The 56,381-nt window shown below is 60.1% G+C and carries 55 protein-coding genes and 4 pseudogenes (2 of these 59 cut by a window edge); 26 read left to right on the forward strand and 33 right to left on the reverse strand.

The annotated features are described in order from the left end of the window. Together IE038_RS02940 and IE038_RS02945 are read right to left on the reverse strand one after the other, a co-directional pair. A protein-coding gene (locus IE038_RS02940; protein WP_163934709.1) for a metallophosphoesterase crosses the window boundary here: on the reverse strand, positions 1-281 show its 5' end (the start). 415 nt of this gene lie to the left of the window's left edge; only the first 281 of its 696 coding nucleotides appear in the window; the start codon lies at positions 279-281; the stop codon falls past the left edge of the window. A gap of 399 nt (positions 282-680) precedes the next feature. Next, positions 681-1,013 carry a hypothetical protein gene (locus IE038_RS02945; RefSeq protein WP_163934712.1) on the reverse strand — a complete coding sequence of 111 codons (333 nt, stop codon included), beginning with the start codon at positions 1,011-1,013 and terminating at the stop codon, positions 681-683. A gap of 180 nt (positions 1,014-1,193) precedes the next feature. On the opposite strand from IE038_RS02945, the gene osmE reads away from it, so the two are divergent. After that, complete coding sequence (gene osmE, locus IE038_RS02950; RefSeq protein WP_163934715.1) at positions 1,194-1,583, forward strand: osmotically-inducible lipoprotein OsmE; 390 nt, start codon at positions 1,194-1,196, stop codon at positions 1,581-1,583. 227 nt (positions 1,584-1,810) lie between these two features. Here the strand turns inward: osmE and IE038_RS02955 are convergent, their stop codons facing one another. Beyond that, the gene (locus IE038_RS02955; protein ID WP_163934718.1) at positions 1,811-2,251 is read right to left on the reverse strand and encodes a hypothetical protein; all 441 of its coding nucleotides are present in this window, start codon (positions 2,249-2,251) and stop codon (positions 1,811-1,813) included. A 171-nt stretch (positions 2,252-2,422) separates the two neighbouring features. After that, positions 2,423-2,653, reverse strand: a complete 231-nt coding sequence (locus tag IE038_RS02960) for a hypothetical protein (RefSeq protein ID WP_229775593.1) — start codon at positions 2,651-2,653, stop codon at positions 2,423-2,425. Positions 2,654-2,837: 184 nt separating this feature from the next. Here IE038_RS02960 and IE038_RS25475 point away from each other — a divergent pair. The 3 genes and pseudogenes from IE038_RS25475 to IE038_RS24380 all read left to right on the forward strand — a co-directional run. Continuing rightward, positions 2,838-3,038 (forward strand): annotated as a pseudogene (locus IE038_RS25475) (YMGG-like glycine zipper-containing protein); the annotation flags it as partial. Between the two features lie 9 nt (positions 3,039-3,047). Further along, complete coding sequence (locus IE038_RS24375) at positions 3,048-3,197, forward strand: hypothetical protein (protein WP_229775594.1); 150 nt, start codon at positions 3,048-3,050, stop codon at positions 3,195-3,197. A 518-nt stretch (positions 3,198-3,715) separates the two neighbouring features. After that, positions 3,716-3,868: pseudogene (locus IE038_RS24380) on the forward strand (site-specific integrase); the annotation flags it as partial. Between the two features lie 196 nt (positions 3,869-4,064). Here the strand turns inward: IE038_RS24380 and IE038_RS02970 are convergent. Together IE038_RS02970 and IE038_RS24385 are read right to left on the reverse strand one after the other, a co-directional pair. Beyond that, positions 4,065-4,643: a hypothetical protein gene (locus tag IE038_RS02970; RefSeq protein ID WP_189395097.1), complete on the reverse strand. Its 579-nt coding sequence runs from the start codon at positions 4,641-4,643 to the stop codon at positions 4,065-4,067. Positions 4,644-4,944: 301 nt separating this feature from the next. Then, positions 4,945-5,178 (reverse strand): annotated as a pseudogene (locus IE038_RS24385) (lysis system spanin subunit); the annotation flags it as partial. Between the two features lie 192 nt (positions 5,179-5,370). On the opposite strand from IE038_RS24385, the gene IE038_RS24750 reads away from it, so the two are divergent. From IE038_RS24750 to IE038_RS02985, 3 genes are all read left to right on the forward strand, one after another. After that, entirely contained in the window at positions 5,371-5,622 is a 252-nt protein-coding gene (locus tag IE038_RS24750) for a site-specific integrase (RefSeq protein WP_308425245.1), read from the forward strand. Between the two features lie 71 nt (positions 5,623-5,693). Beyond that, complete coding sequence (locus IE038_RS02980; protein ID WP_065758321.1) at positions 5,694-7,283, forward strand: ABC-F family ATPase; 1,590 nt, start codon at positions 5,694-5,696, stop codon at positions 7,281-7,283. A gap of 166 nt (positions 7,284-7,449) precedes the next feature. Continuing rightward, positions 7,450-8,643: an MFS transporter gene (locus IE038_RS02985; protein ID WP_163938768.1), complete on the forward strand. Its 1,194-nt coding sequence runs from the start codon at positions 7,450-7,452 to the stop codon at positions 8,641-8,643. On the opposite strand, the gene IE038_RS02990 is transcribed toward IE038_RS02985, so the two are convergent. Both IE038_RS02990 and IE038_RS02995 read right to left on the reverse strand, forming a co-directional pair. Further along, complete coding sequence (locus IE038_RS02990; protein ID WP_163938771.1) at positions 8,637-9,668, reverse strand: alpha/beta hydrolase family protein; 1,032 nt, start codon at positions 9,666-9,668, stop codon at positions 8,637-8,639. The two genes, IE038_RS02985 and IE038_RS02990, sit on opposite strands and share 7 nt — an antisense overlap. A gap of 129 nt (positions 9,669-9,797) precedes the next feature. Continuing rightward, positions 9,798-10,409, reverse strand: coding sequence for an FMN-dependent NADH-azoreductase (locus IE038_RS02995; protein WP_163938774.1), 612 nt, complete (start codon positions 10,407-10,409; stop codon positions 9,798-9,800). Between the two features lie 137 nt (positions 10,410-10,546). Here IE038_RS02995 and IE038_RS03000 point away from each other — a divergent pair, with 137 nt between their 5' ends. Further along, a complete protein-coding gene (locus tag IE038_RS03000; RefSeq protein ID WP_163938777.1) occupies positions 10,547-11,455 on the forward strand; it encodes a LysR substrate-binding domain-containing protein in 909 nt (302 codons plus the stop codon). Next, positions 11,448-11,792, forward strand: coding sequence for an MmcQ/YjbR family DNA-binding protein (locus tag IE038_RS03005; RefSeq protein WP_189395099.1), 345 nt, complete (start codon positions 11,448-11,450; stop codon positions 11,790-11,792). Before IE038_RS03000 ends, IE038_RS03005 begins: the two co-directional genes overlap by 8 nt. A 22-nt stretch (positions 11,793-11,814) precedes the next feature. Here the strand turns inward: IE038_RS03005 and IE038_RS03010 are convergent, their stop codons facing one another. Beyond that, positions 11,815-12,246 carry a DUF1294 domain-containing protein gene (locus tag IE038_RS03010; protein WP_229775595.1) on the reverse strand — a complete coding sequence of 144 codons (432 nt, stop codon included), beginning with the start codon at positions 12,244-12,246 and terminating at the stop codon, positions 11,815-11,817. 4 nt (positions 12,247-12,250) lie between these two features. Next, on the reverse strand, positions 12,251-13,081 hold the full coding sequence (locus IE038_RS03015) for an undecaprenyl-diphosphate phosphatase (protein WP_163936129.1): 831 nt from the start codon (positions 13,079-13,081) through the stop codon (positions 12,251-12,253). A gap of 375 nt (positions 13,082-13,456) precedes the next feature. Between IE038_RS03015 and IE038_RS25165 the strand changes: the two are divergent. The 10 genes and pseudogenes from IE038_RS25165 to fapF all read left to right on the forward strand — a co-directional run. Further along, positions 13,457-14,146: pseudogene (locus tag IE038_RS25165) on the forward strand (cache domain-containing protein); the annotation flags it as partial. A gap of 120 nt (positions 14,147-14,266) precedes the next feature. Next, complete coding sequence (locus IE038_RS25170) at positions 14,267-15,001, forward strand: methyl-accepting chemotaxis protein (protein ID WP_438810744.1); 735 nt, start codon at positions 14,267-14,269, stop codon at positions 14,999-15,001. Positions 15,002-15,079: 78 nt separating this feature from the next. Then, positions 15,080-15,646, forward strand: a complete 567-nt coding sequence (gene pnuC / locus IE038_RS03025) for a nicotinamide riboside transporter PnuC (protein ID WP_163936135.1) — start codon at positions 15,080-15,082, stop codon at positions 15,644-15,646. Further along, positions 15,643-16,167: an AAA family ATPase gene (locus IE038_RS03030; RefSeq protein ID WP_163936138.1), complete on the forward strand. Its 525-nt coding sequence runs from the start codon at positions 15,643-15,645 to the stop codon at positions 16,165-16,167. The genes pnuC and IE038_RS03030 overlap by 4 nt, the downstream gene beginning before the upstream one ends. Positions 16,168-16,447: 280 nt before the next feature. Continuing rightward, entirely contained in the window at positions 16,448-16,906 is a 459-nt protein-coding gene (gene fapA / locus IE038_RS03035; protein WP_229775596.1) for a functional amyloid chaperone FapA, read from the forward strand. A gap of 1 nt (position 16,907) precedes the next feature. After that, entirely contained in the window at positions 16,908-17,480 is a 573-nt protein-coding gene (gene fapB, locus IE038_RS03040; protein ID WP_163936141.1) for a fibril amyloid subunit FapB, read from the forward strand. Positions 17,481-17,538: 58 nt separating this feature from the next. After that, positions 17,539-18,537, forward strand: coding sequence for an amyloid-like fimbrin subunit FapC (fapC, locus tag IE038_RS03045; RefSeq protein WP_163936144.1), 999 nt, complete (start codon positions 17,539-17,541; stop codon positions 18,535-18,537). Between the two features lie 61 nt (positions 18,538-18,598). After that, positions 18,599-19,279 carry a fibril amyloid maturation endopeptidase FapD gene (gene fapD / locus IE038_RS03050; RefSeq protein ID WP_189395100.1) on the forward strand — a complete coding sequence of 227 codons (681 nt, stop codon included), beginning with the start codon at positions 18,599-18,601 and terminating at the stop codon, positions 19,277-19,279. A 34-nt stretch (positions 19,280-19,313) separates the two neighbouring features. After that, complete coding sequence (fapE, locus tag IE038_RS03055) at positions 19,314-20,057, forward strand: fibril amyloid subunit FapE (RefSeq protein WP_163936147.1); 744 nt, start codon at positions 19,314-19,316, stop codon at positions 20,055-20,057. A gap of 46 nt (positions 20,058-20,103) precedes the next feature. Continuing rightward, complete coding sequence (fapF, locus tag IE038_RS03060; protein WP_189395101.1) at positions 20,104-21,381, forward strand: fibril amyloid transporter FapF; 1,278 nt, start codon at positions 20,104-20,106, stop codon at positions 21,379-21,381. Between the two features lie 66 nt (positions 21,382-21,447). On the opposite strand, the gene IE038_RS03065 is transcribed toward fapF, so the two are convergent. Continuing rightward, positions 21,448-23,631, reverse strand: coding sequence for a putative bifunctional diguanylate cyclase/phosphodiesterase (locus tag IE038_RS03065; RefSeq protein WP_229775597.1), 2,184 nt, complete (start codon positions 23,629-23,631; stop codon positions 21,448-21,450). A gap of 194 nt (positions 23,632-23,825) precedes the next feature. On the opposite strand from IE038_RS03065, the gene IE038_RS03070 reads away from it, so the two are divergent. Further along, complete coding sequence (locus IE038_RS03070) at positions 23,826-25,445, forward strand: NADP-dependent glyceraldehyde-3-phosphate dehydrogenase (protein ID WP_189395103.1); 1,620 nt, start codon at positions 23,826-23,828, stop codon at positions 25,443-25,445. A gap of 95 nt (positions 25,446-25,540) precedes the next feature. Next, complete coding sequence (locus tag IE038_RS03075) at positions 25,541-26,731, forward strand: DUF8534 domain-containing protein (protein WP_189395104.1); 1,191 nt, start codon at positions 25,541-25,543, stop codon at positions 26,729-26,731. An 8-nt stretch (positions 26,732-26,739) separates the two neighbouring features. Here IE038_RS03075 and IE038_RS03080 read toward each other — a convergent pair whose 3' ends face one another. From IE038_RS03080 to IE038_RS03090, 3 genes are read right to left on the reverse strand one after another with little or no spacing between them, the layout of a single operon-like run. Next, positions 26,740-28,176, reverse strand: a complete 1,437-nt coding sequence (locus IE038_RS03080; RefSeq protein WP_189395105.1) for a sigma-54-dependent transcriptional regulator — start codon at positions 28,174-28,176, stop codon at positions 26,740-26,742. Beyond that, a complete protein-coding gene (locus IE038_RS03085) occupies positions 28,145-29,623 on the reverse strand; it encodes a sensor histidine kinase (RefSeq protein WP_163936156.1) in 1,479 nt (492 codons plus the stop codon). The genes IE038_RS03080 and IE038_RS03085 overlap by 32 nt, the downstream gene beginning before the upstream one ends. A 36-nt stretch (positions 29,624-29,659) precedes the next feature. After that, positions 29,660-31,111: an ATP-binding protein gene (locus IE038_RS03090; RefSeq protein ID WP_163936159.1), complete on the reverse strand. Its 1,452-nt coding sequence runs from the start codon at positions 31,109-31,111 to the stop codon at positions 29,660-29,662. Positions 31,112-31,366: 255 nt separating this feature from the next. On the opposite strand from IE038_RS03090, the gene IE038_RS03095 reads away from it, so the two are divergent. The 5 genes from IE038_RS03095 (at position 31,367) to IE038_RS03115 (ending at position 37,595) form a co-directional block, all read left to right on the forward strand. Beyond that, a complete protein-coding gene (locus IE038_RS03095; RefSeq protein ID WP_189395106.1) occupies positions 31,367-32,713 on the forward strand; it encodes a hypothetical protein in 1,347 nt (448 codons plus the stop codon). A 35-nt stretch (positions 32,714-32,748) separates the two neighbouring features. Continuing rightward, entirely contained in the window at positions 32,749-34,980 is a 2,232-nt protein-coding gene (locus IE038_RS03100) for an Ig-like domain-containing protein (RefSeq protein ID WP_189395107.1), read from the forward strand. An 18-nt stretch (positions 34,981-34,998) separates the two neighbouring features. Then, positions 34,999-35,472 (forward strand): curlin, encoded by a 474-nt coding sequence (locus tag IE038_RS03105; RefSeq protein ID WP_163939795.1) that lies wholly within the window; start codon positions 34,999-35,001, stop codon positions 35,470-35,472. Between the two features lie 17 nt (positions 35,473-35,489). After that, positions 35,490-36,869, forward strand: coding sequence for a curlin (locus tag IE038_RS03110; protein WP_189395108.1), 1,380 nt, complete (start codon positions 35,490-35,492; stop codon positions 36,867-36,869). A 258-nt stretch (positions 36,870-37,127) separates the two neighbouring features. Beyond that, on the forward strand, positions 37,128-37,595 hold the full coding sequence (locus IE038_RS03115) for a hypothetical protein (RefSeq protein WP_163938394.1): 468 nt from the start codon (positions 37,128-37,130) through the stop codon (positions 37,593-37,595). Positions 37,596-37,632: 37 nt separating this feature from the next. On the opposite strand, the gene IE038_RS03120 is transcribed toward IE038_RS03115, so the two are convergent. The 19 genes from IE038_RS03120 to mnxG all read right to left on the reverse strand — a co-directional run. Beyond that, positions 37,633-38,475 carry a CsgG/HfaB family protein gene (locus tag IE038_RS03120; protein WP_163938391.1) on the reverse strand — a complete coding sequence of 281 codons (843 nt, stop codon included), beginning with the start codon at positions 38,473-38,475 and terminating at the stop codon, positions 37,633-37,635. Between the two features lie 29 nt (positions 38,476-38,504). Then, complete coding sequence (locus tag IE038_RS03125; protein WP_163938388.1) at positions 38,505-38,915, reverse strand: curli assembly protein CsgF; 411 nt, start codon at positions 38,913-38,915, stop codon at positions 38,505-38,507. Then, entirely contained in the window at positions 38,912-39,301 is a 390-nt protein-coding gene (csgE, locus tag IE038_RS03130) for a curli production assembly/transport protein CsgE (RefSeq protein WP_163938385.1), read from the reverse strand. The genes IE038_RS03125 and csgE overlap by 4 nt, the downstream gene beginning before the upstream one ends. After that, positions 39,298-39,813 carry a type II secretion system protein gene (locus tag IE038_RS03135; protein WP_163938369.1) on the reverse strand — a complete coding sequence of 172 codons (516 nt, stop codon included), beginning with the start codon at positions 39,811-39,813 and terminating at the stop codon, positions 39,298-39,300. Before IE038_RS03135 ends, csgE begins: the two co-directional genes overlap by 4 nt. Next, positions 39,788-40,162 carry a type II secretion system protein gene (locus IE038_RS03140; protein ID WP_163938366.1) on the reverse strand — a complete coding sequence of 125 codons (375 nt, stop codon included), beginning with the start codon at positions 40,160-40,162 and terminating at the stop codon, positions 39,788-39,790. Before IE038_RS03140 ends, IE038_RS03135 begins: the two co-directional genes overlap by 26 nt. Before the next feature lie 5 nt (positions 40,163-40,167). Next, complete coding sequence (locus IE038_RS03145) at positions 40,168-40,641, reverse strand: type II secretion system protein (RefSeq protein ID WP_163938363.1); 474 nt, start codon at positions 40,639-40,641, stop codon at positions 40,168-40,170. Positions 40,642-40,644: 3 nt separating this feature from the next. Next, positions 40,645-42,456 carry a secretin GspD/PilQ domain-containing protein gene (locus IE038_RS03150; protein WP_163938360.1) on the reverse strand — a complete coding sequence of 604 codons (1,812 nt, stop codon included), beginning with the start codon at positions 42,454-42,456 and terminating at the stop codon, positions 40,645-40,647. Beyond that, positions 42,453-42,953 carry a hypothetical protein gene (locus tag IE038_RS03155; RefSeq protein ID WP_163938357.1) on the reverse strand — a complete coding sequence of 167 codons (501 nt, stop codon included), beginning with the start codon at positions 42,951-42,953 and terminating at the stop codon, positions 42,453-42,455. Before IE038_RS03155 ends, IE038_RS03150 begins: the two co-directional genes overlap by 4 nt. Then, on the reverse strand, positions 42,953-43,501 hold the full coding sequence (locus tag IE038_RS03160) for a GspMb/PilO family protein (RefSeq protein ID WP_189395109.1): 549 nt from the start codon (positions 43,499-43,501) through the stop codon (positions 42,953-42,955). The genes IE038_RS03155 and IE038_RS03160 overlap by 1 nt, the downstream gene beginning before the upstream one ends. Further along, a complete protein-coding gene (locus tag IE038_RS03165; RefSeq protein WP_163938354.1) occupies positions 43,488-44,030 on the reverse strand; it encodes a pilus assembly protein in 543 nt (180 codons plus the stop codon). Before IE038_RS03165 ends, IE038_RS03160 begins: the two co-directional genes overlap by 14 nt. A 1-nt stretch (position 44,031) precedes the next feature. Then, entirely contained in the window at positions 44,032-44,811 is a 780-nt protein-coding gene (locus tag IE038_RS03170; protein WP_163938351.1) for a hypothetical protein, read from the reverse strand. Beyond that, a complete protein-coding gene (locus IE038_RS03175) occupies positions 44,792-46,423 on the reverse strand; it encodes a GspE/PulE family protein (protein ID WP_229775613.1) in 1,632 nt (543 codons plus the stop codon). Before IE038_RS03175 ends, IE038_RS03170 begins: the two co-directional genes overlap by 20 nt. 155 nt (positions 46,424-46,578) lie before the next feature. Further along, positions 46,579-47,115, reverse strand: coding sequence for a response regulator transcription factor (locus IE038_RS03180; RefSeq protein ID WP_163939701.1), 537 nt, complete (start codon positions 47,113-47,115; stop codon positions 46,579-46,581). Positions 47,116-47,337: 222 nt separating this feature from the next. Next, positions 47,338-47,979, reverse strand: coding sequence for a SurA N-terminal domain-containing protein (locus IE038_RS03185; RefSeq protein ID WP_163939703.1), 642 nt, complete (start codon positions 47,977-47,979; stop codon positions 47,338-47,340). A 99-nt stretch (positions 47,980-48,078) separates the two neighbouring features. After that, on the reverse strand, positions 48,079-49,593 hold the full coding sequence (locus IE038_RS03190) for a cytochrome c/ABC transporter substrate-binding protein (RefSeq protein WP_189395111.1): 1,515 nt from the start codon (positions 49,591-49,593) through the stop codon (positions 48,079-48,081). A 3-nt stretch (positions 49,594-49,596) separates the two neighbouring features. Then, complete coding sequence (locus tag IE038_RS03195; protein WP_163939707.1) at positions 49,597-50,214, reverse strand: SCO family protein; 618 nt, start codon at positions 50,212-50,214, stop codon at positions 49,597-49,599. Between the two features lie 26 nt (positions 50,215-50,240). Beyond that, positions 50,241-50,882, reverse strand: coding sequence for an SCO family protein (locus IE038_RS03200; protein ID WP_163939705.1), 642 nt, complete (start codon positions 50,880-50,882; stop codon positions 50,241-50,243). Positions 50,883-50,905: 23 nt separating this feature from the next. Beyond that, positions 50,906-52,864 carry a cytochrome D1 domain-containing protein gene (locus tag IE038_RS03205; protein ID WP_189395112.1) on the reverse strand — a complete coding sequence of 653 codons (1,959 nt, stop codon included), beginning with the start codon at positions 52,862-52,864 and terminating at the stop codon, positions 50,906-50,908. A gap of 30 nt (positions 52,865-52,894) precedes the next feature. Beyond that, a protein-coding gene (gene mnxG / locus IE038_RS03210; RefSeq protein WP_189395113.1) for a manganese-oxidizing multicopper oxidase MnxG crosses the window boundary here: on the reverse strand, positions 52,895-56,381 show its 3' portion. The gene runs 2,312 nt beyond the window's last position; only the last 3,487 of its 5,799 coding nucleotides appear in the window; the start codon falls outside the window, past its right edge — the gene reads right to left on this strand; it ends in the stop codon at positions 52,895-52,897.

A 56,381-nucleotide genomic window follows, 5' to 3' on the forward strand; every position in this document is an offset into this window, starting at 1 on the left:
TACAAGTCGACATCAAGCCACTGTCCTTGAACAAGTGCCACGGCAAGCGCCTCGTGATTGCCCTGCACCGCGTAGAACCAAGGCCGCTGCAACCAGACCAGAGCCTCTTCACTTTCTGGCCCGCGATCAACCAGATCACCTACGCTGAACAAGCGGTCCTGACGGACGTCAAAACCAATAGCGATCAACGCTTGCTCCAATCGTCGAAAATGGCCATGGATATCACCTACCGCGAAATCCCGGCCACGTTCATTACGCGCTACGCGCTGCAAGCGTCCCACCACACACCTCCTGCTGATACGTCGCCGCACTACAGACGTACAATCAGACCTGTGCGACCACTTCTTGCATGGCTTCACCAAAAGGGCAGCCATGCTGTCCCGCACCGTCCTGGCGCCGGAAACCAACGTGACACCACCTGCTTCACGTTTTCACAAAGACAATCCAGGACAGCGCTACATCAATGATCTGCTCCTCGAACTCAGGTTGGACCTGAACAGGACCGTTGGTGGTTAGTTCCTTCAAGCATAGCCTGCCCTGAACACCTACCTGCGTATCCCGCGAAAACTGCAATCTTGATGCGTGCAAAGCGTGGGATGCCTCATGCAAGCCAAGCCGTGAGCGGATGCCTGCAAACGGGGAACAACAAGAGAACATCGCCGGTACCGCGCTCGAATGAACTACAAGCACTCATACACTGCACGTTTAGCTGCCCTGTGCCAGGGTGCACCTTCGTAGAATGAAATCAGGCTACCCTCGCCTTGCCGATGGACTTCAAGGTAGTCGCTGGCGGTCATGCTGCCGGACACGCGGACTTCGTACCCTCTGGAAATCACCTTGCGATCCACCTGAGCATGCTGCTTTTGCCAGTGCGACATGACGCAGTCGGAGTAGTCGTCCGGCGACTTCGCCGAGCGCTCCGAGATCGTTGGGGAATTGGGAGTGAGGGCTACTGGCAGTGAGCATCCCGCCAGGAGCACGCTGATCATCGCGGCGAGTACTGTCTTGTGCATAGTGCACCTTGAGCAAAAGCCGGCACTTTAAATCAAAGCGGCGGGGTTGTGACCTCCCCAAAGGTCTAGCACGGGCAGATCAGCGGCTCGCCGATCCTGTGGTGCAAGCAACGGAACTCGACTTTACTCTAAAGGCTACACCAGGCGCCTCTTCCGACCCCTACTGTCAGGAGCCCTGTCATGAATACGTCCCTGCTTCCCCTGACCACCCTGCTCGCCGCGCTGATGGCATTGAGCAGTTGTACCAGCAATTCCCGCATTTATCGCGATCAACCGTTGGTGGCACGCGTCGAGACCGGCATGAGCAAAGACCAAGTCGAGCGTATCGGCGGCAAGCCTCTGTCCGTGAGCGAGCGCACGGTAGTACCTGGCACCTGCTACGACTACATGTTCACAAACACTGGCCACAAGCAGCCGTTCAATGTCAGTTTTGACAGCTCAGGCAACGTCGATCATACAAGCTTCATTACCTGTGCCGAGTGGAGTCGGGCGCAACAAAAATCCAGAGAGCCGTCGAGCAAAGGAAGTGGCGTCGGAGGTATGGGCGGTATGGGTGGCAGTGGCTATTAACGCATTTTGTAGCACTCACCTTTCCGTTACATCACTTTCACGCCCTCTTCACAGCCCGACACCTAAGGTCGTCACTGCTCCCTTTGGAAACTCCACATCTGCCCGCCCCCCCTGGCGGGCTTTTTTTTACTCGCCAGGGTTGAAAGGGTATGGAAACGGGCAGTCAGCATTGGACCTGCGCAGCCTTGCCGAACAGCATCCGCTTGAGGTGGCTGCTGGTTCAGGCCTTATGTGATGTTGCCACAGAAGAGGTTTACACTACCGTCCATCGGCCCCGCTCTCAAGACCAGGACGTAGCCACCAGAGCGAAGTTCACTCAGTGTGGCAGGTGCTACCGTGGACAGCCGTAATGGCGACGACACAGACCTCGCAGTGACCGATTGCTTCATCTCATAAACGGGTTTCGACCCCGGATTTTCACAAGTACCCGAATAGATGTAGGTATCGATGTGCGCAGGCAGAGCGGTACTGCTTGGCACCCCGCCAACGACAATCGTAAGCCCTGTCCTGTTGCCCGTCGTTGACGCCAGCAGCGCCGAGGCAATATGCCCCGTGTTGTACTGAGTAGCGTTCAGGGGAACGTTAACGACCTGATGATCACCCGTTGTTGCACAGCCTGAAATCACGCTGGTCATTACCAGCAACGCCAGTGAGGGTATTCTGTTCATCGTAAGCCTCCTGATTGTTCAGGTTACGTTGAAGTTATCCCCCCACTAGATTTTAGTCAGCCAGCGTCGGTGCGATATTCTTTCGACGACCGGTGCCAGGCCAAAAACCCAAAGCCTGACGTGTGCCGACACGCCCTTGGAATGCTTGCGCTCTGGTCATTGAATGTCCAGCTACGCCCAAATGACGCTCTCGCTGTTAATGACCGGAACACGGTCCGGGTTGATTTCTCGCTCGCGGTGAAGAAACACCTGGGTTTTTTCCACATCAAACGCTCGCCTGGCCCGTTGTTTCATGATCAGCGATGAAACCCCGAAGTGCCCGCACTCCGGGCAGACCAGTTCAATGCCATCCATCTCAGAGTCCACTTCCCGCGCGTCTACCGAACAATTCAAACACTTCATGGTTACCCCCTTGATCAGTTCCAAACTATAGCTCGCGCTCAGGGCGCTGGGCGAGCCGGTACCGTATAGGCTCTTATTGCCCCCTGCTACGCTTAGCCTTGTGCTAGGCGAGCGGCCTAATGCAGATGCAGGCCGTCGCCATGGCCGTCATGGCAGGCACCGTTGCCTGCCGTTGGGAGGCAACATGAAACGGTTACATGTTGTTGTCTTGAGCGCTAGCCTGTATCTCTCTGGCGTAAGCGCTACGATCGCTGATGAAGTGATTTCCCAGGAAGGTGATACAACGGTTGGATCTGGATTTGGTGCGGGCACTGGGGTGATAGTCGGTGGCGCATTAGGTGGCCCAGCTGGGGCATTGTTAGGGGCTGGTGTAGGGCTGCTTATCGGAAGCGGTGTGCAGTCTGCAACCGGGCTGGAGGGACGAGCGTACAAGGTACGCAGCAGCGCTGGCGAGGAACGGGTTGTTCGTTCCCCAAGCGAGGAGTTCGCTATCGGCCAGCAGGTCGAAGTCAGCGGAAGGCGACCCTATGCCATTACGCCGTAGGTGGATCGTCGTAGTGTGGAGGCTTTGTTTGTAGTGCGCGAAGTATCAGATGGGCCATGGATGGCCCGTCGGCGCGTCCACACGGGAGCGATGGCGTCAGGAAAGCACCCGAAGCGCAGCGGAGGGCCGGATGTCGGGACAGGGCGTTTTGCCCACTTTTGCGCCCTTTCAAAAGTGGGTCGCCGTAAAAGGCGAAACCAGCCGGTGGTGCCGCTGCAGGGAATGGATATGTTCACGAGGTGAGTGCCAGTAGCCACACACATGCGTCGCCTCTGATGGAGGCAGGCATATCCGTTTGCGATGTCATTTGGCGGTGCCGGCAGGTTCAGCGTAAGGAAAAACAACGCCGGCAAGACCGGCTCAAACCATGTCGCGCTCTTAAATGAACAGCATTACGGCTAAATGCCGGGCTTTTTGCTGCCTGGGTGATGGCGCATGACCTAGATAGCAAAAGGATCACGGACAACCCAAGAGTACATTTGTACTCCGTCCGGGAATCCCCCTCTATTGAACCGCCACCCAGTCAGAATTCACTGGGGATTCGTTATCGGCCACCGTACAACTGCCGCCATACCTATGCGCGTTGGATTAACTCAAGCTCCGACTGGAGCGAGCTGGAAAAGCTGCAAATTGGTATCAAATCGGTACCAGCCGCATTGCCAGCGACATAAGCTATTGATAGGTAAGCCCTTTGATCTCCACCGCTAACATCACCATGCGATGATTTTTGCGGTTTTAGGCGATCTACAGTGCAGCATTTCCGGGGGTTTCAGCCTCTCAAGTACGCACTGAAACGCATACATTGGCCCAAGAATTGGCCCAAGCCACGCCCCTCTTCCGGCGTCCTGCCTAACGAACACTACGCTGCTAGCGCGAGGTTTTAACCTTCAGTACTTCGGTGTAAATGACGTTGACCGTCTGCCCGACCTTAAGGTTCTTCATTCGAGCTTGGAGCTGGGGATCCTCGACCTTGAGGACTGTCACTTTTCCTTCTGGAGGAAGCAAGGTCACTTCATGTTTTTTCAAGTCAATGTGCGTGATCTTTGAAGTAACCTTGACCCGGCGAAGCGCCTCGCCACCCGGATTAGGATTATCCTTGGCGGCGCGGGTAGTTATTGATTCATTACTGACACCCGGCGCGCCATCGATAGTGGTGTCGAGCACATAGGCGATTGAACGAACAACATGTATGTCAACGTTGTCGCCGACCTTCAAGTTGTGCAGAGCCTTAGCTTTGTCCGTCAACTGGATAACCAACGGGTTTTTGTCAGGGCCTTCAATGGTGACCTGATAATTCGCCGGATCTACGGCCAGCACCCGCGTAATGAGGCGGCCTTCCATAGCATGACCTCCCAAGGGCATATCGGCTGCAAGGGCCGTAAAGCCAGTAGTGGCCATGATTGAGGCGAGAACTACAGTGCAGGCAAGGGCGCGGATCGGTTTCATAGGCTTACTCTTCCATGCGATGGCTAAACAGAACAACACGAGGGGTATCAAATCAAACCGTTTTGCAGATACGCCAAAGCATAGTCATTGATTTCTAATGCGCCCAATCACAGTCTCGATTGACCTCAAGGGGTGATTAAGGGGTCATGGATCACAAGCCATTACTGTATGAATAAACAGACTTTAGGCTCGCCGCGCTTTGTGCACGGAGCAGGAGCCTAGGCTGGACTTGCAGGAAGGGTCTGCGGGTTTGGTGGGCCGAGTGGATGTTGATGCATCCATTCGGCCCGCTCCTTTGATTTCAATGCGCTATCTCGCGCACGTAGGGCTGGCACGCTCGCAGGGCGATCAATCCTTGGTCGCCGCCACTGGTGATGCCGACAATTCGTTGAGCATGCGCTGGGTCAAGTTCGACTCGCGTGCCTCCATGAACCATGCTGCTGGAGCCGGAGGCTTCTCGCCCCCCACTGCTACCACTCGGGGCGGTGGCGGGGCCGGCGAGTAAGACTGACAGCCGCAAGTCAGCAGTAGCAAGGCCAGCTTGTCTTGGCTGACGGGCCCGAAGTCCGGCAGCTCCAGCAAATCACGGTAGTGCGGACAGTAGCGCTGGAGCTGCTGGTCCGGCCAGCCGCGGTCGACTTCAGCCCTTTCGTGTTCACGGTCACCAGAACGCCAGACGTCCGCTACGCCATCCAGCCCCTTTGTATTCCAACCAGGAAAAGGCGGGATGTGGATCAGGGAGCCAAGTGTTACAATCGAGCACTTCAAGCTCGCGCTCGCTGCACTGAGCATCCGTGAACGTCGGCAGTACGACACGCGCCATACCTACGCAACTATGTGCCTAATGGCTGGGATGAACCCTGCGTTCATCGCGAACCAACTCGGCCACAGCGTCGAGATGCTGCTCTCTACCTACGCAAAATGGATCAGCTCCTCCTCGGATTGGAGGGAGCTGGAGAAGCTGCCGACTAGAGTCTGATTGGCCCAAAATTGGCCCAAAACAGACGACGGCACCTAAACACACCTCTGGAACCCCCGCAGGATAAGCACTTGATTTCTACCGCTAATATCACCATGCAGTTCGGCGCCAAGCCGCTGTTCGAGAACGTCTCGGTCAAATTCGGCAACGGCAACCGTTACGGCCTGATCGGCGCCAACGGTTGTGGCAAGTCGACCTTCATGAAAATCCTCGGCAGCGACCTGGAACCCTCCGCAGGTCAGGTGATGCTGGAGCCGAACGTCCGCCTGGGCAAGCTGCGCCAAGACCAGTTCGCCTATGAAGAATTCACCGTGATCGACACCGTGATCATGGGCCACGAAGAGCTCTGGCGGGTCAAGGCCGAGCGCGACCGTATCTATTCGCTGCCGGAAATGACCGAAGAAGACGGCATGGCCGTCGCTGAGCTGGAAACCGAGTTCGCCGAGATGGACGGCTACACCGCCGAATCCCGCGCCGGTGAGCTGCTGCTGGGCCTGGGTATCCCGCTCGAACAGCATTTCGGCCCGATGAGTGAAGTTGCCCCAGGCTGGAAACTGCGCGTGTTGCTGGCCCAGGCGCTGTTCTCGGACCCGGAAGTGCTGCTGCTCGACGAACCGACCAACCACCTGGACATCAACACCATCCGCTGGCTGGAAAACATCCTCACGGCGCGTAACAGCACCATGATCATCATTTCCCACGACCGTCACTTCCTGAACAGCGTCTGCACCCATATGGCCGACCTGGACTACGGTGAGTTGCGCCTGTTCCCGGGCAACTACGACGAGTACATGATCGCCGCAACCCAATCGCGCGAACAGTTGCTGTCGGACAACGCCAAGAAGAAAGCCCAGATCGCCGAGCTGCAGACCTTCGTCAGCCGGTTCTCGGCCAACGCCTCGAAAGCCAAGCAGGCCACCTCGCGCGCCAAGCAGATCGACAAGATCCAGTTGGCCGAAGTCAAGCCGTCGAGCCGCGTCAGCCCGTTCATCCGTTTCGAACAGACGAAGAAGCTGCACCGTCAGGCGGTTACCGTCGAGAACGTCTCCAAGGGCTTCGATGGCAATACCCTGTTCAAGAACTTCAGCTTCCAGGTCGAAGCCGGTGAGCGCGTGGCGATCATTGGTCCGAACGGTATCGGCAAGACCACCCTGCTGCGTACGCTGGTAGGCGAACTGCCGGTAGACAGCGGTGAAGTGAAGTGGACCGAAAGTGCCGAGATCGGCTACTACGCCCAAGACCACGCGTCGGACTTTGAAGACGATGTCAGCCTGTTCGACTGGATGGGTCAGTGGACCCAGGGCGGCGAGCAACTGGTTCGCGGCACGCTCGGTCGGATGCTGTTCTCCAACGATGAGATTCTCAAGTCGGTGAAGGTGATTTCCGGTGGTGAGCAAGGCCGTATGCTGTTCGGCAAGCTGATCCTGCAAAAGCCCAACGTACTGCTGATGGACGAACCGACCAACCACCTGGACATGGAATCGATCGAAGCCCTCAACATGGCGCTGGAGAACTACCCGGGTACACTGGTGTTCGTCAGCCACGACCGTGAGTTCGTGTCCTCGCTGGCCACCCGTATCATCGAGTTGAGCGCCAACGGTGTCGTCGACTTCAGCGGCACCTACGATGACTACCTGCGCAGCCAAGGCGTCATCGTCTGACACCCGGAACGCCCGCATAAAGGCGACGGCGTGCTACCCGGCACCGTCGCCGCATGCGAGACACCTATAGAAGCAGGCTAACGGACCGCCAAGGTTCGTTAGCCTGCTTTCTTTTTCCCTCGCGTACCGCCATCATGGCGTCTCTCGACGCCCACCACGAATGGCCATGTCTGCGCTAGAACCCGTCGCACTTCAGTCAACGACGATTAATCGGCAGATCGTTTCGATCGTCTTTTATACCTTCATCGCCTTCCTCTGTATCGGGCTGCCAATCGCCGTGCTGCCTGGCTATGTACACGAGCAATTGGGCTTCAGTGCGATTGTCGCCGGGGTGACCATTGGCTTGCAGTACTTCGCCACGCTGGTTAGCCGGCCAATGGCCGGTCGCGTCGCCGACAGCCTGGGCAGCAAGCGTGCAATCATTTACGGCCTGTTCGCCATTGCCGCGAGCGGCCTGGTGACGGCGGCCTCGACACTGTTGGTCAGCATGCCCTTGATCAGCTTGTCAGTCTTGCTGACAGGCCGGGTGCTGCTGGGCCTCGCCCAAGGTTTGATTGGTGTCGCCACCTTAAGCTGGGGCATCAGCCAAGCCGGGGTCGCACATACCGCCCGGGTGATTTCCTGGAATGGCATCGCCTCTTACGGCGCCATCGCCATAGGGGCTCCGCTTGGGGTAAAACTCAACCAGTTGCTTGACTTCGCAAGCCTCGGCCTGGTCCTGGTTGCCTTGGCGCTATTGGCCCTGCTGGTGATCCGCAACAAGCCCTCCGTCCCAGTTGTTACAGGTGAACGCCTGCGGTTCTGGGCAGCCTTCGGCCGGGTCGCGCCCTGTGGTGTGGGCCTGACGCTGGCATCCATAGGCTATGGCACGCTGACCACCTTCGTGACCCTTTTCTACAGTGAGCGGGGCTGGGTTGGCGCAGCCTGGTGCCTGAGCGCGTTCGGGGTGTGCTTCATTCTGACCCGCTTGCTGTTCGTCAACGCGGTAAATCGCTGGGGTGGTTACCGGGTTGCAGGCGCCTGCATGGCCGCCGAAGCAACGGGCCTGACATTGCTCTGGCTGGCGCCCTCCCCCCTACTGGCATTGCTCGGCGCCGGCCTTACCGGTGCGGGGCTGTCGCTGGTTTACCCCGCACTGGGTGTTGAGGCCATCAAGCAAGTGCCGAGCAGCAGCCGTGGTGCAGGCCTGGGTGCTTATGCCGTGTTCTTCGATCTGGCCCTGGCGATTGCCGGGCCGCTGATGGGCGCGGTGGCCGCACAGCAAGGCTATGCAGCGATCTTTTGCATCGCGGCGTTACTGTCGCTATCCGGCGTCGGGCTGGTATTGCTGCTGTCGTGGCGCAACGCAAAGGCTCAATGATCAGCCGTACGCCACCCCGTACGATCAGCTCGGCCAAGCGTTTGACTGAAAAACAGCACGGCCTCCGACTGCAGCGAGCGATGGATGCTGGCGCGGTCTACACCTTCGGCATCGGTGCACAACACAGTCATATGCAGCCGTTGGGCTTCATCGCAAGGCGCCATGAAAATGAAATGCCCCGCGCCGGCCAGCAATCGATAGTCCGGGCTGCGAGGCAGTTTACGCGCCAGTGCGGCGGCGTTCTTGTCGATTGCCAGCAACTGATCGCGATCACCGCTGTAGATAAGTGCCGGCACCTTCACGCCGGCCAGCGCGTGACGCCCGAACATCAAGCTCAAGGGCGCCATCAGCAGCAGCGCCTTGATCCTTGAATCGGCGGCAGGCAGCAGGTCGTCACGGTCGGCAATCAGTTGCCCGCGCATCTTGCAGGCATCAGCATCCAGAGGGCGCTCCTCACAGTAGCGGCGCAGGCGACTCAGTTCCGGCCGTGCGCCTGAAAGAATCAACGCAGTTTCACCCCCAGCCGAATAGCCAATTACCCCCACCTGCTCGGCGTTGACGTAAGGCGCCAGAAGTCGATCATTCAAGGTTGCACTGATGGCGGCGCTGATCTGCAACGGACGCCCATACAGGTTGCTCAGGGTGCCCAATCGGCTGTGATCCTGGGCATTGTCCCCGGGGTGCACCACTGCCACGACCACAAAGCCCTTGCGTGCCAGGGCCGTTGCCAGGTCATGCAGCGCCAGTGGCGTACCGGTGTTGCCATGAGAAAGCATCAGCAATGGGAATCGCCCCATTGCAATGGGTGCTTCAAAGCCGGCCTCGACCCGATAGCCTTCGACCCGGCTCCAATGTGCTCGGCCAGTGGCCGGATAAAAAGCCAAGGCCTGCATCGGCTGCTGGTCCAGAGGGTCGGCAAGGGTCATCCGGTGCAAACCGACGTGCCAGCGCTCGCCCGCCTCGCTCGGCAGCGACAACACCATCCCGATCACCGCGAGGATGAACAAACCAGACAGACGCTGCATGGCCGACACCTTGTCCAACGATTGCCAGCGATCAGCATAGGCTGGCGCACAACGCGCCAGATGAAAACTAAATGAAAAAACCGACTGCCGGTCACCCCGGCAGTCGGTTGATGTAGAACCCAGGTGGAATCAGGCAGCAGCGAACAGCTCTTTTTCGATCTGCGCTCGCGCCGCACTCATGGCGTTGCTGCGATGTTCGTCGCCATACGCCAGGCCATGGGCACGGACGAACTCGATATCGGTGATGCCGATGAAACCGAGGAACACACTGAGGAAGTCTTCATGACCGACGCCTGTAGGCTGGCCAACATGCAAACCACCCGAGGTGGATACGACGATAACTTTTTTGCCGCCACACAGACCTTCAGGACCAGCCTCGGTGTAGCGGAAGGTTTTACCGGCAACCGCGATACGGTCAATCCAGGCTTTCAGTTGGCTGGGGACACTGAAGTTGTACATCGGCGCGGCAATCACCACGGCATCAGCGTCCAGGAACTCCTGCAGTGTTTCGCTGCTCAGTTGCGCCTCATGCTGCTGGACCGCGTCACGCAATTCTGCTGGCGTGCCTGCACTCACCAGGGTAGCTGCAGAGAAGTGGCTGATGGCGTCACTGGCCAGGTCGCGGTAGGTCACTTCAACACGGGGATCCGCCGCCTGCCAGGCCTGCACGACTTCACGGCTCAACTGACGGGAAGCCGAGTTGTCGCCGAGGATGCTGGAATCGATGTGCAACAGTTTCATGGGTGTTCTCCTGGATGTTTGAAGACCGCAAGGCGGCGATCACGATGGAGAGAATCCTACCCAAACAACAAATAAAGGATTAGTCGGCAAAAATGCGTTAGTTTGTCCTGCATGTAGAACAGTCAAGGTTCCATGCCATGCAAGACCTCAATGATCTCTATTACTTTGCCCGAGTGGTTGAGGCCGGAGGTTTCTCCGCCGCCGGGCGCCTGCTCGGCATACCCAAGTCACGGTTGTCCCGGCGTATCGCCGAACTTGAAGAACGCCTGGGAACGCGCTTGCTGCAGCGCACCACCCGACAACTGAAGCTGACCGGGGTCGGTGAGCGCTATTTGCGTCACTGCCAAGCCATGCTGCTGGAGGCAGAAATGGCTGACGAAGCCGTTGCGAGCATGGTCAGCGAACCACGCGGGCGCTTGCGCGTGTCCTCACCGGTTGCGTTGGCCCATGCGTTCTTGCCAGAGGTGATCAGCAGCTTCCTGGCACGCTACCCGCAAGTACAACTGGACATGGTCTTGCTCAATCGCCGGGTCGATCTGATCACCGAAGGCATCGACGTAGCGTTGAGGGTACGCGACCAGGGAGACGAAGACCCGACGCTGGTTACACGGCGTTTGCGCCAGTCACAAATGTTGTTGGTCGCCTCTCCGGGTTTCGTCGCCGAGCATGTCATCAAGCAACCACAGGACTTGATCGACGCCCCTGTGCTTGGCGCATTGGAGGCTGATCGCCTGGTCCACTTGCGCCTGCTGGATGCCAAGGGTAATCACCAGGATCTGGCGCTTGAGGCAAGGCTCGGTATCGATGATTTTGTCGTACGAAAATCCGCCGTCCTCGCCGGCCTGGGCTTTACTGCCCTGCCGATCATGCATTGCGAAGAGGAACTGGCGCGCGGCGAGCTGATCCGTCTACTGCCCGACTGGTCACTCCCCAGTGGCTACCTGCAGGCGGTGTATCCGCACCGTCGGGGTGTACTGCCTGCGGTTCGCGCCTGGATCGACCACCTGGTCATCTCGTTTGAAGCCTGTGGAGAGCGTTATGTCTGAAGACGATGTGGTGCAGTTCTGCCTGAGCCTGCCGGGTGTGCAGGAAGATTACAAATGGGGCGGCGTAAGGGTGTTCTCCGTAGCCGGCAACAAAATGTTCGCGCTGATCAACCTGAGCCGCGCCGACCTGGCGTTCAAGGTCGATCACGACCTGTTCCTTGGCTATGTCGACAGGCCTGGCATTCGCCCCGCGCCCTATTTGGCACGCGCCCACTGGGTAAGCATGGAACTGCCCTACCCAATGGGCCGTGAAGAACTGTGCGATCTGTTGCAACGGTCGCACCAACTGGTGGTAAGACGCCTGCCCAAGCGCTTGCAAGTGGGACTGCTACTTTGAGCCACGCGAGCAGGCTGGGTACTTACTGAAACAACCTGCCCAGCCCGCGCCCCGCCAGCACCAGATAATCGAGCCAAAACACCTGATGTACGGCGACGATCGCCCAGAAGATCGCCTGGTAGGACAGTTTGCGGGTCTTGTGCCGGAAGGCCTGCTGAGCCACCAAAGCCCCTGGCCAACCGCCGCACAACTCGACGGCATGCAGCCATTTTTCCGGGGTCCGCCAGGCATTGCTACGCGCCTTGCGTTTGTCGTTCCAATAAAGGAAGACACTCAACAGGCTGGCCGTCGGGTAGACCACTGCCGGCAGCCAGGAATGCCCGCTCAGCAGCATCTGCAGCGCCCCCCAGGACGGTAGCAGGCACACACCGGCGAACAGCCACAACTTAAGCTTGAGGTATTGAACCGCGCCACGGTCTTGGACCGGACGCGGTTTGACAGCGGCCTGACGCACCCTGTCAGCTCTGCGCCGTAGCCCAGTCGACCAGCCCGAATTGCCAGGTCGCCAGAATGATCAGGCCGAAGGCAATCCGGTACCAGGCGAACACGGCATAGCTGTGACTGGCAATGAACCGGAGCAGCGCACGCACCGAGATCATGGCAAAAATGAACGAGACCACAAAGCCAAGCGCGAACACCGGGAAGTCTCCTGCCTGGAACAGCCCGCGGTATTTGTAGCCCGAGTACACCGCTGCGCCCACCATGGTCGGCATGGCCAGGAAGAACGAGAACTCGGTCGCAGCCTTGCGCGACAGCCCGAACAGCAAACCACCGATAATGGTGGAGCCCGAACGCGACGTACCTGGAATCATCGCCAGGCATTGGGCAACACCAATCTTCAAGGCATCGCTCCAGTGCATGTCGTCTACATGCTCGACAGACACCACATGCTCTCGACGCTCGGCCCACAGCATGATCACACCGCCCACCACCAATGCCGTAGCAACGGTAATCGGGTTGAACAGGTAACGGTGAATCAGGTCGGCAAACAGCACCCCAAGGACCACCGCCGGCATGAATGCGATCAGCAGGTTGGCGGTGAAGCGTTGCGCTTGACGCTGGCGTGGCAAGCCCACGACCACGTCGAAGATCTTGCGCCGAAACTCCCAGACCACCGCCAGGATCGCCCCCAACTGGATGATGATGTTGAAGGCCATGGCCCGTTCACCGCCGAAGTTGATCAGATCGGCAACAACGATCTGGTGGCCGGTACTGGAGATGGGCAGAAATTCCGTCAAGCCCTCGACAATCCCTAGTATTACAGCCTGCGTGGCGGTCCAAAAATCCATCATTCCCCCGTGAAGCGCTGCTCAAGGCAGGCCCCTTCATGTTTTCTAGAGTGGTGTTATGCCCGGTAAATCGCAGCGACAGTGGATCGTGAAACCGCGGAAAAGGTTCACGCCCCTCAAGGTTTATCGCTTTGGCGCAGAAATGCTAGCAGACCTGCTGGATAAACGCTGCTGATCTGCGCAACAGATGCCTCTGGATCAGGCACTTAGCCCTTGGTCGACTAGGTAACGGCAGTAAAAACGTGCTTGGATGCACGGGACAATAAAAATACCTGAGTGACCTACATGAAGACTCTACGGAATATGTCTATCAGCCGCAGGCTCTGGCTCATCCTGGTGGTGGCGGTGCTGATGTTGTTTGCACTGGGCCTGCTGATGTTGCGCCAGATTCACGGCGACTTGTACCAGGCCAAGGCCGAAAAAACCCGCCATGTAGTCGAAACGGCTGCAGGCATCCTGACCTACTATCAAGGGCTTGAAGCCAGCGGCAGCCTGAGCCGCGACGCGGCCCAGCAACAGGCGTTGAACGCGGTGCGCGGCTTGCGTTACAACCAGAACGAGTATTTCTGGATCAACGACCTCGAGCCGAAGATGATCATGCACCCGACCAATCCCAAACTCGACGGGCAGGTACTCTCGGGCATCAAGGACCCGGATGGTTTCGCCTTGTTCAATGCCATGGTTGCCCTGGCCAAGGATAAAGGTGCTGGCAGCATCGATTACCGCTGGCCTAAACCCGGTGCCAGCGACCCGGTACAGAAAACCTCCTATATCCAACTGTTCAAGCCGTGGGGCTGGATCATTGGCTCAGGCATCTACATCGATGACATGAAGGCCGAGTTCAATCGACAACTGCGAGACGCCTCGCTGCTGGGGTTGGCTATTGCGCTGGTCATGGGGCTGCTGGTCATACTGATCGCACGTAGTATCTCCCGCCCCCTGCAGGAGGCGGTCGATGCCATGGCCACTATCGCCAGCGGCGAAAGTGATCTGACTCGTCGCCTGGACACCCATGGACACGACGAGGTGACACAGCTGGGCATGCACTTCAACAGTTTCACGGCTCAACTGCAGCAGGTAGTCGGCCAATTGCACGACGCGGCGCGGGCGCTGGGCCACTCGGCGGTCGAGATGGGCGACAATGCCAACCAGGCCGAATTGCGTAGCGAGCAACAGTCGCAACAGATGGAACTGGTCGCCACCGCCATCAACGAGGTGACCTACGCGGTACAGGATGTGGCGAAGAACGCCGAGCAGGCCTCCACTGAGATGCAAGACGCCCAGCACCGTGCCGAACAGGGGCAGCACAGCATCCAGGGCAGCCTGCAACGTATCGGTGAACTCTCCGGCACCATTGATGAAGCGGTTGAAGTCATTCAGGCCTTGGCCAACCAGAGCACAAAGATTGGCAGCGTCCTGGAAGTGATCCGGGCCATTGCCGAGCAGACCAACCTGTTGGCGCTCAATGCGGCCATCGAGGCGGCCCGTGCAGGCGAGCAGGGCCGCGGATTTGCAGTGGTTGCCGACGAGGTACGCCTGCTGGCGCAACGCACTCAGCAGTCCACCGCCGAAATCCAGACCATGATCGAACACCTGCAGGGTCAGTCCGAAGCGGCAGTCAAGGCCATCGGTGCCAGCAGCACCGCTTCGCGCCAAACGGTCGAGCAAGCCAGTGAAGCCGGTGCCAGCCTCGATGCAATCAGCCAGGTGCTGCTCAACCTCAATGCCCTGAACGCCTCGATTGCCAGCGCCACCTTGCAACAATCCCATGTGGTCGAAGAGATCAATCGCAACGTGACAGAAACTGCCGACCTGTCTCGGCAAACCGCCAGTGCAGCACAACAGTCCAGCAGTGCCGGCTTGGCATTGCGCCAGCTCAGCGAACGCCTTGAGCAATTGTTGCGCCAGTTCCACGTCTAAAACCCCGCACACCTGTGGCGTGTTCTGCGCCACAGGTTACAATCCCCGCCTCTCCCGAACCTGCCCCAAGGAATGCCGATGTCCGGCCTCGAACTGTTCGCCGCCGTGCTCGGCGTCATTGCCGTTTGGCTCACAGTCAAGCAAAACCCCTGGTGCTGGCCGATTGGCCTGCTGATGGTACTGCTGTACAGCGTGGTTTTTTACGAGGTCAAACTGTACTCCGACATGCTGTTGCAACTGGTGTATGCGCTGCTGCAAATCTACGGCTGGTGGCAATGGACTCGCCCCGGCAGCCTCACCGAGGCACGCCGGGTCAGCAGCCTGCCACCCGCCCAACTGCTGTTCAGCCTTGGCCTCGGCGCCTTGGCAAGCCTGGGGCTGGGTGCGGCCATGGCCACCTGGACAGATGCCGCACAGCCCTGGCTGGATGCCACCCTGACGGCCTTCAGCCTGGTGGCGCAGTTATGGATGGCACAGAAGCGACTGCAGTGCTGGGTGCTATGGATTGTCCTGGACGTCATCTTCGTTGGCCTGTTCCTGTACAAGGCGCTTTATCTCACGGCAGCCCTCTACGCCCTGTTCACCCTGATCGCGGTCCAGGGTTGGCGGACGTGGCAACGCGACCCTGCACGGGTGCGAGCATGAAAGTCCTGGTACTGGCCGGCCCCGAGTCCAGTGGCAAGAGCTGGCTGGGCAGTGAGATACAGACGCATTTTGGCGGTGAACTGGTTGGCGAGTACGTGCGCCACTTCATTGACCGAGAACAACGTGACACCTGCTACGCCGATATTCCGACAATCGCCCAAGGCCAACTGAGCTGGGAGGATGCAGCGCGCAGCAGAGCGCCCGAACTGTTGATCCTCGACACCCACCTGCTGAGCAACCTGCTCTGGAGTCGTACCTTGTTCGGCGACTGCCCGCACTGGATCGAGTCGGCACTGCTAGAGCGTCGCTACGACTTGCACCTGTTGCTCAGCCCGTTGTCGATCGAATGGGTGAATGACGGACAGCGCTGCCAACCCGAACTGGAACAGCGCATGGCGTTTTTTGAGGAAAGTCGCGCCTGGCTGGCGCGGCATCGACAGCCGCTCGTCGCCATCGAAGGTGATTGGAAACAACGAAAAGAAGCGGTTTTCGACGCCGTCGCAGGTTTACTGGCCCGCTAACGCGTCCATTTGTTTCACCAACGATACAGTTCCGTGAGCGCTAAGCCCCGATCTTGAAGGGTTTACTCTTGCATGACTTCTCAGTGTAAACCTGGCGATACAGGATAAAAGAGGTCAAGAAGGGCAAGACCTGTCTCTTCAGCGTTACACGTTCCTACAATCCTCTTATCTTCTGCTCACAACTCTTTGTTTTCCCTCGGTAAACCAAAACCGGCACGCCTCCTGCTCTCCTTCTCGCAACGCTGATAGGGCCAGCGCACTTGAAGAAGGAACCGCCGCCGTGGGGAATCATCACAACCTGCTTCGTCTTCTGCTGATGGGCTGCGCATTGAGCACCGCCGTCTGCCTGCCCGTTCAGGCTGCCGGGAGCGGGGTCATCGTAATACAACGCGATGTACAACCGCGCCCCGCTGTACGCCCCACCGGTACGCCAGATCCGCACCCAATGACCGTCAACGCGAATGAGTCCAAGCGCGTAGTCGGCCAGACCAATAACAATGAGCTCAGTGACGGCGATTTCGCCCGTGTTGCCAGTGGGTCCTCATTGGTGACCCGCCTACTTGCTCCAGACAACTCTGGCACTGTTCGCGGTATCGGCGCTGCACAGCAGGTCCGCTTGCCGGGCATGGGTGGCGGTTCCGGGGCGGGCAGCGGCGGTGGCAACAGCATCTCCAACCAGGTCAACCAGAACGTTCAGCGCGGCATGGCGCCGCTGCAGATTCTGACCGGAGGCCGCTGAAATGAGGTATCCACTCCTGCTCCTGGTTGTGTGCTGCAGCAGCACTGCACTGGCCGGTTCTCCCGTCAAGGACAACGCCAGCATCGACACCAGCGGCCAAGGCTATCGCGGCAACATCACCATCAACCAGGCGGCTGGCGATCAGCAACAGCAGACCAACAACCGCGCGATTGCCATTGGCACCAACGCCAACGCCTCAACCCAGATTCGTCAGCAGATCGATACCGCAGCCAGCCAGGCACGCGATACCCGGGCCGGTATTGGCGGTAACTCATTCAGCAACGGCAGCGGCGCACTGAGTATCAACCAGTCCGCCGGTGCCAATACACAACAGGCCAATGCCGTGCGGGTCAGCATCAGTGCCGTCCCGCAAAGCATCGACGACAGCGTCCTCGAACAACAGAACGTGGCGCTGGACAAAAGCTCCGACCCAACTGATCAAGCACCCGGCAGCCGCCAGATCGCGAACAGCGATCGGGCCTTCACCGGCAGCCGTGGGGTGATCCAGTTGAATCAGAGCGCCGGGGTAGGCAACCGAATGGCCAATACCCTGAGCGTACGGGTTGCTGACTGACCCGATAGGTAAACCAGTAAAACAACACTTAACTACCTAAAAAAAGCGGAGAAACACCATGAAACCTCAAATGGCACTCAAGCCTCTGGTTTTCGCACTCGCAGCGGTCATGGCTGTTGCTGCACACGCTAATGGACGTAACGACGATCATCATGGCGGCCACCATGGCGGTCACGATCATGGCCAGAACGTTCTGCTGGGCCTGCTGATCAGTGCTGGCTCCCTCGCCAAAGTTGGCGACACTCAAAGCAACTATGGGAACACCGTCACCAACGAAGCCACCGAAAATACCGCCACAATGGACAACTCGGCCAACAACTCCCAGGGCAACCTGGGCGTTAACGTGGCCGCGGGTGACGGCAACCAACAAGACAACGTCGCTGCTATCGCCACAGCCGATGAAAAATTCATCTTCGGTAGCGCTGTAGCCTATTCAGAAGCTACCCAGAAAAACACTGGCAACACCGTTAACAACTACTCCGCCCAAAACGCTGCCGCCCTCAACGGTTCGGCCAATGGCAGTTCGGGTAACATTGGTATCAACGTTACCGCTGGCGACTTCAACCAACAGAAAAACAACATGGCGATCGCCGTATCCGGTGGCCGTGTGGCTACAGCCACAGCAAATGCCACTCAGACCACCACTGGGCTGACAGTCACCAACGAAGCTGACCGCACCTACGACACCAAAACACTCAACTCCTACTTCTATGCTTCGGGCACCTACCAAGGCGACGGCAAAGGCTGGGTCGGCGGCGATGACCACCATGGTGGTGGCGGCCACAACAACGACGACCGTCGTGGCGGTGGTCATGACAATGACAAACAACCGCTCAAGTTCCACGAACAAGGCACCTTTGAGCTGAGCGGCGTAGCCTCCTATCAAGTGCTGACCCCAAGTGGCTGGATCAACCCTGTGACCAACACCGCCTCGCTGACCAACTCGCTGAACGGCGTGTCGGGCAACGTCGGTGCCAACATCTCGGCGGGTTCGGGCAACCAACAAAGCAACTCGCTGTCCATCGCTGCAGGCTGCAAAGCTTGCGTAGGGATGTAAGCGTCACCATGAACGGGGCCCTTCGGGGCCCCTTTCTTTGCTTTCACAGGGTGTGAAGACCATGCGAATTGCCCTGCTTGCGGCACTGATTGGTTTGGCCAGCGTGGCCGAAGCAGCACAGATGCCCATCGCCGCATTACCTGGCGGTACGGTCATTTACAAACCGGTTCAAAGCCTGCGCGAGCGGCGCTTCGCGGACCTGGTGCAACAGAAGACTGATTTCAGCTGCGGCGCTGCAGCGCTGGCAACGGTCCTCAAGCAAGCCTACTGGCTGGACGTGGACGAAACCCACATCATCGAAGGCATGCTGGCCAACTCCGATCAGGAACTGGTGAAAACCCAAGGCTTCTCCATGCTCGACATGAAACGCTACGTCGAGAGCATTGGCATGCGCGCCCGTGGTTACCGCATCGAACCGGAGAACCTCTCTAGCGTCAGCATTCCGGTTGTGGTGCTGATGGATATTCGTGGCTACAAGCATTTTGTGGTGCTACAGCGCACCGAAAAGGACTGGGTATACGTTGGCGACCCGGTACTGGGCCACAAACGTTACAAGTTCGATGATTTTGTCAAAGGCTGGAACGGGATCATTTTCGCCGTGATCGGCCCCGGGTACGACAAGGCCAATGCCCTGCTCGACCCACCCGAGCCTCTGAGCGCCAAGAGCAAGATCAACAACTTCCATCCGGTTCAGGATGCGGAGTTGATGGAGTTTGGCTTCATTCAGAGCGACTTCTTCTAATGACAAGGGGCATGAAGCTCTGGGGAGATACCCAATGAAGACTTCAACCTTGCTGGTAGCTGCCTGCCTGGCTGCCAGTTTGCCTGCCCAGGCGCAGGTATTTAAACCGATCGAGGTCAAAGACAGCGAACTGGCCGGTCTGCGCGGGCGCTATGTGATGCCGGGGCGAATCATCAGCTTTGGTGTTGTGATGAACAGCACGTGGCAAAACGCCAATGGCGACCGTATCGGTGCAACGGCCACACTGCATGTTCAGCAAAATACCTTCAAGCCACAGTTCTATGTCTCGCTCATCAACGAAAAAGGTAATGGCAACCCCATTACTCCGGGCACCGGTAGCGTGTCGGGAGGGTCAGGGCTAAACAACACCCAGGGCGTTACCCAGACATTACAGGCCGCCGGTGACTACAACACGGCTTACAACAACGTTTCCATCAACGTGAAAGAGGGCAAGGCAACGGGTGTCAATATTACTCCCGCAGGGCAAGTATTGGCCGGTGGTTCAAGCATCAGTGGCAGCAATGATGCCGGCACCCTGAACATTTCCGCCGGTGCCAACGGCATTCAGATGGGCATCAACGCCAGCAACAATCAGGGTTACACACTGCAGAGCCTGGCCCAAGGCGGCCTGTCGCAATCCGCCGTACTGCTGGGCGGGAACAACGTTGTCAGCAACATGACACAACTCAATGTCGTCCTGCGTGACAACATGCCCAGCGCTGGCGCACTGAACTGCAACCTTGATCAACTCAAGGGCCTTCGCATATCCGGATATTGAACTACGCTCAGTCTCATCATTCGTAGTTGGAAGGGACGGCTAACCTATGCATCGTTCGTTTTCACTGAAAGCTGCTGTATGTTTAAGCACATTAGTCCCGGCGACACTCCTTCACGCGGCGCCGGATCCACAAGTCGAGGCATTGAAGCAAGAGCTGCAAACACTGCGTCAACGCTATGAGGCGCAACAGCAGGCGCTGATGGTCCTGGAGCAACGGGTTCGTCAGGTCGAAGAGCAACCTCCAGCGCCGGCACCGAAGCGGTTAACCCGCTCTCCCGCCTCACAGCCGCGCACCGGCCAGTCCGTTGCCGCGGCAGGCACCGGCAGTTCCTACGGTGAGTCGTTGAAAGACGACTCCCAACCGGCGCAAAGCGTTTCCAACCTGTATGACGAGGCCAGCGGCTTTTTTGGTGGCGGCAAGTTCAGCCTTGAAACGGGGATCACCTACGCGCGCTACGATACCCGGCAATTGATTCTCAACGGTTTCCTGGCGCTGGACTCGATCTTCCTCGGTAATATCAACCTGGACCGGATCAAGTCCGACAACTGGACCCTCGACGTTACCGGGCGCTATAACCTCAATCAGCGCTGGCAGTTCGATGTAAACGTGCCCGTGGTCTACCGCGAATCCACTTACCAGTCCGGTGGTGCTCAAAACAACGCTCAAGGTATTAGCGAACAAACCGTCACCCGTGACCCCACCATCGGTGATGTCAACTTTGGCGTGGCGTACAAGTTCCTCGACGAATCGGAAAGCCTCCCGGATGCAGTTTTCACCCTTCGGGTCAAGGCGCCGACCGGCCAGGAACCCTTCGGTATCAAACTGCGTCAGGACCCCAACAACGACAGCCTGTTCTACCCCGAAGACCTGCCGACCGGCAACGGCGTCTGGTCGATCACGCCGGGCATCTCGCTGGTCAAGACATTCGATCCGGCAGTACTGTTCGGCAGCCTGAGCTACACCCACAACCTGGAAGAATCGTTCAGCGATATCAGCTCTACCGTCGGCCAGAGCCATCCGGGCAAGGTCAGGCTGGGTGACAGCTTCCAGGTGGGCGCAGGCATCGCGTTTGCGCTTAACGAAAAAATGAGTATGTCGTTCTCGGTATCCGACCTGATCGTAAAAAAATCAAAAATCAATCAAACGGACACCAATGATGGCTGGGTTACCGTGCCGAGCAGTGACGCCAACGCAGCCTACTTCAACGTCGGCATGACCCTGGCGGCCACCGATAAGCTGACCATCGTCCCCAACCTGTCGATCGGCCTGACCGACGACGCCCCGGACTTTACCTTCAGCCTGAAATTCCCGTACTACTTCTAAGCACCGGTCAAGCCTTGTGGTCGCCTGCACGCAGCGTCCACAAGGCCAGCCCTCCCCATCATGTCATCAAAGAAGCATCGGTTGCTGGCTATACGGCTGCTCGGCCAGCCAGCGCTCAAAGCTGTCAGCCGGCATGGGCCGTCCGATCAAGTACCCTTGCCCTTGATCACACCCGGCATTGCGCAAAAACGCATGCTGGGCATGTGTCTCGATGCCTTCTGCCGTAATGCGAAAGCCCAGCGCGTGCCCCAGGTCGATGATCGACTGGGTGATCGCAACCCCATCATCGTCACCCGGCAAATCCTTGATGAAGGTGCGGTCGATTTTCAGGTGATCAATCGGTAACACTTTCAGGTAGGCCAACGAAGAGTAGCCGGTACCAAAATCGTCGACGGCGGTTGCCACGCCCATCTGCTGCAATTGCGAAAGAATTGCGCAGGCATGCTGCGGGCTCTCCATGAGCAAGCTCTCGGTAATCTCCACCTCCAGCAATGTCGCGGGAAGGTCATAACGTCGCAACGCACGGGACAGGCTCTCGACAAAGTCACTGCGTTCGATCTGCAACGCCGCCACGTTAATTGCCAAAGGCCCGGGTAAGCACTCACGCGCACGCCAACAGGCAAGCTGGGCACAGGCCAGATCAAGTACCTTCTCGCCCAGTGGAATGATCAGCCCCGTACGTTCAGCCAGCGGAATGAAATCAGCCGGAGAAACCAGGCCTTGTTCTGGATCACGCCAACGCAACAACGCCTCCGCGCCTTCAACACGGCCACTGAACAGGTCGATCTTGGGTTGGTACCACAGCTCGAACTCATTCTGCTGCAACGCTCGACGCAGCGCGCCCTCAAGAAAGATCCGCTGCTGCAACTGCAGGGTCATGTCCGGGTGATAGGTGCGATAGGTATTGCGACCGCCTTCCTTGGCTGCGTACATCGCCGTATCGGCATGACGCAGCAGGCTATCGCTGGTATGCCCATGATCAGGGTAGAACGCGACCCCTATACTGCCGGTGACCAACGCAGCCGTGCCCTTGAGGTCGAAAGGCTGCTGCATGGCCAGCAGCAACCCTTGCACCTGGGCCATGACCTGTTCGTCCTGCGGGCAAGACAACACAAAGGCAAACTCATCACCGCCCAAGCGGCAAGCAGTGTCCTGTGCCGTCAGCAGACTGACGAAACGCTGAGTTGTCTGCTGCAGAAGCAGATCACCCAACGGGTGGCCGAGGCTGTCATTGACCAGTTTGAAACCGTCGATATCCAGTACCAGCACGCCCAGGCGCTCACCACTGGAAATGGCGGTTTCAAGCCGTTGCTGGAACAGCAGTCGATTCGGCAGACCAGTCACTACATCATAATGCGCTGACTGCTCAAGCTGAGCCTGTGACAGTCTCAGTGCATCGTTGCGCTGGTGGATGACCTGGTTGCTGCGAATCAGTTGCGCAACGAACAGGCAGAACACCCCCGTGCAGGCCAGGGAGAACAGGAACAACGGTGAAGCGAACAGGCTCATCCTCGGCCAGCCGCCATGAGGTGTTGCAGCCAACTGCCAATGCCCACCCGGCACATCAACGTTCAGTGTTACACCGGGCTCGCTAAACAACTCGGCTTGCCCCCAAATGATCGCGCCGTCTTCACCACGACCGTCCACGCCCCGCAAGGCCAGCTCAAACGCACCGTCTTGATCCAGACCCGCGGCGTTGAGCAGGCGGTCGGTATCGGCAACGATCGAGAGATTGCCCCAATAGGGGTTGCTCGACAGGCCACCGACAAACACCGGTCGCCGATAGATCAACCCACGCCCCCCTTGGTACAGGTCTATGGGCCCGGCCAGGACGGCACGATGGTTTTCCCGCGCACGTTGCAGCATCGGGTACTGCGTCGGCAGTGTCCGATAGTCCAGGCCGAGGATGCGTTGATTGCCCTCCAATGGAAAGACATCCGCGACAACATCCGCAGGCGCCACGGCGATATGCCGTATGTAGGGCACTGACGCGATGGCCTGGCGGGCCATGTCATGGAAATGCTCAGGCGTGATGGTGCCATCCGCGCTGATGAGCTGGGCAATCCCTTCGGTTTCTCCGAAAGCGGTGCGTAGCTGAGCCTCAAGGCCGGCACGCAAGCCCGAAAGCCGCGCACTGGCATTGCCCATCAACTCGCTTTCCTGGCGCTGCACGTCCAAATGACCCAACGTCACTGACAAGCCGATACCGACCACCGCGAAACCAATCGGCAACAGCCGGAATAAAGGCATGCGCAGGCTACGGGGCCAATTCCGGATACGAGCAAACGTTACGGTTCTGGTTGTCATACGCCTGCTTTTCACTAACGGGGCAACAGGTTATCGACCTTTGTCGGACAATATTGAGCGCTACTGGCTTTTTTTTACGCGGCGGCGCTATGCTCAACTGAATCGTTTCACCCGCATTCCAACAAGAGGTGCTACGCATGAACCATCCGCTTGATTCGCTGTTTCCAACGGCCACCGAAGTGCCTGAAACCTGGCGTTTGAGTGAGCCGCTTGAGCAGCGTGACTACCTGGTCGATGGCCAGTTGCAGCAGTGGCATGGCCCGTTGGCGACGGTACGCAGCCCAGTCTGGCTCAAGTCTTGCGATGGCGAACAGCAGGTGATTCTGGGCAGCGCCCCCCTGCTGGACGCCGAGACCGCACTTACCGCACTGGATGCTGCCGTACGCGCCTACGATAAGGGCCGCGGCGCCTGGCCCACGATGCGCGTGGCTGAACGCATCCAGCATGTCGAGGCGTTCCTGGGGCGAATGCGCGAACAGCGCGCAGCCGTGGTGAAACTGCTGATGTGGGAGATCGGCAAGAACCTGAAGGACTCGGAAAAAGAGTTCGATCGCACCTGCGACTATATCGTCGACACCATCAACGCACTCAAGGAACTGGACCGACGCTCCAGCCGCTTTGAACTGGAACAGGACACCCTCGGGCAGATACGCCGTGCACCATTGGGTGTTGCGCTGTGCATGGGGCCTTACAACTACCCCTTGAACGAGACCTTCACCACCCTGATTCCCGCGTTGATCATGGGCAACACCGTGGTATTCAAACCGGCCAAGTTCGGCGTGTTGTTGATCCGGCCATTGCTTGAGGCGTTCCGCGACAGCTTCCCCGCAGGCGTCATCAACGTGATCTATGGTCGCGGCCGAGACACCGTCAGCGCACTGATGGCCAGTGGCAAGATCGATGTCTTCGCGTTCATCGGTACCAACAAGGCTGCCAGCGACCTGAAGAAACTTCACCCACGCCCGCACCGCCTGCGCGCCGCCCTTGGCCTGGATGCGAAAAACCCGGGCATCGTGCTGCCGGACGTTGACCTGGACAACGCCGTCAGCGAGGCGGTGACCGGCGCATTGTCATTCAACGGCCAGCGTTGCACAGCGCTGAAGATCCTCTTTGTGCATGAACAGGTGGTCGAGCCATTCCTCGAAAAATTCCAGCAGAAACTGGCAACGCTCAAACCCGGGATGCCTTGGGAAGCCGGTGTCAGCCTGACGCCCCTGCCTGAGCCAGGAAAAATCGAGTACCTCGATGGTCTGGTTGCCGATGCCCGTTCCAAAGGGGCCAGGGTACTCAACCCCAATGGTGGGGACAGCCGTGGTTCATTCTTCTTCCCGGCCCTGCTCTACCCGGTGAACGCCAGCATGCGCGTGTACCATGAGGAACAATTCGGCCCGGTAGTACCGGTTGTGCCTTACCGTGACCTGCAAACCGTGATCGACTACGTGCTGGACTCGGATTTTGGCCAGCAATTGAGCCTGTTCGGCAATAATTCTGCGCAGATTGGCCGACTGGTCGACACCTTTGCCAACCAAGTGGGCCGGATCAATCTCAATGCCCAGTGCCAACGTGGCCCGGACACCTACCCCTTCAATGGCCGAAAGAACTCAGCCGAGGGCACCTTGTCGGTCCATGACGCACTGCGGGTATTCTCGATCCGCACGCTGGTGGCAACCCGATTCCAGGAAAGCAACAAGCAACTGATCAGCGACATTATCCGTAACCGCGAATCACGTTTCCTGACAACGGACTATATTTTCTGAAATTCGCTGGCAGCGCGAGAACCGGTGGGCGACACGTGACGTCACGGCGCGTTTCGCTTACCTTGCCGTCAATGGATTTCTGGCCAGGACCGTGCATGAGAATCATCGAGAAAAACACCACGCTGGTGCGCACCCTCACCGCCGCCGAGCACGACCTGGTATGCCGCTTTGTGGAGGGCAACCTCGAAGGTCATCGCCTGTTACAGGCCAACCAGTTCCTGATGCGCGTGCGGGCGGACGGCCATTGGTTGGCGTGCGAGTGCCAGCCGCACGTAATGCCTATACTCAATGTCACCCTCAACAGCAACACCGGCACGCTGTTTCTGAAGAATAACCCGGGCACCCCCGACCATGCTGCCGAGTGCCCATTCGGCAAAGCAGAGCGCGAGAGTGAACACGCGCGTAGCGAGCATGCACAGGTTCCTGCGGCCTGGCTGGCCCCTGACACGCCACTGCGGCTGATCGGGGATTTTCGCCGGGACGACGATAGCCGTGCGGCAAGCGGCACGGGTGAAAAGCGGGAGCAGCAAAAATTGCTCTCACTGTTGCTGACCCTGATCGAAGCCAGCGGCCTGAACGTCTATGCCACGCACCTCAAGAAGGACCTGAGCGGGCAGTTCGCCGAACTGCGCAGTGTCGCCAGCCGCTACCCACTGATAGAACGGGTACCGGCGAGCAACTACCTGGAAACCCGCCTGGACATGAAACACATGATGATGCTCAAGGCACGCCTGCGTGAGTCCTCGGCATTTGCTAACCATCGACGCCACGGGTTGATACTCGACTGTGTCAACCAGATCAAAACACGCAAGGTATTCAACGACCGTAGCGAAGACGGTTTCGATTTCCAGGGGCACCACTTGCTCTGGGGCGGCAGCAAGACCCCCGGACCACTGTTGGCCCTGGCGATCTACTCCCCGACCAGCGCAGGCAGTCACTATTACGAGCTGATCCATGTCGCCAGCGTACCCGTACTCTCCCGTGGGCAACTGTTTCCAATCTACCGCGACGAAGAACGCGAGCCATTGAAGATGCTGCAGTCGCTGATCGACTGGATGGCCAGTAAAGGGGTCAAGGTCATCATGCGCCGACCGGTGATCGGTGCCGAGGTCATGGACGAATTGGTGCTCAGCTCCGACCAGGACCGGGTGTTGTCGGTCTCACTCACCGAACAGCCACTGGGCCCCGAGCCGGAGGTCGAACACTTCAAACGTTACGCGGACTTCAAGAGCCTGGACACCTTCCGCAAGTACGTGGCCGGTTTCTTCATGCGCGAGCGCGATTGAGCCGCCACTCACCATTGACGTTTGTCGGGCCGGGTCAACCCCAGCTTTTCAATCCGATAACGCAGCATGTCCCGACTCAACCCCAGCAGGCGTGCCGACTTGGTGACATTCCAGTCGGTGCGATCGAGCATCTTGCGGACCATGTCCCGCTCCACCTCCGGCAGGCTCATGTTATCCACGGCAGCGGCACCGTTTCCGCTGCCGTTACGCCACTCGGCGGGCGGTTCGGGGAGCTCCACCGGTTCATCCACCAGGCTCAGGCAGACGTTCAACTGATGCGGTGCAATCACATCATGCTGCGCAAGTAGCACCGTCTGTTCGAGCATGTTGCGCAACTCGCGGACGTTGCCCGGCCAACTGTAGCAAAGCAGCAGCGACTCAGCCTCATCGCTGAAACGCAAATTCGGCTTGCCGTAGCGCTTGCCATGCTGGGCAAGAAAATGCCGGGCCAGCAAGAGGATATCTTCACCGCGTGCATACAGCCGTGGCACCTTGATCGAGATGATACGCAGACGGAAGAACAGATCGCGACGGAATTTTCCCTGTTGAACCATCTGTTCCAGGTTGCAGTTGGTCGCGCTGATGATTCGCAGATCAACCTTACGCTCCTTCACCGCACCAATCCGGCGAATGGTACGGTCCTCCAGCAGCTTGAGCAGCTTGGCTTGCAACAACAGATCCATTTCGCCAATTTCGTCGAGGAACAATGTACCGCCATCGGCCGCTTCCACCAGACCAAGACGACGGTCCTTGGCATCGGTAAACGCGCCCTTTTCATGGCCGAACAGTTCAGCTTCCAGCAGGTTGGCCGGGATCGACGCACAGTTGAACTCGACAAAAGGCCCCTTGCTCCGCGCGCCATCGAAATGCAGCGCACGGGCAACCAATTCCTTGCCGGTACCGGTTTCACCCTCTACCAGCACGGGAGGAAGGTCACCTCCGGTCATGCGCCGTTCGGCCTCCAGCAACTGCCCGAGGGTCTGTTTCAAGGCAAGCATGGCGGGCGACTCGCCGATCAGTGATTGAAACCCGGACTTCTGTGCCTCGCGCTCCTGGTAAAACGACAATGTCCGCTCCATGCGGTCAGTGGCCAGTGCCTTGTCCAGCATCAACTTCAATTCAGCCAGGGCCACCGGCTTGGTCAGGTAATGAAAGGCCCCCTCCTTCATTGCCGTGACCGCGTCCTCGACGTTGCCATAGCCGGTCATCATGATCACCTTGAGCTCCGGCGCCCGGGCGACCAGGATTCTGATCAGCTCATGACCATTCATGCCAGGCAGCGAATTGTCGGTCAGCACCGCATCGGGCTGCAGATGCTCCAGTTGCTCCAGCGCATCCTCCGCGCTGTGACACACCGTGACCTCGAACTGCTTGCGCTCCAGATAGGTCTGGATGTTTCCGGCGAGTATTTCATCATCCTCCACTAGCAGAATGCTGTGCTCCATGGTCCCCTCCGGCCAAGTTGAAAGTGAGGCAGACACGGGTTCCTTCCGCTTGACGGCTGGTCAGGCTGACCGCGCCGCCGAAACGCTCCATGATACGTTTGACCAACATCAGGCCGACCCCCAGGCCACCCTGCTTGGTGGTGAAAAACGGTTTGAACACCATGCGCTCCTGCTGTTCGCTCATGCCTTTACCGGTATCGCTCAGCATGAGCTGCAGTTGCCGGCTATCAGCCAGCAGTGTCACTTCGAGGCTCAAGCGTCCACCCTTGGGCATCGCTTCCAGCGCATTTGAAAACAGGCTGTTGAGTATCTGAGTCAATAACACTTTTTGGCTGATCACCATCGCCGAAGGCGGCAAGCGTGACTCCACCCGTACCCCATAGCGTTCGGTCTGCTGGGAGAACGCAAGCTGCGTGTCCTTCAGCACCGCCAACAGATCAACCGCTTCGGCATCGTCATCAACGGGGCGCAGTGAGGCCAACAGGTCGCGCACCCAGCGCGACATTCGATCAACCTGGCTGATGATGTCACCAATGTTCTTCTGTGCACCCTGGCTGGCCACCTCGTGAGCGAGCTCGGCACTGGAGCGGATGGTCGCTAGCGGGTTGCGCAAGCTATGGGCCACCGCTGAGGACATCTCGCCCAGCGCAACGAAGGTTTCACTGGCGATCAGTTGCGACTGCTGGGACTGCATCATTCCCGCCGCACGCCGAACGATCCAGAACAGGCCGAGATAAATCAGCAGCCCCCCCAGGAGGGTAGACGTCCAGATCAACACGTAGCCCCGCTGGATGCGCCGTACCAGGTCCTGGGGCTCCTTGTAGATCTCCACCATCGACACGACGTGGGTGCCGGTAGCATCGAACATCGGAATGTAGTTCTCGATGAACAGGTAACGTGGTTCGCGTTCAAACCGCTGTTCGTCACGGCCCTCCTCGGCCTTGTGATAGCTGGCTGAGACCGAGACCTTCGATTCGAACGATTCGTCCAGATCCTCATCGCCGAGAATTCTCCGGCCAATCAGCTCCGGGTTAGTGGACCAGACGACGGTCCGATCCTCGGCGTAGGCGTTCGCCAACAAGGTATCGGGCAAGTGCTTGATGTGGTCGAAAAACTCTGTCCTGGCGGCGACAGCCTCCTTGATGGGCAGCCCTTCGAAGGTACCATCGTTACGCGGGTCAAGCAGTTCGCCCATGCTCACGCCGGCAACGATCCGAGCGTGGCGCACCTCAGCCTGGGCCATGGCTTGAATGAACTGGGCGGTCAGCATGGCATCGCGCTCAACGCTGTCGGTGACGACAAAACGTGTCGATACGTAACCCAGGCCAACGGCAACCGACGCAATGATCAACAGGCTCACCACCGAAAACCAGCGCAGCAAATTGAAGGGCCGCAGGCTGATTGCCTGCGCTTCTTTTTCAATGATTCGCGCATCGAGCATGTGCATTGGGTTGTTCCCCGTCAGCCGGTACTGCACAGAAGCCTAGAGTGCGGTGATGTCGAGCCCTGCTCTGGCCAGACGAAAGCTCAATTGCACGCAGGTGCCCTGGCCTTCGCGACTACTCAACCTTACCGCCCCGCCGAAACGCTCCATGACACGCTTGACCAGCATCAGACCAACACCCAAACCACCCTGTTTGGTCGTGAAAAACGGCCTGAAGGCCATTCGCTGCTGCTGGGTGCTCATCCCTTTGCCGGTATCGCATACCCGCAGAACCAGGCTCCGACGATTCTGTCGAACCACTTCCACGCGCAATGTGCCACCTTCAGCCATTGCCTCCAGTGCATTGGCGATAAGGCTGTTGAACACCTGTCCCAGTAACACCGGTTGGCTCATCACGGGTGTCGACGGCAATGGTGCTACATCGACCTGAACGCCAGCTTGAGCCATCTGTGCGGTGAACGCCTGCAAGCGCTCATGCAGGACCTGGGCCAGGTCGACCGGCAGGGCCTCACCGTCCAGCGGCCGCAATGACTGAAGCAATTCGCGTACCCACAACGACATCCGATCAACCTGACTGATGATGTCGGCAATGTTCTGCTTCGCTGCGCCATCGTCGAACTCATCGGCCAGCTCGGCGCTGGAACGAATGTTCGCCAGCGGATTACGCAAACTGTGGGCCACTGCCGATGACATCTCGCCCAGGGCGACATAGGTCTGGTTGGCGACCAGCCGCCGCTGCTGCTGAGCCAGCGTACGCGCGGCCCTGCGCACGATGCCGTAGAGGCCAAAGTAGACAACGGCAGCGCCTGCCACGGTGCCCAGCCAAAGCAGCAGCAACCCGCGCTCGATACGGTTGATCAGGTCCCGAGGCTCCTTGTAGATTTCGACCATCGCAGTCACCCGCTCCCCGTCCGTATCGAACAAGGGAATGTAGTTTTCGATGAACAATTGCTGGGGAGGCGTAATGAATTTTCGCTCGCTTCGTGCATCTTCAACATCGTGATAGCTGGCGGAAACACGCCGTTTGTGATCAAAGGCCCGGTCCAGGTCATCGTCGGCCTCGATCATCTTGCCAATCAACGTCGGGTTACTCGACCAGATCACCATCCGGTCCGGCGCATAGATGTTGGCCAACAGCACATCGGGCAGGTGCGCGATGTGGTCCAGGAACTCTCCGCGTGCAGCGCGACGGGCTTCAGGGTCGACATCCGCGAACGCGCTGTCCAGACGCGGGTCGAGCAGTTCCCCCATGGTCCGGACATTGGGAATCGAAACGTGACGCACTTCGGCCAGAGCGATGGACTGGATGAACTGCGCAGTCAGCAGCGCATCACGCTCGACACTCTCGCTGATCACGAAGCGGCTGGAGATCACCCCGAGGCCTACGGCGACCGACGCGATCACCGCCAGGCTTACAAAGGCGTACCAACGCAGCATATTGAACGGCTTTCTCAGCGCACCGGCGCTCAGGCTTGGTTGATAGTCCATCATGGTCTCCAACGTGGGCACTTCTAGGGTTATAGCCTATTGCCATGCCTCTGGCTTGATTCCCCACTGCTTTGCCCCAACCGGCCCCCAACCCTGGGGCTGGATCCCCGTCCGCCCCCCGGCGTTTTCTTGACCGGCTACAACGCTCAAACACACGCCCTGCGAGCGCTCGCACGATTTTTACGAGACTTGGTATGGAGTTTGCCGAACTCCCTGCAGACGCCCCAAATCATGGGTCCGCTTGTAGGAGGAACGCTCATGCACCGTCTACCGCCCCACCCGTTGGCGCTGCTGGCGCTGGCAACACTTTTACACGACTCGGCGCACGCCGCGCTGTTCGATGTTGACCCTGGCCCCTATCTGCAGACCAACGGTAAATTTGCCGCCTGGTATCAGGACAGTCATGGCCGGGTCCTTGATCTGTGCCTGTCCAAGGCAGTGAGTTCGCGGGTGGCCGGCGCACCCGGCGCGCCTTCGTACATGTGTACGCTGCTGCCAACGCCGGATGTGTTCAACGACACCCAACCGATCGTCTTTCCGACGAACTTCCCTGATGAAGCATTCTGGTTCACTGCCGATGCTGCCATTGTCGACGCCACACGTGGTGTTGACCTGAACTATGGCGCAGCCATCGAGGCGGCGTTCAGCAGCGGTCTGCCACTGGACAACGACCAGATCAGTTTCGCCCGGGTGCGTATACGCGTCGACGTACCCACCGCCGGCACCTACGTCATCACTCACCCCTACGGGGTCGAAGTGTTTGACGTCACGACACCCGGCAGACGCGCAATCAACATGACCCGTGACATCGGGATTGGCGCCCCGCAAACCTACACCGGCGCCCTCAAAGGCGAGGTCGGCCCGTTCCTGCGTAGCGTCAATGGCCCCTATACCGAAACCAACCCGGAAACCGGGGCCAGCGAACGCTTCATCGGTGACCCTAACCTTGTCGAGGCCGTTACCGGCAGCCCGCTCAACACCAACTACCTGCGTATCGAAGGGCCCAATGGCCTGGACCTGCGTACCGAGTTGTTCGCGGTGTCCGGCAAGCTCTCCAGCGAAGTCAGGCCAACCCCCTTGATTCCATTGCGCAGCACCTACTCGCGCCACACTGAAGACGGCAACCTGCGCGCCCAGCAGGATGTGTTCGTCCAGGCACCACCGCAACCAGCTACCGTCAGCCTGAGCAGTGAAGCCCCGGCCCGGACCTTGACCGAAGCCAACACTACAGGTGCCTGGTATGCCCAGTCACCCCTGAACCCAAGCCTCCCGGCCATCCTGCAGGTCACCGCCGACAACCAGGTGGCGATACCGGGCAGCACACCCACCACCCGTGCCATGCCACTCACCGATCTGGTCACGATACAGCGCGCCGAGTACAGCCTGGCCTCGGCGCAACTGACCCTGGTCGCCTCAAGCAGCGACGAAACCAGCCCCCCCACACTCACGGCCACCACCAGCAATGGCAGCACCATTGGCGACCTGAGCGGTGAAGGGGCACTCAAGAGTTTGACCACCGGTCTCTCGCCGATTCCGCCCGCCAGTGTCCAGGTAACCAGTAGCAACGGCGGCAGCGACAGCGAAGAAGTGGTTCTCGTGCCATGAACGCGATCACGCTTAGACCCGTAGCAGGAGGCAGCATGAACAACTGGCCACGCCTGGCGCTGTGTGCAGCCGGGCTCTCACTTTCGCTGGCCGGCAATGCCTGGGCCGGCCTCGCAGCGGTAGACCCTGGGCCCTATACCTTGGCCACCGGGCGCTACCCCATTTGGTATCAGGATCACGCCAACCTGTCACTGGAACTCTGCCAGTCACGGGCTGCCAGCTCGCGGGTTGCCGCGACAATCCCCCCGGCCTACATGTGTACCCTGCTGCCGGAGCCCGGCATCTACGACGACGCCCTGCCGCTGGTATTCCCGGACAACTGGCCACCGGAAATGTTCTGGTTCCTGGCTGAAACCACCATCCCGGCCGTAGGTAACAGCGGGTTTTCACTGGACGCCTATGTCGCGGGCATTGAAGCAGCATTCGCCTCAGGCAATCCGCGCGATGGTGATCAGCAGAGTTTTGCCCGGATCCGGATCCGGGCGTCGGTGCCCGTCGCCGGGACCTACACCATCACCCACCCCTACGGGGTCGAAACCGTCAATGTCACCAGCCCTGGCCGGCGAGTCATCAACATCACCCGCGACATCGGGATTGGCGCCCCCGGCGATTTCAGTGGTGCCTTGAACGGCAACATCGGGCCGTTCCTGCGCAGCGTCAATGGCCCCTATACCGAAATCAACCCGGACACGGGTGCCAGCGAAACCTACATCGGTGACCCGAACCTCACCGAAGCGGTTACCGGCAGCCCCAACAACACCAACTTTGTCCGCATCCAGGGCCCGAACGGCACGATTGAAACCAGCCTGTTCACCCTGTCCGGCAAGGTCCTCGACCCTCGTGCGCAAACACCGGTGGAACTGGAGCGTGCCAGCTACCGGCGCACCGCTGAAGGTACACGCCTTGAGGTTTTCGCCAAGGCACCGGCAGATGCGACCCTGTGCCTGCGTGAGACCGTGGCCCTGGTACCGGGAACGCCACCGTCGGCCTGCCAGTACAACCTGTTGGCCGACAACAACGGTTTGTTCTTCGTCGAGCGACTGATGCCCACGGCACCACCGTCTGTGGTCGTGCTGACCGCCAGCAGCACCAGCGGAGGGACCCGCCCCACGTCCCTGTCGGGCAAGTTGCACGACATCGTCAAAGTGCAAACCGCCCGCTACGACTGGAACAACCAACGGCTGCTGATCGAGGCCCGCTCCAGCGATGAAGTATTGGTCCCCGACCTGATCGCACAGGGCTATGGTCGCCTGTCGAAAAACGGTACGACGCAGAGCCTCACCGTCAACGACCTGAAGCAGCCACCCGCCACTGTCACGGTCAAGTCCGCCGCTGGCGGCAGTGACACTGAACCAGTGCAGGTGGTCGGTAACGCCCCCATACAGGCGGCTAACCAGGCCCCGGTCACCCTGGCCGACAGCGGCAGCACCAGCTTTGGCGTACCGCTGACGCTGAACCTGTTGAGTAACGACAGCGACCCGGACGGTGATGTGCCGCTGACCATCGTTGACCTTACGCAGCCGGCCAGCGGCCTTGGTAGCGTGGCCTTGAGTGGCAGCACGGCAGTGGTCTACACCCCGCCGCCCGTGGTCAACGTGCCGTTGATTGCAACCTTCAGCTACAAGGCCCAGGACAGCAAGGGGCTGAAATCGGACGCTACGACGGTGACCGTCAATGTGGCACCGAACCAGCCACCCACCGCCGTCAACGACAGCGCAGCCACACTGGGCGTGCCGGTGACCATCAACGTGCTGGCCAACGACACCGACCCAGAAGGCAACGTACCGTTGGCGGTGGCCAGTGTCACCCAGCCTCCCGCCGGGCGCGGCACCGTGACCACCAACGGCACGCAAGTCACCTACACACCACCGGCTACCGTCACCAGTGCCTTCAGCACCAGCTTCAGCTACATCGCCAGTGATGCGTTCGGGGCGCTGTCGGCCCCGGCAACGGTCAGCATGCAGGTGTCGCCAAAACCGGCCCAGGAAACCTTTACGGTGACCACCGCGCAGGTCCAGGCGCGCTCCAACAACCGTTACAACTGGGACTTCAGTGGCACCTCGTCGGTCACCACCGGCAACACCGTGACCGTAAAGGTCACCACCACCAATGGGCTGGTGACCCTGGGCAGTACTGCCGTACCGCTCACCGGGCGCTGGCGTCTGTCGATCAGTAACAGCACCACGGTAATTCCGTCGGCCAACCCGACGGCAACCATCACCACCAGCCAAGGCACTGTACGCACCGTGCCAGTCAACGTGCAGTGACCCAAGGAGAACGCTGCGATGGCACGCCTGGCCCCCCTGCTGCTCTGCCTGGCCTTGATCGGCCAGGCGGTGCAGGCCGACGACCTGATGGACAACGCCGACCTGGTCGCGGGCTCAGACCTGGGCGAATCGCTGACGTTGCTACCTGCGGCCGCGCCATCCGCTCAGCAGGCACTGATCGAGCAACAGGGCCAGGCTAACCGCGCCACCCTCAATCAGGATGGCCAGGCCCTGCTTGGGCATATCGTCCAGGCCGGCAGCTCACAGGAGGCGTACATCCTGCAACAAGGCAATGACTTGATGGCCGGCATCAGCCAGCAAGGTTACGGCAACAGCGCATCGATCCGGCAAAACGGCAGCAACAACCGGGCAGAAATCGCCCAGATCGGCAACAGCAACAACGCCAGTATCGAACAAACCGGCACGGGGCTTTCCAGCACCGTGATCCAGGCCGGAAACGGCCAGCATGTGCAGGTCAACCAATACCGCTAAACCCTGGAGGCACTACCATGTTCAAGCTCGCTCCTTTAAGCGTCGCCATTGTCCTGGGCCTTTCCGGCCAGGCGATGGCAAACGACAGCCAGTCAAACCAGAACCAGTACGGTAACGAGAACATCGCCGAGGTCAAACAGACCAAGGCGAGCTACAGCACCACCACCCAGACCCAGTACGGCGAGGGCAACAATTCCGCCGCCCTGCAAGACAACGCCACCGGCGACATCCAGCAGAACCATACCGGCCAATACAACGCCGGCTACGCCGAGCAGTTGATGGAAAACGCCGGGCAGATCAACCAGCAAGCCGTTGGCGCCTATAACAACACCCATGCCAGCCAGTCACTGGGCAACGGCAACCTGGTACAACAGACCCAGGAAGGCAGCGGCAACTTCTCCTTCGTCTACCAGGATGCCCAGAACGGCAGCACCGCCACGACCCAGCAGTGGGGCAACGGCAACGAAGCCAACGTCGAGCAACTGTTCGGCGGTACCGCCAACCAGGCCTTGATCCAGCAGACCGGGACCAACAACTTCAGTGCCGCCGAGCACCTCAATCACCAGAACGGCCAGATCGGCATCTTCCAGACAGGCGAAGCTAACTGGGCCTACGGTGATCAACGCGATGGCCAGGGCGGGTCGGTAACCATCAACCAGCACGGCACGTTGAACTCCACTGAAGTCTGGCAGGATCAACAAACCGCCAGTCAGGCCACCGTGAACCAATATGGGCAGACCAACGAAGCGGTCATCGACCAAAGCTTCGGGGCCGACAACCTGGCAACCCTGACGCAAACCGGCGGTTTCAACGCGATCTATGCCGATCAGTTCGAGTCGCAACAGTCGGTGACCAACCTGTTCCAGAACGGTTATGGCAACGTCCACTACACCTACCAGACGGGTGACAATCACACCCTCACCGCGAGTGCTACCGGTACGGGCAACAAGGTGCTGGCAAGCAACTGGAAAGGCAACAAGGCGGGCGGTCAGTTTGGCAGCGGACAACGCGCCGACATCAAACAGTCGGGCACCAACAACAGCGCCAATTTCACCCAGGCCGACCTCAACAACGAGCTGTACTTTGAGCAGAACGGCACCGACAACCAGTTGATCGCCGATCAACGAGGTATCGCCAACTACGCCGAGGGGGTCAGCAGCGGCGTTTCCAACAGCGTCAAGCTGGATCAGTCGGGCATGGGCAACCAGAGCTATGTGAACCAGCTGTACGGGGACCACAACGAGGTCAATATCAAGCAAGCCGATGGCGCCAACCTGGCCTATGTCACCCAGGGCGGTACAGGCAACCAGGCCATCGTCGATCAGAGTGGTGTCAACATGAACGCCGCCATCCAGCAGTTCGGCATGGGCAACCAGGCGACCGTGTTCCAGCAGTGATCATCCCGCCTTGGCCGCGACCCGCGATCGGCGGGTCGCGGTCCTTTTTTTGACCTCCAGCAGCCTGTGGTGCCATGCCCCCTTTCCGGCGTTCAGGGTTGCTTGACCGCCCCCCGTAGCCACCAGGTAACGGATTCCTGAATAGCTGTAGGATTATTCCCAACCCGCCTGACGTGGCCAAATGAGCCCCCTCACGCGGGTATGCTTTCCTCCTGCACCGACCAGCACGCACGCTGACGACGAATCACAGGAGAGAACATGATTTCCATCAACGCCACTGCCCTGCCCCCAACAGCCCACCCGAAGGCGACGTCCCAGCCTGCGCCCGCCGCAGTGGCTGTCAGCCTGGCAAAGCCCGCCCCTCAGCATGGTGTAGAGGTCAACCTGTCAGAAGCGGGCACGCACAAGTCGGCGCAAGGTAATGGCACGCACGCGGATATCGACGCCAGCAACCTGCCCGACAGCGTGAAGAAGGTGTTGAAATCGGTTCGGGAAATCCAGGAGCGGATCAACGAGAAGATGGATGAACTCAAGGCTGTGATGAATGACCACTCGCTTCCGATAAAATCGCGTGAAGCGAAAATCCATGGTTTGCAGATAGAGCTGGCCAGTCTGACCAGCGAGCTGAACAAGGCCACCCAGGTGCTACGCCGGACCGAAAACGAAATGAAACTGTCGACGGCCGAAAAGAACCTGTCCAAGGCCCTGGCTAACCCCTACCGATAACCCGGCACCCTTCACGTGCAGGCGTGGGGTGCCACCCTCACTGCGCCTGATACTGGCTCAAGTAGCGTTCCAGCACAGCGTTGTCGCCAGTGCCTTCGCTCGACACCTGCCACAACTTGCGTTCAATCCCCTGGGCCAGCAAATGCCCGACTGCCGACTCGATTGCCGACAACACACACAACTGCGCAGGTTCGTTGGTGGTATAGCCGACCTCGGCCTCCAGCAGCTTCTTGAACTCGATGAACTTGAACACCCCGGCACTGCGACCGACCGAGTAAATGGTCTTGCTGGTCATGACGTTGGCCAACACCTGGCCTGTGCGCACATCCACAGCCCGCAGGTTCACCGACACCTGGTCTACCCGGTACTCGCGGGACAGGTCGATGCCCAGGTAGCGCGCGCCTTCGCCGCCGCTACGGACGTTGGTGTCATAGGCGATGATGCCGCCTTCGAGCATCAGGTTGGCGGCCTGCAAGGGTGGCAGCTCGGCCTGGATATTGACGGGGGTATCGGGCTTTTTCTGCGAAGCCCGAATGATCTTGCGCTCAGTCAGCAAGTTCTGCAGCCCTTCGCGCTCCAGCACTACGAACCAGCCGCTGGCCTGCATGGCATCCATCAGCATGCTGGCGGCGCCCTGGGTCACGCTGGTGGAGAACGAGCTGGCCGGGGTGGGTTTGTATTGCCCGGTCTGGTCACGGAAGCCATAGACCACTGCCATCAAGCGGCCCTTCGGACGCGGCATGTTGAGCAGGTCGTAATAGGTCGAGGCACGAGGTGTCAGGGTCGGTGTTTCTGTGTCGTGCTCAGCCGGCATCGGCTTGCGCAGGCCACAGCCTTGCAGACTGGCCAGGATCAGCAGCATCGTCAGAAATCGTTTCATGATCGTCACTCCCATTGACCCGATACACCTCAAGGATTGAGGCCGTTCACCTGGATTTCAGAAACTTCTCCGGTTGCCCGGTCCGTCACCTGGATGGTCAGCGCACCCGAATCGTCGATCACATTGATCAGGAACGAATCCGTGGACATGCTGCCGGTGTTGCCATTGGAGATGTTGTCCAGCAGTTGCGACAGCAGCCGCGACTCCAGTTGATTGGTGAAACGCTCCAGGGCCGAGGTGCCAGCTATAGAAGATCGGCTCTTGATCGACGGGTCCTGGTGATCGTTCTGCGACTGCGCGTTGTTCAACAGCCAGGTACCATTCAACGGGTTGCCGCCGAACGCCGGGTTGACGGGGGTGTAGACCATTTCGGTAGCCGCCGCCTGCTGACAGGCAATAGCAACAGCCAACAGCCAGACTGCGCGAGAAACACTGTTCATAGTTCATCCCTCTCCAGATCGGTGGTGTCTTGCAACAGGTTCTGCAGCTTGCGCTGAACAACCTCTGCCCTGACCAGGTCGGCAGCTTCATAGGCCGCGTCCTTGAGTTCCACGGTGTTGGGTGGCAAAAAACGCCGGTAGATCACGCGTTGCTGATACTCGACTGTCACCAGGCTGCCCCAGCGAGCCGATGGCCGTTCACGTACCACCAGGTTGAAATCCAGGCGACTGGTGGCCCGCAGCCGCTCGGCAAAGCTGTAATAGAAGTCGTGGCCGATGTGGGAGATCGTGTTATCGACGATAAACCCCGTCATCTCGTCTTCCTCTGCCGCCCGCGCCGAAACGGCCAGAACCAGCAGCAAGACGACCAGCAGCAGCCGGTTCATGGCCGATCACCCGGACGGCGGGTGCTGGCACTCTCGGCAAAGGCTTTTTCCGCGACGAACTGCCAGTCGCTGTAATGCCCCAGCCCCTCGAAGTCGGACCATTGCGCGTCAAACCCGGCCTGCTTGAGCGGTACCTCATGGGACAGGCTATAGACGCCGGTGATACGCCCATCGATCCCACGCATCAGGCCCCACTCGCTGCTGTGGGTCATCGGGTCTGGATAACGTTTGCGCAGGTGCCGGCGCGGTTGCGGGAAACGATCATCTTCGACCAGGTCATCCAGCGATGCCGGGTACTGGGCCAGGCCCGGAGAGCTGCGGTAATAGCTGCGCAGGGCCTGCGCGTATTGAGCGCCAACCCACAGCAATTCCCGTTCTTTGTCGCGGCGAGCGACGCTGGACCACACCTGCCCGGTTGCTGCCAGGCCGATACCCAGCACGGCAATCAGCATCAGCAAGCCCAGATAGGTGAAACCGGCCTGAGCGTTACCATTCGGCATAGAGGCTGCCATCACGCGCCCTCCCGCTTGCACCGCTTCGGACATCGCCCACAGCGCCCGACACGCCCTCGGGAGGGGGCTGCAACTGCCAGAGGTCTCGCCGCTCGGTGATCGGGTCCAGTGGCGTGGCCCGCAAATAGCGCTGCTCGACCAATTGCTCAAGGGAATCGGGATAACGCCCGGTATCGCCGTAGTAGTGATCCAGTGCTTCGCGCAACACCGCCAGGCTCTGGCGCAGGGTCGCCTCACGGGCGTTGTCCAGGCTGTTGAAGTAACGCGGTACGGCAATGGTCATCAGGGTGGCAATGATCGCCATCACCACCAACAGTTCGATCAGGGTAAAGCCCTTGCTCCGGCGCATGTTGATCACCACTGACTGTAGGCAATTCCGTTAAGGCCCTTGCCGGGGGCACGGGAGTAGATGTCAAAGACGTCCTCGCCCTCACGGGGGCTGTCGGCCGGGCTGTCATAGGCACGCACCCCCCAGCCCCCCTCATCGTCCCGCTTGGCCTCAAGCAGCGGGTCATGGGGAATACGCCGCAGGAAGTAGAACTTCGCCCCCTTGGCGCTGCGTACATCGCGCACGCCCTCCACCAATACCGCCAGGTTTGGCGGGTAGCCGCTGGCATTGAGGTTTTTCTCGATGTAACCGGCGTCGTAAGCACGCTTGTAGGCATCAATGGCGTCGCGCACCTGGTACAGCGCCGCCTTGAGCTGCTGCTCCTTGCCACGGCGTACCAGGGTTTCAGTCAACGGTGCGGCCATGGCGGCGAGCAGCCCGATCAGGGCCAGGGTCACCACCACTTCGATCAGGGTGAAACCGCCAGTGCTGCGCTTCATGATTCAAGGCCTCGGCAGAACGGCCAGCGGTGCGTCCTGCACGTCGCTTGGGCGGTTGAGGTTACGGATCTGCATGCTGGTTTCAGTGCCGGTAGGAAACTCCATGTCCGACGGGCTCTGGTAAGGCAGGTTGCGGACGATGCGCGGGGTGATCGACAGCACCAGTTCCGACTTGCCCATGTTGTCCTTGTTGCTGCCAAACAGTCGGCCCAGGCCAGGGATATCACCCAGTAACGGAATCTTGTTGCCAGAGGCGCCATGATCGTTGCGCACCAGCCCGGCAAGGATCTGAGTCTCGCCATCGTGCAGGCGCAGGCTGGTCTGGGCGTTGCGGGTATCGACCTGGACCGGAATGGTGCCCTGGCGAGTCGGCTCCAGCGGCGTGGCGTTGCTCACCTCCAGGCCGATCTTGATCGCTACTTCGTTGTTCAGGTGCACCACCGGGGTCACTTCCAGTTTCAGACCGACGTCCAGGTAGGTAACGCTTTCGGTAATCACCGGCCCCTGGGTCGACGGCACCGAAGTGGCGCTGATGATCGGCACGCGTTGGCCAATATGGATACGCGCCTGCTCGCGGTTGCTGACCCGGATCACCGGGCTGGCCAGGGTATTGATGTCGTTGTCCTGCGCATTGATCTTCGCCTGTGGCGACGGCGTGATCGTGATCCGGCTGGAGTTGATCCCGCGCAACTGGTCGAGCACGCTCACCGGTTTGCCTTCGCTGGTGACCACACCGAAGGTGTTTGGCCATTGCAGGCCAAGGTCGAGGATGCGCGACCGGGCCACCTCCATCACCTCGACTTCCAGCACTACCTCGGGGTTGGACTGGTCCTGGGACTGCAGCAGTTTCTCGGCCATGCGAATGGCATCCGGGGTATCGCGCATGGTCATGGTGTTCAGGCGCTCATCGACAAACACATCGCGGGTCTTGAGCATGGTCTTGACCATGTTCATCGCGGTGTTGGCATCAATGCTGGTGAGGTAGAAGGTCCGCATCACCAGTTCCTGGTAGTCCTTGGTTTTTTGCGGCGAGTCGGGGTAAATCAGCAAGGTGTTTTCGTTGACCACCTTCTGGTGCAACTGGTTTTGCTCCAACAGCAGGGACACCGCATCCTCGATACGCACCTCACGTACAAAAATCGTGGCTTTCAGGTCCGGGCGCAGGTCTTTGTCAAAAATGAAGTTAAGCCCGGCGACCTGCGACAACACCTCGAAGATGGTCTTCAGGTTGGCGTCGCGAAACTCCAGGGTGACCGGTTTTTCCAGGCGGGTACGCAACTGTGGGTTGGGCTGGGCAGTACGCGCCTGCACCTGCTCGATGTTGCGCCGCAGCGTCAGGCCTTCGGTGTTCTGCGGGTCGAGCAACAACACCTCGCGCATGTGCCGCTCAGCACCAAACAAGTCGCCCTGACGCAATGCGGCTTGCCCCAATGCGATGCGCTCACCCAGGTCCTGCATTTGCTCGATCTGGCGCACCGCGTCCTGGGCCCTGCGGTTGTTCGGTTCAATGGTCAGTACGCGGCCATAGCCCATCCGCGCCCCGGCGAAGTCATGCCGCGAACGGTCACTGTCGGCCTGCGTCAACAATGCCTCAACCGACTTTGCCCGGCCCTGGGCCAGGGCAATATTCAACTCGGTATCGCGCGGTGCGCTCTTCAGTCCCTCCTCAATGCGGGCAATGCCCGCCTCGTACTGGCCCTCTTCGATCAAGGCCAGGCCATCCTTGCGGGCAGCGGTCGAACCACAACCGGCCACCGCCACAAACAGCGCCAACAGCAGGAACGGCGCGGGCTTGCAAATCCTTGGCGAATTCATGGTGCGCTCCCTACAGACAAAGTCTGGGACAGTTGCATCGGCAGGTAGACCAGGCTCAACTCCGTGTCGGAGATCTGCTCGATCCGGTAGGTTTCATCGATCACGTCGCCTCGACGGACGACATACAGCTTTTCGCCGCTTTGCAGGAACACCTGTTGATCATCGTGGTTCTGCAAGCGCCCGACGAAATGGAACGGCAGCGCCGGTGCGACTCGAAGTGTTTCAACCGGGGTCACTGCCACGGGCGTCTCGATGACCGTGGCCAGGACCACAGCAGGCTTCCAGCTTTTGCTGGCAAACAGATCGACGGCGGCAAGCGGCGCTGAGGGTGAGCGGCTTGCCGTGCTTGCGGGCACCTGCGCCGGGCTGCGGCTGACTGCAACCACCGGCTCAGATGCGCCCGCTTCGTCCTGCTCAAGCCAGTGCCCTGGCGCCCAGGCCAAGGCGGCCGCCACCCCGAAGAAAATCAGCCACGCCACGGTGCGTTGAGTGTTCATCACGACCTCGACAGGTAAAGGGTCATGCGGATACGCCCGGTCAGCTCGCTGTCGCCGATCTGCTTGCGTTGCAGGTCGAGGTCTTCGAGTACCAGCGCCGGCAACTGGCCGAGCAACGCGTGCAGAAATCGGCGGATTTGCGGATAACTGCCGCGCAACGGCAAGAGGATCTGATACCGGGCCAAATGGGTTTTCGGGTCGACCCCCAAGGCGTACTCACCCCGGGACAGGCTGATTTTTTCCGCCCGGGCCAAGGCGTAGATCCGGTCAATGGCCTCGGTAGCCTGAGGCTGTGCCGGCAGTTGCTTGTGAAAGTCATCCAGTGGGTCAGGCGACGACACCGGCGCCACCCATTCACCGCGTTGCAGGCGCTGCAGCTGTTGTTCAGCCTCGGCGTACTGCTGACGCTGTGCATTCAGTTGCTGCCACTGTGGCAGCAGGCCAAGGCCGCCGAGCAGCAGCGCTGTCAGGGCGAACCCGATCGAGGCCAGGCCTGGCCAACCAAGGCGCAACACGTGTTCGTGAACAATCAGACTAGGGATGCGCATTGCCAGTCTCCCACGTGGCGGACAGGTTGAACTGCACCGGGTGCTCGGCCTGCCGCGCAACAATTTCGTGATTGAGCAGCGATACATCGTGCAACTCGGTACTGGCTTCCAGGCGTTTGTGAAACGCCAACATCGCCTCAAGGTCGCGCGCTTCGGCGGCGATGCGCAGTTGCCCCTTGCGTGCATCCGGGCTCAGCGCGAGCAAGGCGACATCCTCCATCGGCAGGCCTTCGAGCATGGCGAACAGGCGCTCCCAGGGCCGTTGCAGTTGCTCGGAAACACTGCGCATCTGCGCCAGGCGCTCGTCTTGCTCGCGGCGCTGACTGGCCGACAGCGTCGGTTGCGGACGTGGACCGGTGCCCAGCCGGTGTTCGGCCTCGCGCACCTGCGCCTGCAGGCTGGCCTGCTCGCGCTCCAGAGCCTGCTGTACCCACAGCAGGCCCACCAGCGATGCCAGGCTCAGGCCCGCCAAGACCCAGAGCCGCCGTCCACAGCGCCGGGGTTGAAAATCCAGCTCGAGGCGGCGCATGTCAGGCCACCACCCGAGCCATGACGCTAAGCACGTCCTGACTCGGTTCCATGGGTGGCGTCAACTCACACAGCTCAATACCGTCCAGCTGTGGGCGGTCATGCAGGCGACCCGGTGCATGAAGAAAAACGGCCAGTGGTTGCCCGACCTGTAGCTGGCACTCGCGCGCAATCAACGCCTGCAACGCGGTATCACTGTCATTGCCGCTCTGGGTGCGGACGTGTTGCCAGACGCCCTGGCTCGCCAGCAGCACGAGGCTGCGTTGCGGCTCGGCCAGAACAAACAGGAAGTCGCCCTGCCCCAGGCGCGCGGCGAAACGGTTGTAGGCGCCCATCAGGTAGGGCTGCACCGCACGCAAGCGCAGCCCTGACTCAGCGCTCAGGTGCTCCAAGCCCTGCAACAACGCTTCCGGCACCGCTGCCGCCACCCGTGCACGCCCACTCGCCTCAGGTGACAGGCAAATCCGCCAGCCCTCCAGGCTCTGCCCGTAGTGCGCCTCGAAGCAGGCACGGGCATAGCGCTGTAACTCCGCTGGGCTGGAGATCGCATCGCTCCAGGGCACCAGACAGAAGCGGCAGTAATCGGCCGACAGCAACACCCGCAACGCATTACGCCGACAGCGATGCTCGCCAAGCAGGTCCCGCAGGGTCTGCAGTGCCAAGGCGACAGCCTGGCTACGTTCGGCAACGAACCCCTGGCTGCCAAGCCACTGCTGTTGACCAATACCGACACCGTTGGCCCCCAGGACCGCGACGACTGGATCAGGCGATAAATGTGACACGATTGATCTCCTCCAGGGTGGTCCGGCCTTCACGTACCAGCTCCAGCGCCGAGCTGCGCAGCAGGCGTAAGCCACGCTGGCAAGCCAGGGCCTTGATCCGGGCAATCGGTTGGCGTTCAACGATCATCTGCCGCAACTCATCATCCAGATGAAGCAATTCGGCGATGGCGGTACGTCCGCGGTATCCACTGCCCCGGCACTGGCCGCAGCCACTGCCGTGGACAAAGCGATAGTCCTGACAGTCCTGCACCGCGAGGCCGGAGGCAGCCAGTTCCTCATGGCTGGGTGTACAGGACACCGCACAATGCGGGCAGACCAGCCGAATCAGGCGCTGGGCAAGGACGGCGTTAAGGGCCGAGACAAAGCTGTAGGGGTCGACCTGCATCTGGCTGAAACGGCCGATCACATCGAAGACGTTGTTGGCATGGATGGTGGTAAACACCAGGTGCCCGGTCAGCGCCGACTGCACGGCGATCTGTGCGGTATCCGGGTCACGGATCTCGCCGACCATGATCTTGTCCGGATCGTGGCGCAGGATCGAACGCAGGCCACGGGCAAAAGTCAGGCCCTTCTTTTCGTTCACGGGGATCTGCAACACGCCCGGCAACTGGTATTCCACCGGGTCTTCGATGGTGATGATCTTGTCCACGCCCCGGTTGATTTCGCTGATCATCGCGTACAGCGTGGTGGTCTTGCCGCTGCCGGTGGGCCCGGTGACCAGCACCATGCCATAGGGCTCCCCGGCCAGCCGACGCAGGCTGCGCAGGGTTTCATCGGCGAAGCCCAGGGCCTGGAGCTGTACACCGCTGACCTGATCCGCCAGGTCCTGCTTGTCCAGTACCCGCAGCACCGCATCTTCGCCAAAGATACTGGGCATGATCGACACACGAAAATCGATTTGCCGGGCACTGATTCCGATCTTGAAGCGACCGTCCTGAGGTACGCGCTTTTCACCAATGTCCAGCTCGGCCATGACCTTGATCCGCGAAACGGCCTGTTCGGCGAACTCCACGCCACTGATTTTGCTGATGGTATTGAGGACACCGTCGATACGGTACTTGATCACCAGGCCGCTGCCAGTCATGCCCAGGTGGATATCGCTGGCATGCATTTTCAGTGCGTCATAGAGGGTCGAGTTGACCAGCTTGACCACGCGGCTCTGGTCTTCGCTGATACTGGCCAGCGACAGGCTTTGCAGGGTTTCGGCCTCCAGGCCCTCGACTTCGTTGTCGAGGGAGTCGACCGCATGGAAGCTCTCTTCATGGCGCGCCAGAAAGGCCGCCAGGTCAGCAGCCTGCACCAGGTACAACGGAGCACCCTGCAGGCACTCGTCGATCCAGGCCAGGCGGGCGTTGTCGAAGGGGTCGGCAAACACACCAAGGGTTTGCCCGGCATGCTGCAACAGGATGAATTCGCGCTTCAGGCACTGCGCCAGGCTGACCCGCTCAAACAGGGGGGTGGCGGCAAACAGTGCCTGGGTATCCAGTACCGGATAGTGCAGGCTGGCGCCCAGGCTGGCGACGAACGCGGCGGCTGGCTGCCCGCTCAGGGCCTCAAGGGCCTGCAGCACGCGCTCGCCGGTTTCCTCGGCGCGGGCCCTGGCCTGCGCCATCTGCTCACGTCCCAACGGGACGCAGGCAGCAGCATCGAAGGTTGCGTGTAAGCCAGGAGACGACGGTTGCATGGCAAGCACTCCAACGCAGCGGGGGCGGTAGCCCAACTGGCGCGGAGGCTCTCTCGGCGGATGCCGGAACGTCTATCGCGCCCCTACTCCCCGGTGAGCTGTTTGTCGTCGTCCAGTCCCGGCGGCTTGGCGCTGTTACGCCTGCGATCCGCCAGTACCCAGCTGCCGTCATACAACTGCATGGGGAAAGATTCCTTCTTGCTCTGACGCCGCTCGACGAACCCTTCCGCCACGTTTGCCCCGGCTCGCGCCTGGCGCTCGATTCCCATCAGGTCGAAGACTGCACGTGCCAACTCCGCCAGCGGGAACGGCTTGAACAGGATATGGCTGACACCCAGCTGAGTAGCACGCTCGCAGACCTCGGTGGTTGGATGCGCAGTAATCAGCACAAAATGACAGCGCCTGCCTTGCCGGCGGACAGCCTCCAGAACCTGAAACCCCTCCATATCGGGTAACCGGAAGTCGAGCACCACGACAGCAGGTTGGACGCTGGCGGCAAGGCCAATGCCGGTTTCGCCGTCGTAGGCAACATGGACGTTCAGGCCTTGTGCAACCAGGTACGCCTGGAGATTCTGCGCAAGGGTCTGTTCATCATCGACAATCAGAACACTGTTAACCAAGGTCGACTCCTTGATACTTCACAGACCCGGTTTTCCGGTCTGGCTGAGTGCGGCCTTGTATAGGCTTACGCACACTTCATGCCAGTCACGATAGGGTGTGTTTGGCAACGGTATGGCATTGATTTATCGCACTTCGCCCAAAACAGCCGGACAGAGCACCCCCAACCCCGGGGACTGGCTGGCATTTTGCCCCTAATCTTTCCCCCCAATACTGGGGGAAGTCTAGCGCGGCTCCAGTCGTTCAACGGCGGCCTTGTCACGTAAACGTTTCAGCAGCGCCTGACGTGCCTCTGTCTGTTGATGTTCGTGCAGCAGTTGCTTCGCCACCGCCAGTCCCTGCTCACCTTGGACCGCCGAAGACGATCCCGGGTTCGCTTCAGCGAGCAATGTTTGTTGAAAAGCCCGGACTTGCACCTCATCAGGCTCGGCGACCTGCGACAACTGAATGAACGCCTGTTGCGCAACCAATTCGTGGCGCGTGTAACGTGCAAACCCTGGCTCATCGAAACCGGCTTCGGCCAGCCGCCGGGCAAACACATCCGCTGAACCAAACGCCTGACGCAATTGGTCGATATGGCGGGCGACAGCGGTATCACTGACCTCGATACCCCGGCGCTGGGCTTCCTGCCAGAGCAGTTCCTTGTCGATCAGTTCATCCAGTGCCTGCTCACGCAGGCGCTTGTACAGACTCGGGCTGCGAATGCTGGTCAATGCCCGGCCCTGGGCCTGGAGGTAATCGGCAAAATAGCGTTCCAATCGGAACTGGCTGATCGGCACTTCGTTGACCCTTGCCACCGGCGGACTGTCGTCAGCCCAGACCGCGACACTGGCGTAAAGCAGGCCCAACAGCATCAACACGCGCATGATCCACCTCCGTCGAAACCACAGGGCCGCTTCACCCGCGATGCAAAACACCGCACAACCCCTGACAACCCCCGCGCTGCTCGCTGGCAACGCCGGCACCTACAGGGGGTGGAAGCGTGGGCCGGGCAACTCCACCCCAACCACATGAGCACGACTCAATCCCTGGCGCTGACCCGGGCCGAAGCTCAACGGTGGGGTCAAACCGGTATCGAATCCGTACAGACCCTCCAACGCTGCCAGCAGTTTTTCCCGGCTGACATCACGTCCAGCGCGTTTCAAGCCCTCACCCAGCAGTTGCAACGAGCAATAGGCCGTGACTTGAAGCAGCGTCTGCTGGGCGCCCAATTGTTGTCGTCGACGCACATCGGTGAGTGCCGCACGCCCGGTATCGGTCCAGTCGCCAGGCAGGAACGGGTACGCCAGAAACAGCCGTTGCGACCATTGGGCAGGCACCGTGGCAACCTCGCCAGCGACCTGATTGGCTGCTGCGAAGAGATAAGGTGACTGTCCGGCCCGTTGCAAGGCCTCGGTCAGTTGTACAAACCCAGCCCCGTCACCCAGGAAGAACACCGACTGCGCAGCATAGGTAAGCGGCTGGTTCGCCTCAAAGGCCTCATGGCGCAATGCCCGCCACCCCTCCTGCTGCAAGCCTTGCTGTAACACCTCGGCCAACGGCGCCTGCTCCGGCTCACTGTAGACAATCAATGCCGGCTGCTCTTTCACCCCCAAGCGCTCAGCGGCGTAGCTTGCCAGGCTAAGCAGTTGTTCACGCACACCGGGCAGGGGTTCAAAAACCAACCGGTTCTGGACATTGGCAGCAGGCAGGCTCAGCGGGCCGATCATCGGCACCCCACGCTGTTCGAGCATAAGGGGCAAGGCCGTACCCAATGCGGGGGCCAACGGTGAGACGAGCGCGAACACCCGCTCTTCCTCAATCAACCGTTTGAGCGCCTGCTCGGCGCTGGCGCGATCAGGCCCCGGATCGATGACTGTGAGCTGCAGTTGGCGACCATGAATCCCGCCCTGCTGGTTGACCTGTTCGATACTGCCGGCCAGCACTGCTCCGACCACCCGTGCCGCCCCGGCCAATGGCCCGCTCTGCGGCAACAGTGTACCGAGACGCAGGTGCTGCTCATCGACGCCGGGGTCACGGTCTTCGACAAGGCGCTTGAGGTACGCCGTGAGGTTACGTTGATCGGCCATGGACAGGACAAAACGCGGCATGGCCGGATCAAGCGCATTACCTGCAGGGTCGCGACCCTCTTGAATGGCCCGGGCCAGGCTTGCCTCGGTGTAAGCCGGGTACTGCCGACCGTTGACCCGATGCTCGCCCGCCCCGCGCGCCAGGCGTTGCCAGTTCAGCGCGGGTGGCCGAACCCCGCCCTCCGGACGGCCCTGGCCATCGGCCCCATGGCAACTGGCACACGGCACGACGCTGGCAGGCACCAGGATGTCGGCAGCGCCAACCCGTGCCGACACCTGTGCATCACCGCTGGCCAGGCCTTCGCGATAGAGGCGCTTGCCCGCCTGCTCCTGTGGGGTCAAGTCAAGGGCCAGCGCGAGGCTGTTCAAGCACATCAGCAGCGCCATCAGCGGTAGGCGAAAACGGTCCATGACTCAACGCCCGGCCAGTGGTTGGGTCAACAGTTGCAAACGCTGGGCAATCGCTTGGGGCGGCGCATCCGGGCGGATCTTGCTCCAGCGCTTGCTGGCGACATCACCAGCAATCAACAGGGTTGAATGCTGTTCCGGGCTGGGCACCAGATGCCCGAGCCGGGCCAGTACCTGCTCGACCTCGGCCTGCCCCCCCGTGAGGAACAACCAGTTCGGCCCATCGACCCCCTGCTTCTGCGCAAACGCTTTAAGCACCGCCGGCGTGTCGTTCTGAGGGTCGCTGGTCACGGAAATGAAATACACCTGACGGGCCAACGGCTCACCCAGCGCATCGCGGACATCCTTGAGCTTGCGCGTGATCAGCGGGCACGCATCATTGCAATGGGTGAATATCACATTCAGCAGCACCACTCGGTCTTTCAGGACATCGCTGTAGAAGCGCAGGCTGTTGCCGTTCTGATCCAGCACAGTGGTGTCGGTGAACCAGGTTTGCGCGTCCCGTGTGCCCGTGCTCGATGCCGCTGGTGTCGCATTGGGGCTGCCATGGTCCTCGTGGGCCATGGCCACCGAGGCGAGGAGCCACAGGCAAGCCAGCACGGCCAACCCATCGAGGCGTTTCATTCTGCGCACTACCCCCATGGATTTACTCATGGCTGCTGCTCCTGAGCGATAGCGGTATGTCGGGCATGCACCCGACGAGCACCGAGGCGGTTGATCTCGGCAATCAGCAAGGCCGGATCGGTGAAGCCGTAGTAACGGGTCCAATGGCCGCTGCGCCCATCACCGACCAGAATCAGCGGTGGATGTTGCCCCAGATCCGGGCTCAGGCTACCCAACCCCTTGAGGGTTTCATTCACCGCGTACGGTGTACCGGTCAGCCAACTCCAGCCCGGGCCTTTCTGGAAAGTCCGCGAGTAACTCAACAAACGCTGCGGGTCGTCACGCTGCGGGTCGACACTGATCGACACCAACTGCACCTCCTCCCCCACTCGACCACCGAGTTGCTGCTGGACCTTGCCCATGATCGACGACACCACCGGGCATACTGTCGTGCAACGGGTATAGATAAAGCCCATGACCACCAGTTTGTCGCCCACCAGATCCTTTTCCAGGCGCACGGGCATGCCGTTCTGGTCCAGTAATTGAACATCGGCAAAACGCACCTGGGCCTTTTCCTGACGAGGGGCTGGCGCTTGATGCCCAGCGTGCCCGTCATGGGCCTGAACACCCCCCACGCTGGCGCCCAGCAAGCACAGCGTCAGCACGGCACAACGTTTGAACGCGTTCATGGCGAACTCCTGTCTGCGGCACATCATTGGGCGCTAGCGGGCAACACCCGCACGCTGGTGTAGTTTTTCTCGGCAAACGCCTTGCCCAGTGAGGGCGCTTGTACATGCAAGTACCAGGCACCCGCTTCGGCCAACTCCAGCGGTGCCTCATAAACCCCCTCGCCGACTTCGCGCACCGGGCTGTCTTTGGCGCGTGAAGACGGCGCAAGGAAATAGCGCAGCGTCAGGTCCTTGATCCCGTTACGCGGGGTTCCATCGCCCTCGACGATCCGGAAGCGCGCGACAAACGGATTGCCTTGCACCACCTGTGGCCGTTCCAGCAGGAACTCCACCCGCGGTATGTGGCGCTGAGGGCCGTTGGTCGAGGCCTGCACGTCGGTGCTGAAACAGTGGATGATCTGTGGCTGGTTAAGCAGAAAGGCCACATCGAACTTGCCCGCCGCCGGCAACTTCACCGTAGCGCTGTAGACCCCAGGGGCCACCTCGCGCAGGCTGCGGTCGATGACCAGAGCTGCGCGCGCGTTGTGCCCACGGTTCAGGTAACCGGACATCGGCGCGTTCATACCCTCGGCGTAGAAGTAGGTGGTGTTGTCCACCGGGTTTACAACGAACACCGAGTTCTCGTCGCGGGCCACGCTGAGGCTCTGGGCCAGCGGAAGGTCACCGGCCTGCCGTGGCGCCGCCGGCCCGGCATCAAAGCCCTGAGTAATCGGTTGGCGACCCTCGCCGAGGGTGGCGAGGTTGATCATGGTGACCTTGGGTGAGGCCAGGCCACGGATGTAGGCATACGCCTTGGTGAACGTCACCTGATAAGGTTCTGCCGAGACCTCCAGCTCATGGATTGCCTTGTCGATACTGGCATCGATGACCACCGCCCGGTTTTCCAGCGTGTTGAGCACAACCCCGAAACGCCCATCGTCGCTGAAGCCCATTGGCCCGAGGCCTTGTCGGGCCTGAATACGGCTGCGCAGTTGATGGCTGACCCCATCGATCACGCTGATGCTGCCATCACGTCCATCCGCCACATAGACCGCCTGAGACAATGCCGAGTAGGCGACTGACAAGGGGTGCGGGCCGACCTTGAGGTTCTTCACCACACTCAAGTCGCTGCTGTCGATCACACTGACAGTGCCACTGTCGCGGTTGCTGACAAAGGCGTAACGCGAGTCCTGGCTGAAGGCGATTTCGTGGTGCCCGGCCCCGGTGGGGATGAACTTCAAGGTCTTGTGGGTTTGCCCATCGATCACCGTCACCCCGCTGTGCCGGACATCCACTGCGTTGTTGCCGACCCAGAGCAAACGCTGATCCGGCTGCATGGCGATACGCACAGGCTGTTTACCGGCAGCGAGCAGCCCGGCCAGCTGAAAGGTCTCGGTATTGACCAGTGCAACTTGATCGGCCCCCGGCAAGGTCACAAACACACGCTTGTCGTCGGCACTGGCCACCCAGTCCATGGGCGGCTGAGGCAGTTCGATGCGTGCCAGTGTGCTGGTCACTCCACCGACCGATACCGACGGATCAATGACCGTCAGGCTGGCATCCTTGTTCAGCACCAACAGGAAGTAGCTGTTCAAATCCAGCAATGGCCGGGCACCAATACTGCTCTTGAGAAACAGGCCGACCCGCGCCTTGCAACTCTTGTCGCGCTCACTGGCGACCTCACCGGCGCGCGCGGGGTCGATCCAGGCGCCAGGCGACATGCCCGACAGCGGTTGCCCGGTGTTCTGCTCGGTGACCTTGAAGCGAACGCTGGCGAAGCCGCCCTCGCTCAGTGCCCCGGCAGCCCCCAACGGCCTGGCCTCGAACTCCACGGTGATACCATCACGGCTCAGGCGATGGGCACCGTCGAGATCCATGGCGGTACCCACCGCAGCGATCTCGGCCCGGGGATCACACCAGAGGTTTTCATAGCTGATCCCCAGGCCTATCAGCGTCAAGCCCGCCAGCATAGCCAGGTACAACGGTCTGCTTTTCTTGTTCATTACCTGTCACCCATCCCGACTACGGTCTGATTACTGTGCTGGCGCAGTGGCTGGCGGCGCTTCGTTAGTGACCCGCAATATCCCCCACAACCCCGCAGCATTCCCGTAGGCGGCATAGTCACGGAACAGGTAGTCACCAGGTATTGCATTGGCCCCGCCGGCACTGGGGTGCATGAAGCTGAAGTGCGCCGCCGGCAGCACGCTCTCTTGAGCGCCGATGTACATCGACTGAGGGTTGTAACCGAAGCGCACTGACCCGATGCCCGGCTGCGCCATGGGATAACCCAAGGCATCCGACTTCTCGGATTGCAAGGCATGCTGTGCCCAAACGTGGCCATCGAGTTGGAACGTCGTACCACGGCTCCCGCCAGACGGCATCAGGATATGGGTACGGAACGGTTGCCCTGGCTTGGCCCAGAGCACCGGCGTTTGTGGATCGCCGCCCACTAGCCCGTTGCTGTAAGCCATATGCACATCCGGCACATCGGCCCAACCATGGCCATCGGCGTGGCCAAACGGTGCATTAGGGGCCAGGCCGAAGCGCAGCCACAGCGGCTCGGCCTTGTAGTTGATGGCCATACCCGAGTTGTCCTGCGGGTCCCCCCCCGCGCCATTGCCCTCGGCAGCGATACCCTCTACAGGCCGCCCATTGGCCCAACGCAGGTTCAGGGCCTTCTGCCAGACCGTGACGAAATCACGGTAACTCGTCTGGCCCGGGGCCTGTACCGTCGCCGAAGCACGGCTATGTGCATCTTCACTCCAGGTCGCCCCTGTCGGCAGGATACTCATGGCACCCCCCAAACCCTTCTGCGGTTGCTTGATCGGGTCGGCCGGGGTCAGGTTGAGGCCACCAAACTCGATGGGCGTACTGTTGATGTTGTCCACCTGACGGCCCAGTTGTGCCACCGGCTTGCCTTCACGCTCCAGATGCCCGGCGTAGTATTGATAGACTTTGCTCGGGTAGGCACCACTGCCCGTGCGAGGCGGCACGGTCTGTACCGGGTTCATGCCGACGTTGGCACCATCCGACTTGGTGATGTCGTAGGCCAGCAACTGTGCATGCAAGCCAACATGGCTGGAGGGCCGCATCAGGTTGTTGTTGAACGTGGTCGAACCTTCACTGTCGTTGCGGTTGCGCTTGACCACCCCATGCATCACTGCAGTACTGGCCAGGTCTGGCATCACCAGTGGCAGGCGGTTTTCCAGGGTGACGTTGATGCAGTCACCCGCTGCGGCACGCAGCACCAACGGTTCGACCGGCACCCCAGGCTTGAGCTTGCCCGTCATGGGGTCAAGATCACTTTTGCGTACATACAGCACGGCCGTTGGATCATGCAGCGGTCCACTCTGACCGCCAATCGTGAAGGTTTCGCCGTCCTCCGGGTCGGTCACCGTCACTTGCGGAACACTGATCGGCCGACTGTTGTAGACCAGCGTGCCGCCGTTGGCCTTGAGCGGACCACCGACATGCTGACCGAGACCGGCCGGGTCATTGAGACTCAGGTTCAGCGTGTTGCCGAGGATATCGTTGGCCAATGCCGCGACCACCTCATAGCTACGCTGAGGTGTTGGCCGAGTACCAATTCCGTTGGGGTTAGGACTGTAGCGCGGGCAAATGCCATCAAAGGCGACGGTGTTACGCGCGGCAATCGGTTTAGGGTTGTTCGGCAGCGCAAACAGGTCTGGGCGGATAGCCGTGTAGTTACGCATTACACCCCACAAGCCGTTCCAGTAGCCTTCCAAGGACGCATCCAGGGAATACAGGTAGTCGCCGGTCGCCGCAGACGAACTGGAGACCATGGACACTGGCGCCATGAAGCCCAGTTGCTCGGAAATCCCGACCATTTGCGAAGACTTCCATCCTGAATTGGAGCTATTGCCAAAACCCGAACCACTCTGCAGCCACTTCACCCCGTGCAAGGTCACGTTATGTTCCTCTTCGTGACCACCGGCATGCATCCGCAAGCGCACGTTGTCACCCGAATAGGTGCGCAGCATCGGGGTGAACGGATCGCCAGGCTCACTGCCGCCCTTGTTGATGTGTGGAGGGAACAAGGTTGTACCGCCGGTTGGGCCGACCGCAGAGGTGACCGCCGAAGGGGCCAGGTTCATGGCCGGAATCGCACGGTCGGTGCGACTTTGCATGCCGTAGGCGAGATCACCCGCCAGGCCATCGGCCTGCATGCCGCGCTTGCCGTCAGGGCCAATGCGGTTCGGGTCGAACACCCGCAGCGCCAGCGGCTCATTGCGATAGTTGACGACAAACATGCCGGGGTCATCCACCGAAATAGCCTGCGGGCATGGCCGGCTCGGGCAGGTTGGCGTCAACCCGCCACGGGCTTCCGCCACCGCTTCGAGCAGGCTGGTGGCTTCCTTGCGCACCGGCGGGTTGATGGCATAGCGGAAGCTGTCAGCCGTTGCCGGGAACGCCTGGGCGTCAGGTATACCATTTGGCCCGGCACCGACGTAGACACCGGCTTCATAGGCATGCTGGAAGTCGCTGTACTCCAGGAAGAACTCACGGTAGCTGTCATTGCGCCCGTCACCGTCCAGGTCGCCGGTACTGACGACTGCTTGCCACGAAGTCGGACCGCCATCCTGACGCAGAGCGGTGTTGTAGAGCGCCTCACCGGTCTCGGCATGGAACCAGGTGGAACCGGCGGGTTCGGCCAACACGGTGGCGTACAGGCCCAGTTGCTGGTGAGTCGATGGGCCAAGGTGGTCGTGAGTGAAGATGGTGCCCAAACCACGGTCGACGTTGTTCACGTTGACCACTGGGTCGGCGAACCAGCGCTGCATCGCCGTGCGCGCGCCCACCCAGTCAGCCCGCCCGTAACGACCAAAGAACGGGTGCGCTTTGGCATGCGGGCACAACGCCGTCCCCTCTCGCGGATCATCCGGCTGGCATTCATTGAAGCCACGAATGGCCTCGATACGTTCAACCACGCTACCGGGCGACAGAACACCATCTTCATAGTTCCAGCCATTGGCCGAGCCATCAGCAGCGGTCAGGTCCCATTTCGGCAGGTGGATATGCTGACCGATCACGTCAGTTGGCGTGCGCACCTGGTAATCGTCCATCTCATAGAAGGACGGGATCAGGTTGGTCTGCTGGTACATCACACAATCAAAGGTGTTGATGCGCATCACCAACGGCTCTGGTGGGCGCTGTTTGTTGATCACGCCCCAGGCATCTTCCCAAAGGGCGAGGATGCGCGCTTGCGGGAAGTGATAGCCCACCTTGTTGTACACCGCATCGAACTGAATGTTGGCGGCCTTGTATACCCGAGGGTGATCAGCGGTGAACGGTGAAGAACCGTTAAAACTCATACCGTCCAGGCGTTCGCCACTGTTAAATTCCCCCGTACCGGCGCCCCGTGTCAGGCGTTTTCCGCGGTCGTCCATGCACGGTTCATAGAACGGCGCACCCGCCATGGGCAAGGCACCATTGGTGCGGAAGCTGCGCGCTACCAACTGGTTGCCCGGCAGTACCGCATAGCTGGGGTGATCCGGCTTG

Source organism: Pseudomonas laurentiana, assembly GCF_014648275.1.
Taxonomy (GTDB): Bacteria; Pseudomonadota; Gammaproteobacteria; order Pseudomonadales; family Pseudomonadaceae; genus Aquipseudomonas; species Aquipseudomonas laurentiana.

What these genes read in the sequence shown, in the direction of transcription:
- pnuC (WP_163936135.1), top strand. Translation starts at nt 15,080, where the DNA reads ATGTCCGGCCTCGAACTGTTCGCCGCCGTGCTCGGCGTCATTGCCGTT.
- IE038_RS03070 (WP_189395103.1), top strand. Translation starts at nt 23,826, where the DNA reads ATGAACCATCCGCTTGATTCGCTGTTTCCAACGGCCACCGAAGTGCCT.
- IE038_RS03150 (WP_163938360.1), bottom strand. Translation starts at nt 42,456, where the DNA reads ATGAATTCGCCAAGGATTTGCAAGCCCGCGCCGTTCCTGCTGTTGGCG.
- IE038_RS03120 (WP_163938391.1), bottom strand. Translation starts at nt 38,475, where the DNA reads ATGAAACGATTTCTGACGATGCTGCTGATCCTGGCCAGTCTGCAAGGC.
- IE038_RS03175 (WP_229775613.1), bottom strand. Translation starts at nt 46,423, where the DNA reads ATGGCGCAGGCCAGGGCCCGCGCCGAGGAAACCGGCGAGCGCGTGCTG.
- IE038_RS03195 (WP_163939707.1), bottom strand. Translation starts at nt 50,214, where the DNA reads ATGAAACGCCTCGATGGGTTGGCCGTGCTGGCTTGCCTGTGGCTCCTC.
- IE038_RS03135 (WP_163938369.1), bottom strand. Translation starts at nt 39,813, where the DNA reads ATGGCAGCCTCTATGCCGAATGGTAACGCTCAGGCCGGTTTCACCTAT.
- IE038_RS03065 (WP_229775597.1), bottom strand. Translation starts at nt 23,631, where the DNA reads ATGCCTTTATTCCGGCTGTTGCCGATTGGTTTCGCGGTGGTCGGTATC.
- IE038_RS03160 (WP_189395109.1), bottom strand. Translation starts at nt 43,501, where the DNA reads ATGCGCATCCCTAGTCTGATTGTTCACGAACACGTGTTGCGCCTTGGT.
- IE038_RS02970 (WP_189395097.1), bottom strand. Translation starts at nt 4,643, where the DNA reads ATGAAACCGATCCGCGCCCTTGCCTGCACTGTAGTTCTCGCCTCAATC.
- fapD (WP_189395100.1), top strand. Translation starts at nt 18,599, where the DNA reads ATGCGAATTGCCCTGCTTGCGGCACTGATTGGTTTGGCCAGCGTGGCC.
- IE038_RS02955 (WP_163934718.1), bottom strand. Translation starts at nt 2,251, where the DNA reads ATGAACAGAATACCCTCACTGGCGTTGCTGGTAATGACCAGCGTGATT.
- IE038_RS03085 (WP_163936156.1), bottom strand. Translation starts at nt 29,623, where the DNA reads ATGCACATGCTCGATGCGCGAATCATTGAAAAAGAAGCGCAGGCAATC.
- IE038_RS03140 (WP_163938366.1), bottom strand. Translation starts at nt 40,162, where the DNA reads ATGCGCCGGAGCAAGGGCTTTACCCTGATCGAACTGTTGGTGGTGATG.
- IE038_RS03155 (WP_163938357.1), bottom strand. Translation starts at nt 42,953, where the DNA reads ATGAACACTCAACGCACCGTGGCGTGGCTGATTTTCTTCGGGGTGGCG.
- IE038_RS03125 (WP_163938388.1), bottom strand. Translation starts at nt 38,915, where the DNA reads ATGAACAGTGTTTCTCGCGCAGTCTGGCTGTTGGCTGTTGCTATTGCC.
- IE038_RS03090 (WP_163936159.1), bottom strand. Translation starts at nt 31,111, where the DNA reads ATGATGGACTATCAACCAAGCCTGAGCGCCGGTGCGCTGAGAAAGCCG.
- IE038_RS03110 (WP_189395108.1), top strand. Translation starts at nt 35,490, where the DNA reads ATGTTCAAGCTCGCTCCTTTAAGCGTCGCCATTGTCCTGGGCCTTTCC.
- IE038_RS02960 (WP_229775593.1), bottom strand. Translation starts at nt 2,653, where the DNA reads ATGAAGTGTTTGAATTGTTCGGTAGACGCGCGGGAAGTGGACTCTGAG.
- IE038_RS03100 (WP_189395107.1), top strand. Translation starts at nt 32,749, where the DNA reads ATGAACAACTGGCCACGCCTGGCGCTGTGTGCAGCCGGGCTCTCACTT.
- IE038_RS25170 (WP_438810744.1), top strand. Translation starts at nt 14,267, where the DNA reads ATGGAACTGGTCGCCACCGCCATCAACGAGGTGACCTACGCGGTACAG.
- IE038_RS03075 (WP_189395104.1), top strand. Translation starts at nt 25,541, where the DNA reads ATGAGAATCATCGAGAAAAACACCACGCTGGTGCGCACCCTCACCGCC.
- IE038_RS03190 (WP_189395111.1), bottom strand. Translation starts at nt 49,593, where the DNA reads ATGGACCGTTTTCGCCTACCGCTGATGGCGCTGCTGATGTGCTTGAAC.
- IE038_RS03005 (WP_189395099.1), top strand. Translation starts at nt 11,448, where the DNA reads ATGTCTGAAGACGATGTGGTGCAGTTCTGCCTGAGCCTGCCGGGTGTG.
- csgE (WP_163938385.1), bottom strand. Translation starts at nt 39,301, where the DNA reads ATGAACCGGCTGCTGCTGGTCGTCTTGCTGCTGGTTCTGGCCGTTTCG.
- IE038_RS02945 (WP_163934712.1), bottom strand. Translation starts at nt 1,013, where the DNA reads ATGCACAAGACAGTACTCGCCGCGATGATCAGCGTGCTCCTGGCGGGA.
- IE038_RS03200 (WP_163939705.1), bottom strand. Translation starts at nt 50,882, where the DNA reads ATGAACGCGTTCAAACGTTGTGCCGTGCTGACGCTGTGCTTGCTGGGC.
- IE038_RS02985 (WP_163938768.1), top strand. Translation starts at nt 7,450, where the DNA reads ATGTCTGCGCTAGAACCCGTCGCACTTCAGTCAACGACGATTAATCGG.
- IE038_RS02995 (WP_163938774.1), bottom strand. Translation starts at nt 10,409, where the DNA reads ATGAAACTGTTGCACATCGATTCCAGCATCCTCGGCGACAACTCGGCT.
- IE038_RS02990 (WP_163938771.1), bottom strand. Translation starts at nt 9,668, where the DNA reads ATGCAGCGTCTGTCTGGTTTGTTCATCCTCGCGGTGATCGGGATGGTG.
- fapC (WP_163936144.1), top strand. Translation starts at nt 17,539, where the DNA reads ATGAAACCTCAAATGGCACTCAAGCCTCTGGTTTTCGCACTCGCAGCG.
- IE038_RS03165 (WP_163938354.1), bottom strand. Translation starts at nt 44,030, where the DNA reads ATGCGCCGCCTCGAGCTGGATTTTCAACCCCGGCGCTGTGGACGGCGG.
- IE038_RS03095 (WP_189395106.1), top strand. Translation starts at nt 31,367, where the DNA reads ATGCACCGTCTACCGCCCCACCCGTTGGCGCTGCTGGCGCTGGCAACA.
- fapE (WP_163936147.1), top strand. Translation starts at nt 19,314, where the DNA reads ATGAAGACTTCAACCTTGCTGGTAGCTGCCTGCCTGGCTGCCAGTTTG.
- fapF (WP_189395101.1), top strand. Translation starts at nt 20,104, where the DNA reads ATGCATCGTTCGTTTTCACTGAAAGCTGCTGTATGTTTAAGCACATTA.
- IE038_RS03115 (WP_163938394.1), top strand. Translation starts at nt 37,128, where the DNA reads ATGATTTCCATCAACGCCACTGCCCTGCCCCCAACAGCCCACCCGAAG.
- IE038_RS03000 (WP_163938777.1), top strand. Translation starts at nt 10,547, where the DNA reads ATGCAAGACCTCAATGATCTCTATTACTTTGCCCGAGTGGTTGAGGCC.
- fapB (WP_163936141.1), top strand. Translation starts at nt 16,908, where the DNA reads ATGAGGTATCCACTCCTGCTCCTGGTTGTGTGCTGCAGCAGCACTGCA.
- IE038_RS03145 (WP_163938363.1), bottom strand. Translation starts at nt 40,641, where the DNA reads ATGAAGCGCAGCACTGGCGGTTTCACCCTGATCGAAGTGGTGGTGACC.
- IE038_RS03205 (WP_189395112.1), bottom strand. Translation starts at nt 52,864, where the DNA reads ATGAACAAGAAAAGCAGACCGTTGTACCTGGCTATGCTGGCGGGCTTG.
- IE038_RS03105 (WP_163939795.1), top strand. Translation starts at nt 34,999, where the DNA reads ATGGCACGCCTGGCCCCCCTGCTGCTCTGCCTGGCCTTGATCGGCCAG.
- IE038_RS24750 (WP_308425245.1), top strand. Translation starts at nt 5,371, where the DNA reads ATGTGGATCAGGGAGCCAAGTGTTACAATCGAGCACTTCAAGCTCGCG.
- osmE (WP_163934715.1), top strand. Translation starts at nt 1,194, where the DNA reads ATGAATACGTCCCTGCTTCCCCTGACCACCCTGCTCGCCGCGCTGATG.
- IE038_RS03015 (WP_163936129.1), bottom strand. Translation starts at nt 13,081, where the DNA reads ATGGATTTTTGGACCGCCACGCAGGCTGTAATACTAGGGATTGTCGAG.
- IE038_RS03030 (WP_163936138.1), top strand. Translation starts at nt 15,643, where the DNA reads ATGAAAGTCCTGGTACTGGCCGGCCCCGAGTCCAGTGGCAAGAGCTGG.
- IE038_RS03080 (WP_189395105.1), bottom strand. Translation starts at nt 28,176, where the DNA reads ATGGAGCACAGCATTCTGCTAGTGGAGGATGATGAAATACTCGCCGGA.
- IE038_RS03185 (WP_163939703.1), bottom strand. Translation starts at nt 47,979, where the DNA reads ATGCGCGTGTTGATGCTGTTGGGCCTGCTTTACGCCAGTGTCGCGGTC.